Genomic DNA, 50,427 nt, shown 5'->3' with positions numbered 1-50,427 from the left:
GACAATATGGGGCTGCGCGCGCAAATATCTCCATAAGAGGGGGCAAAAATGATTCCAATACAGTGGAAAGAAACCCAAGCATTTTCAACCTCTGTCCCCACGCGGTTCGGTAGCATCGTGGTGGTATGACAGGGAGAAGAAGCGCCAATCTTGAGCCGTATCTATCTGCCTCGCAATGATTGTGCGCTCGTTAGCCAAGCGCACACTGATTTCCCGATACTTGAGCAATGGAATGACAGACGTCTATTACCTGATCTCATTTCCCGCGCAACAGAAGCTATATGCGCAGCGGCTGAAAGCAAACCTGCACAATTCCCGTTCAAGCTTCTCAGACCCGGCCTGCAGTATTTGAACAGCTTCAGACAGACAATACTTTCACTGGAAGCTTCAATCCCATTCGGCCACGTCAGCACCTATCTCGAACTCGCCAAGGCAAGTGGCAAGCCTTCCGCCTTCCGCGCGGTCGCCAGCGCACTGTCGCACAATCCATTCCCGCTCCTCATTCCATGTCACCGCGTCATTGCCTCGAATGGCTCTCTCGCCGGATATCAGGGAGGACTCGAGATGAAACGTTTTCTTCTCGAACGCGAGGGGGTCCCTTTTTCATCTTCCGGAATGGTGAACCTTCATCTCGCCCGGCTTTGGCATTTTTCTTGATTCGGTTTATATACGCTCAGTTTATTGACTATTGCAGCCGCTTTGCGCAGATTTTTAAATTGTCAGCAAGTCCCGCCACGGACGATCCCGACTAAAACCAGGGCAATGCGTTGAAGTGGCAGCCCGCCTGCAGTATCCTCAACAATATGAATAAAGCTCTGTCCCCCATCGTCATGCCCGCCCTCTTTGTAGGACATGGCCTTGCAATCAACGCTGCGCTCAACAACGACTTTACCGAATCGCTCCGATCGCTCCGAACCCGCCTGCCCTCCCCTGATGCTATCGCGGTCATTTCCGCCCACTGGAGCACCCCCGAAGTCCGAGTCACCAGTTCTCCCTTCCCGAAGCAGATATTCGACAGTATCGAATTCCAGGAAGAATTATATGCGATCAGCTATGCTCCCCCAGGCAAGCCTGATCTGGCCGATACAATCTGCAGCCTCTTGCTAACTGCAGGCATCAATGCAAAAAGCGACTCCACGCGCGGAATCGATTATGGAGCATGGGGAATTCTTGTTCACCTTTTCCCCGAAGCACAAATCCCTGTGGTGGAAATAAGCCTTTCATACCATATCGATACAAAAAAAATTGTCAATGTAGGGAAAGCCCTGGCACAACTCAGAAACGAAAGGATTTTGCTTATTGGAAGCGGTGCACTTGTTCAGAATCTGTACAAAATTAGCAAGAATATCAAAGCAAAACCCTACCCTTGGGCTCTGGAGGCAGACAGAAAAATCGCCGCCATCATTCAAGCCGGCGATGCTTCTGCCCTTAGCGAATTCGCTCTTCGGAACCTTGAACGCTCCCCTGCGATGCCCACGCCGGAACACATCCTGCCAGCTATCGCAATCCTTGCTATGAAAGAAAAGGATGACCGCATCAGCTTTTTCCATGAATCTTTTCAAAATGCGAGCATTTCGATGCGTTCATTCATTATCGAGCACGGCTGAGCATGCTCAAAGTCTCCCGGCCCCGCAATGTATGCATAGTGTCATGAACCCTGCATATGAATTTGAAGTGAAAGCCTCTTTCCTTGCGTCTATAAGGAGAGGAGGCTTTCATGCATCATTTTCATTTCTGCCCAAACCCGGCCTGTGCGTATCATCAGCACGCACCTAAAGAACGCTGGTTCGTCGCCGCAGGGTTCTATGTGACCAAAACCTTCGGCAAAGTCCAGCGCTTTCGCTGCAGCTTCTGCGGCAAGTACTTCTCTACCCAGACCTTCAGCCTTGATTACTTCGCCAAGCGCAAACTCGCCTATCCCCAGATCGAAACCCTGCTCAGCTCTTCCATGAGCATTCGCGCACTCTCACGATTCTTCTCTGCTTCGTGCGGCACCATCCAGAACCGTATCGACCGACTCGCCCGGCAAGCCATCGCACTCCAGAGCCTGCTCCGTCCCCATGCCAATCCCCATGAATCCGTCTGCATCGATGGCTTCGTCTCCTTCGATGTCTCTCAGTACTTCCCCAACAACATCACCCTCGCCGTCACCGCCGATTCTCAATTCTTCCTTGCCGCTACCCATGCCACCCTGCGCCGTTCCGGCAACACCACCGAGGCTCAAAAGCATAGAATGTCCCTGCTCTATCGTGCGTGTACCTTTGAGCCTCGGAGCATCGAACGCTCATTCCGGGAGCTGCTCGATCGCCTTGCCCAGGAACGCATGCCCCAGCTATGGCAGCCTCTCATCCTCATCACCGACGAAAAAAAGGAATATCGCAGAGCGCTGTATAGCCATCCGCTCTTTCGCTTGCAGAATGCAGACCATCGACTGGTGCATCTGACCGTGCACTCCACCGAACCACGCACCTGGTACAATCCCCTCTTCGGCGCCAACTACATGGATCGCGAGCTCAGAAAGGATCAGGCAGCCCATAGGCGTGAAACCGCCTGCTTTTCCCGCAATGTCGCCAATATGCTCAATCGCTTCTGCGTCTACATGGCCTGGCACAACTACGCAAAGCCCTTCCGGATCAAAGCGAACCGAAAGGCGCGTATGACCCATGCAGAAGCGGCGGGCATACCTCGCAAGCTTGTGGCCACGGGGCGCGCATGGATGTTCCGTGAACGGGCATTCTTAAGTAGGCTCTCCCTCGATCTACTGGATCAGAAGCTCTGGAAGCGCGCATTCTCGACCCCTCTCAAAACGTCTGCGGAGTATCTGCCTCGCTATGCGCTTGCGTGAGTTTTCTCCTGCCGACCTTCTGCAAGGTTCGTAACACTATGCAAGCATTGCACTGAAACGATTTCAAGGCTAAAATACAGCATATATAGAGAAGGAGGAACACATGCATCGCTTTGGCTTGCATTGCTTTACTTTGAAATATAGAAAAACATTCCTGGCCACATTTTTGTTCTTGCTTGGAATGAGCGCATTTGCGTTCACCTTCATGCCAATGTCGATTTCAATTTCCCCCAGCGGCGCCCAGAGTATCGCGAGCTTCCGCCTTACCAACGATGGAGGCCAGCAGATCGCTATCGTCATAAAAGCGATGACGCGCGATATCGACGAAAATGGCAATGAAATCAACGAACCGGCTGATAAAGATTTCACAATTTTCCCTACGCGCGTCGTGGTGCAGCCGAATTCCTTTCAAAATATCAAAGTGCAGTACAAAGGCACACCAAAGCTTGCAAAGGAAGCTGCCTATCGTATCATCGCAGAACAGGTTCCCATCGATTTTACCCAGCAGCAGACTTCAGGCGTAAAAGTGCTGTTCCGCTATATCGCAGCGCTGTATGTTACGCCGACGAATGTTGCGCATAAGCTCTCTGTATCCAAAGTCGAATACGCTGAGCAGGAGGGCAAGAAAGGCTTCCTCGTCACTATCACGAACAGCGGCACTCGCCATGCGCTTATCAATGATCCGGTGCTCAAGATTGCCGGCGGGACCGGGATTTCGATTACACTCAAGGACGATGCCGTCAAAGCAATTCAGGGTCAAAATCTGCTTGCGGGAAATGTGCGACGCTTCTTCGTTCCCTCCGACGACGCAAAGCCGAACACTACGTATACGGGAACGTTGTCCGCAACTATTGAATAACGCTCAACATGATGCGCCGCGGGCGTTTTTATAATAAAATGTAAATTCGGAGTAATTGAAAAGTGTTTTTTCGCAAATTAATGTCCGTAATTCTCCTTTTCTTCGTAATGGGTATTTCCATCTCTTTTGCCCAGACTCCGCCAAGCCAGCCTGCTATTTCAAATGCGCCAATAACACATGATACAATCGTCCCAGATCTCGAAATCACAATTGCGCTCTCCATAAACGGAAAACCGGCAGGCGAAGTGAATGCCGGCATATGGCAAAACCAAGCTGTTCTCTATAAAAAACTCGCTGCACAACTTCTGATTGAACATTTGCGGCCGGATATCTATTCTGTCATCTTTGATTCTGTTTTCAGAGACCTTACATGGCTCACCGCTGACGATTTTGCGCTGGTTGGCATTTCGTTCGAGTTTGATTCAGCCCAGCTGACAATCAGCATTACAATTCCACCAGAGTATGCTCCTGTAGTAGATATCGATTTTGTGCCCGAACAGGTGCCGAATTACAAGCCTATATTGAGAGCTGCGCCTTTTTCGGGTTTCATCCAGAATGAATCAGCGCTGCAAATTTCGAATGTAACAAGCAATACTTTGAACTATTCAACCCAACTTCTCGCCATGATCGACCTAATGGGCACGCATCTTGTGGGATCAGGGAATATTTCCGTCTCGAACGCAGCGCTCTCTTACAGTGTCGATAATGCATATGCGCTTTGGAGCGATTTTGCGAGAAAATTGCAGATTTCACTTGGCAAGATAAGTATTCCGGTAGTTGGAGCCCAAACGCAATCCACGCTCTATGGGATTTCCATCGGTACTTCCGATTTTGAAAAATATATTGTGCGCCAAGGCTTTATCGATGATATGACCGAATTTACGATACACAAGCTTGCCAGAGTAAGTGTTGAAGTCAATGGCAAACCGATCCGTACAATGCTGCTGGCGCCAGGCAATTACCGTATTCTCGATCTGCCGTTCACCTCGGGCCTCAATGAATTTGTGCTCCGTATAGAAGAAAGCGACGGCAATGTGCAGGTTTTAAGGCGCATCATTCCCAGGGAGAGCAATATTCTTCAGGTCGGAACTTCGAAATTTGCTCTATCTGCAGGCACTGGCATCCAGGATTGGAAAGAGCTTTTTGCAAGCGGTTATTGGTTGTTCGGTATATCTCCCGCTTTTTCGGGAGGCTTCAATATTCAAGCGGATATCAGATCGGCAATGGGAGGATTGACCTGGGTTTCAGCATTGCCGATAGGCACTATCAATGGGTCAGCATCTCTTGTGGGCCGATGGGATGGATGGGGCGAAATGTTTGCCCCTGCAGCAAGTGCAAATTATGTATTTTCCATGCCGGGAAACAGTTCAATTCCTTCTTTAGGGCTGTCCTTCAGCTACCGCGGCAAAGGCTTTATGCCGCCTGCCACATCTGCGCCCGATAGTGCGCCTCCTAGCAGTTTATTGTCCTTTTCTGCAAGCCTGTATTCCGCAATTTTTTCCCGGACAAATGCCAGCATTGGTTATTCGCTGAACCGAATTTTGAGCTCGCCCACTGCGATGACTCACGAAATATACGCTTCAATAAGCCAAAGCTTCATAAAAGGCGGAAATTTGAGCCTTTCAGGGCGGCTTTCTTTCCCCTCATCAGGCTCGCCAACATTCTCGGCGATATTGACCTTCAGCATAATGCCGCGTGAAAGCTATGCGCGCTCGCTCAATTTCATGCAAACCACTGATGGCACTACCAGCCTTGGTATTCTGGATAAATTTTCCGCTTTTGGACAAGTTTTCGACTTTAATATCAACACAAGCAGCTTTCTACCTGGCTCAGGGGAAAGCAGCGTCTTCAATATTGGGGTACGAAACACATCGGAATTTTATGATGTGAGTGCAGCAGGGTCTTTCGCACATGACAGCAGTCTTAACACCGACACCCTGACTGGCAATCTGCAATTCAGGACGACGCTGGCCTTTGTCGGTTCCCATGTGGCCTTCACTCGTCAGATTCCTGATTCTTTCATTCTCATTGCTACATCTCCCTCGCTTAAAAAAGAATCTGCTTTATATAGGCTTTCTTCAGGTGCACAGTATTTTGCAGCAAAAGGCCAAAATATTATTCTGCCGCTGACAAGCTATACAACGACAGTGCTTTCTGTTGATCTGGTCGAATCCCCAATCAACCTAAATCCGCGTTATCCATTCGTGCTTGTTTCGCCTGCATTCAGAAGCGGCATCCTTTTCCAGAGCGATGTGGTCAAGCGTTACATGTTGTATGGCCGCCTTGTCGATACCACAGGGAAGCCTGTCGAATATCTGCCCGGCGATATCTATGATCTCGGCGGCTCGATGGTGACTTCGACATTTTCGGATGAAATGGGGCATTTCGAGATTTATGATATTTTGCCTGGCACCTACACCATCGAATGGCCTGAAGGCTATGGAACAACCCAATTCGAGCTGTCTGAGAGCGGTGAGGACACTATCGATCTTGGCGATGTTGTAGTACACAGCAGAGGCAAATAGCATTAGAATATAAATGAGGTAAATTCATGAGCAGAAAACTTTTATTGCTCGCAGTGATATACGTTGGAATAGTGATGGCGGCAGGCAGCCAGACCCTCTCGCTCAATCCTATTACAGCGCCAGCCACTGTCACCTATGATCCGGACAGTTCCAGCGATACAACGGGTCCGCAGTTTTCCATTACTGTCAGATTGAGCAAAAAACCTAGATACACATTCTATTTTTTTGTAACAATTAATGGCTCGCCCACAGTCAATTCGCGAGATCTTGTGCTTACCGACAATTCCGCTCTTTCCATTCTCAGCAAATTCTATAAAGACAGCGCCTTTACGCAAGAAATTCTCGGAGGCAATGGCTCAGGAATGACGAGCACTCAAGTTCTGTATGGGCAATTCAATAAGAATACTTCTGTCCTTACGCAGACGTTTACCGTGTACCCATGGATTGGAAAGAATCAGCAAGTGCCATATGGAACATATGCCGGCACGTTTACCGCGCGGCTGTATCAAGGAACCGTAGGAGTAGCGGGCACATTGAGAGACAGCGAAAACTTTACCTACACTGCAATTGTCAATCAAAAAGTCGATGTCAGAATCGGCCCTGCCACTGGTAGTTATGATACCGGATCCGCGATTTACAACATCAATCTCGGCGAGGTCTCCAGCGGAGCAAGTGGTACATTCGCAATCTTTTTGAAGGCCAATACTGCCTACACATTGAAAATGAGTGCGGCATCGGGCGGCTATCTTACTTCCACGACGACAAGCGACAAAATTCAGTACATGCTGACAATCGATGGAGCCAGCAAGACCCTCGGCCCGGATATCATCATCGACCAGGAGACTGCAAAACAGCTGTATAGCAAAGTCCTTTTGGGCGCCATATCCGTTGCCGCCGGGCAGGATGTCGAAGCAGGCCAGTACTCGGACACCATCAGTTTCACGATAAGCGCTAATTAGGGCGCGCCGGCTCGGGCTCGGTGCATAGCCGGGGCAGCCAGGCGGTTTGAGTATATCCGCGGCTTTCCTGCGCCTTGCTCTTGACAGAAAGGCGCTTTGCTATGCATCATGTAAATCGGTTTACCTATGCAAATACCCAGAAGTTGTGGAATATTGCTGCACCCACTTTCGCTTGGCGGTCCATGGCCCTGCGGAACGATGGGAGAAGAAGCACGCGCCTTTGTCGATTTCTGCGCACATGCGGGAATTGGCTGGTGGCAGGTTTTGCCGCTCGGGCCAACGGCGTATGGTGACTCGCCCTACCAGAGCCCATCAGCCTTTGCGGGGAATCCGTATCTGATCGACCCGAAAGCACTTATGGATGAGGGCCTTCTCGCTCCAGAGGAAGTGGAAGGCTACCTGACAGGATTCAATGGTGCAGAAAGTAGTAGCCGGGCGAGTGGCGTTTCAACAGGCTCTTCTACGAACTACATCGATTATGCCCTGCTGTTTCGGGAGAATGCTCGCTTGATTGAGGCAGCCTGGCGGCGGTTCGGCAGTAGGGAAGGCGGCGCGCGTCTTGCAAAATTTCAGCAATTTGGCAACGCGCAGGCTTCCTGGCTTGATGATTATGCGCTTTTTGCTGCAATCAAAGAGCACGAAGGCCACCGACCATGGAATGAGTGGCCTGAAGCATTCCGCTGCAGAGAGCCTGATGCAATCGCGCGCTTCGTGAGCGAGCAAGCCGAGCGCATCGGGCGAATAAAGTTCACACAGTATATATTCTGGACCCAATGGCAGAAGCTCAGACAATATGCGCATGAGCGGTGCGTTCGAATAATTGGCGATATCCCGATTTTTGCGGCATACGATTCAGCCGATGTGTGGGCGCATCCTGAGCTCTTCCAGCTCGACGCGGAAGGCATGCCGACGCATGTGGCGGGAGTGCCGCCTGATTATTTCACGGCAACTGGCCAGCTCTGGGGTAATCCTTTGTATGACTGGACCGCGCATGCGAAGACAGGCTATGCCTGGTGGAAGGCGCGCGTGCAGCATACGCTGTCTCTTGTCGATGTGCTCAGAATCGATCATTTCCGGGGTTTTGAGGCATATTGGGCAGTGCCTGCAGGAGAACCCACTGCTGAACATGGGCGCTGGGAAAAGGGGCCAGGCCATGCACTATTCAATGCGTTAAAAGAAGCGCTTGGCGAGCTGCCAATTATCGCAGAAGACCTCGGTTTCATCACCACTGAAGTCATTGAACTGCGGGACAGCCTTGGTTTTCCGGGCATGAGGATACTGCAATTCGCGTTTGAATCGCAAACCGACAACAATGATTATCCGCACAATTATCCGCAACATTGCATAGCCTACACAGGCACCCATGATAACGATACAGCGATGGGATGGATCGAGCATGCTGCCCCTCAGGCAAGGAAACGCGCGCTCGCATACCTGCATGGGGGGCGCCGTACCTTCTCGTGGGACCTTATCCGCGCTGCATGGTCTAGCCCCGCCATGCTGGCAGTAGCCCCCATGCAGGATTTTCTCGGCCTTGGCTCCGAAGCTCGCATGAACTATCCCGGGACCACTGGCGGCTGGTGGCGCTGGCGCCTGCCTGAAGGCGCGCTTTCGCCTGCGCTCGCGCGAAAAATCAAACGGCTGTCAAAGATATATTTCAGAATTTAAATCGGGGTCTGACCCCGTTTTTTAACTTTTTTTGCTTTGCGGACTGACCCTTTCTCATAGAAAATTCTCATATCCCCAAAAAACAAATAAGCCGCCCTTGCGAAGGCGGCTAATTGCTTATAATAAAAGATATTAGAAATGAGCCGCCCCAGGATCGAACTGGGGACCCACGCCTTAAAAGGGCGTTGCTCTGCCAACTGAGCTAGCGGCCCACGCGCAATTGCCGGGCAAGTGCGCTTCCCCACAAGCCGGCTGCGGCTAAAGCTGTACAACCTGCACCCACCCGCCGCGGGTTGTTACACTAGCGAAATCAGCGCCAAATGTCAATATTCCTTCCATCAGAATCGAATTGCGCCTTGCAACGCTATACCGGTCCTACCGATGCGACCTCCCGCAGCGCTGATAGGCTCGCTGAACAGTGCTGCGTCGACTTCAAGAATAATGAGATCAAGCCCTGCCCCGAACGAAAACAAGCCCTGATTGAAGCCCGCACGCAACGAGATGAATTTAAGGAACTTCAGATCCACCCCTATATGGAGCCTTGAAAACATCGCGTCGATATCTCTGGTAACCAAGGGAAAGAGCGCAAGCGGATCATCAGCTTCGACATAAAACGAAGGGGAGAACAGAAAATCCTGGTAAAGTTTTAATGCGAGCCCTGCCGTGTACACAGGTTTAAACACATAGGTATCTATTCCTCCTGAAGGAACCATGAAGGAGTTTGCGATATCTTCGATAGTTGATTCATTCATTGCAAATTTGTCACCATAGTCCCGCATCATGAGCCCTATCGAAAATGGCCCGATAGAAAACGTCGCGCCCGCATCGATGGCAATACCAAATCCTCCCTGCACATTATAGACCTTTATAATAGAATATAGGTCTTGCCTGTTCAGAGCAGCTTCTGCCAGCGAATCAAACGGCCAGCCGCCGGGAAGTGTCTCAATTCTGTAAAATCCGCGGGCACTCGCACCAATCCTGATCCCAAATGGACCAAGATTGACAGGCCAAGCCATTCCCAACACAGCATTTGTCTGGCTTGTTATTGCGAGCTTGGAGCCAGCAAGCGCATCGCCTGTCACCAACGCATCCACGATAGATGTCAGACCAAGACCAAGACCATTCCCTGTCCAACCAAAACCAAGGCTCTCGCCCATGCCAAAGTCATTTTCATTGATGAGTCCATCGAGAGTAGCAACGGACTCATCGTGTGTCGCCTGCTGGCCCAAAACACGAATTATATTTTTAATATTGAGCGGTGTGGGCTGTACATAGGCCCAGGTTGCGCTGTCCGCAACCGTGAGCGAACCCCTGGCTGCGAGCCCCGCAGGATTGCCCCATAGCGAGCTGTATCCTTCCGCGAAAACCTTGAAAGAACCGCCCATACCCATGGACCGTGCATCCTTGGGCAAAAGTCCTGGCACAACCGTCTGGGCGGCAAGGCTGAAAGAGGACAGCATTGCCAAAGCCATTATCGCTACTGCCCGGTTCACTCGATATTCCACACAAGTCCTCCAAACCACATGACTTTATAATGATGAGCGGCCATCGTCCTCGAAACGCTCTCGGCCGGCACATCAACAGCCACATTACCACACAGCAATCAATAGCCAGCTTGCTAGCGGGATCTGTGTGGCATCGGTATTTACTGCACAATTATAATATCGGATGAAACAGCTGCACAAATGCAAAAAAAAGCATGGAGAAACATACAACAAGCCGCTGGCCCATCGCACCAGCGGCTTGTTGTTCTAAAATCACTATTCTTTCTACTTTGCTATTATACCATTGATCTGTAAGCAACCGTTTCAGCGGCCAAATCGAATCGCAGCCTGCACCGAAATGCCGCTTCTCCCTTTATCTCCGGCATACAGCCCAAGTTCTTCAGTAAAGATGGCAGCGTCGATCTCAACAAATGCAAGATCGATGCCTGCTCCCAAGCTATACCATCCCTTATTCAATCCACCGCGCACCGTGACGAATCTCAGCATTCTCAGCTGGGCCCCTGCATGCAATGAATTCAATACATCCGAAAGTATATCGGTACTGCTGACGAGCGATATCGGATTGTCTACTTCAGCATAGACAGAAGGCTCAAACATGCCGTTCTCGAACAGCCTTATTCCGAGCCCCGCGGTATACGATGGAGTGAGCGCAGCGGTGGTTGTTCCCGAGAGAGGTAGCGCGCTAAATTGTTTGTCGATAACATCCTGTGCTGTGAAGTCGCCAACCTTGAACTCCATACCAAAGTCACGGGCGGTGAATCCAAGCATGACAGGCCCAAGGCCGAGAATAATCCCCGCATCCGCAGCAAAGCCATAGCCGCCGAGCAATGTCAGGGAAGAAGCAGAGAATGTATCATTTAGGAAATCGGTGAGAATCGTATTGAATCCCCACCCTGTCGTTGGCTTCGATTGTACTCTGTAGAAAACCCGCCCATCGACACCAATCTTGAACCATACGGGTCCGAGATGTATGGGGTATGCAAGGCCAAGCACGCCGTTTGCCTGGGTTGTGCTGAGCAGTTTTGCACCAAGCAACGAGTTCCCATACGCCAACTCATCTGTGACAAGATTGACTCCAAGGGATATGCCTTTTGCTCCTACCCATCCGGCACCTATGGATGCGCCGGCGCCGAGACCATTGTTCTTTGCAAGCCAGTCGCCTGCCCAGCTCAGAATATCAGAATTGGAAGCGCTGCCGCTTATGATGCTCTGAACGCGGCCGAGATTTTCGGAGGTGGGCGCTAGATATGCCCAGGTGCTCATGTCAATCAGGGTCAGCGAGCTCATGCCCGCAAATCCAGCGGGATTGCCGAAAAAGCTCGAATACCCCTCGCTGAATACGCGGAAAGCCCCCCCCATGCCCATGGAGCGGGCGTCTTTCGGCATCGGGCTAGTAAACTGGAGAGTAGTCTGCGCGGTCGCTGCCAGCACAGCCATAATCAACAATATGAAAATCATTGCTTTTCGTTTCATAGATTTGCTCCTTTCCTGTCAGAGGATTCTCAGCTGCCGCTCTTCATCTTGTCGAGCAGGGCGCTCAGGCCGGCAGCATCAAACAGTGTCTGCAGGGTTGTATTATCCGCAAGCGAGGCGATGTCCGGTTGGGCTGCAAAATACTTTGTAACATCAGCATTGGAATCGTTCTTCAGATCTTCCACTGCATTTGCGATAGCTTCTCCTGTCGAATATTCTGAGGCGGGTTCTACAATCTCTACAAATTTCACGAGCGCTGCCGTTTGCGCGATAGTTGCAATATCGAGGCCGTCGGCGACTGTTCCATTATTTGCATCTATTTTTTGCGCCAAGGTATCAACGTCCGTTCCAAGCCCAGCGAGATTGTCTATGAAACTGGCCAGGTTGGCTGGATTGTTTGCCAGTTCCGCGGGGAGGAGCGCATTGATGATGTCCTGGGGATTCAGTTGCTCGTTGCTATTCGCCAAAGTCGCCAGCTGCCCGACCGCTGCGTTAAGGTTGTCCATGACAGCATCGGCACCGATATCGGCCAGCTTGATATCCAGGATGAGCGCCTGCGCGGCCTGTGCCTCTGCAGGCGTTCCGGTGTCGACTGTGCCCTGGAGTGTCGCAAGAACCTGATTCTTGGTGGTCTCATCGCTGATAACAGTCTGAATGAAGGTATCCGAGACTGCGCCGGATGTAATGCCTGCCTGCTGGATCAGGGTTGCCGCATCCTGATTCTGGATTGTCGCTGCGCTGGGTTGTCCCAAATTCGCGTCCTTGAACACATTGGTTATAAGCGCATCGCAGCCGGTAAAGAACAATACGATTATTGCCAGTAGTGCCGCATACGCAACATATTTGCTTCGCATAAACACCTCCTCTTCCAATCTCATTGAATGGGAGTATGAAAATTACTTTACAATGGCAAGTGTAATGCAGATTCTGCAAAAATCAAGTCATAACGCAAAAATAAATGATCAACTTGTCCAAGTATCAACAAAAAATGCGCTTACTTCGGCGTTATTGTCCGCGAGAACATTCTGAATCAGAATCCTGACTGTGTCTCCCGGACGCAAACCCAGCGCCTCTAAAGCTTTACGGTCTGTTTTAAATGCCTCAGCCGGAATGCCGGATTGGCGGCCAGATCCTTTCTGAACAGCTTCCGCCTTGAGATAGTTCTCGGTGGTGCCTATGATTCGCAAGTTACTAAGCGCAGCTATCACAGAGCTACTGTCCGCTTCTGGCTGCCCAACTTTAGGCAAACCGCGATGGGTGTCAGCGTTACGCCGAGTCAAGGCCTGGTCAAACTGTTCCGCGTCATCCTGTCCAAAACCCTCGTGCTCGACCACCATCTCCACTTCGCGCCCGATCCAGCGCTCAATGTAGGATTGCTTGCCGCTGTGCGCGAGGGCGATGAGCCGCGCAATTCTTTCGCCTGCAATGCGCTCGGGGATGCGCGGTTTCATGTCCGCGGCGCGGGTGCCGGGCCTCGGGCTGAACGGAAAGGCATGAATCCAGGCAAAATCGAGTTCGGAAAGGAGGCTGAAGGTCTGTTCGAATTCGGCGTCGGTTTCTCCTGGGAACCCCGCGATAATATCCGCGGCAAGGAAGGGATCGTGGCGACTAGCCCGAAGGTCGAGCACCGCGCGGCGGACCCGCTCGGCACTGTAGGGGCGAGCCATTCGGCGCAGCGTCTCGGTACATCCAGATTGCACCGAGAGGTGCATATGAGGGCGCACACGCGTATTCGCAAATACCGCAAGAAAAGCATCGTCGATGCGCTCAGGCTCATAGCTCGAAATACGGAAATTGATACGCTCTGTCCCCTGGATGAGAAAAGCGAGGAGGCCCGAAAAGTCGAGGCCTAGGGCGCTGTCGCGGTACTGGGCGAGGTTTACGCCGGTGAGCACAACTTCGGCCTTGCCTGCTTGTTCAAGCTTGCGTACGCGGGCAAGAGCTTCCTGGGCCGGCAACGAAACCGAAGGCCCTCGGGCGAGGCAGACACGGCAGTAGGCGCAGCGGTTGTTGCAGCCATCCTGGATTTTGAGGGCGGGGCGGGAGTGCATGGCAAAGCGTTCGGGGTTGAAGGCAAAGCGGTCTGTGGGTAGTGCTCCCAAGCTTGTGCCAGGCACAGAGGAAGCATTCACGGGCGCCGATTGCGCGCCTACTAGTGCTCCCAAGCTTGTGCCGGCCGCTAATGGCGTGCCCGCTGCTGCTACACCAGCCGCAGACTGAATCTCCTCCTGCCACTCCTGCACCGCGTGCAAAAGCTCTCCATGCCCCTGCCAATTCTCGGAAAGCCACTCGGCCAGTGCAAGAAGGCTCGCTTTGAGGTCGCCCGGAATCACAATCACGCGCTCTCCAAGCGCGGCCAGCGCGCCAGGTTCCATCTGCGCATAGCATCCAGTCGCCACAACAACCGCATGCGGCACTTTTGCGAGCGCTGCACGGATATCGTGGCGCGCCTTCTGCTCAGCTTTGGAGGTCACTGTGCAGGTATTCACCACATAGAGATCGGCCTCTTCATGGAAAGGCACAATCTTGGCACCAGTTGCTAGAAATCGGTCAGCGACTGATTCTGTCTCGAGCTGGTTGAGTTTGCATCCCAGTGTCTGGAACGCGACGCGAAGCAGTGTCATATATCGATATTCCTTAAAGGTCAGTCCTTTATTTTGGCGAGCATGCGCATTCTGCCGCTCTGCGCATCCTGAAGGCTGGGGTTAAGGCTGATGGCCTGTTCGTACGCCTTGAGCGCGGCAAGATAGCGCGAAGTTTTTTCCCGAACCCAGCCCAGGCGCTCCCACCATCGGGCATTGCTGGGGTTGTATTGCAGCGCGGTGCTGAACGCGATATCCGCGTGGTTGAACTTCCCCATTCGCACAAACAGCTCGCCGCAAAGATAATACGTGCTCGCTACCTTGTTCCCTTCGGGGAATTTTGCGAGGTATTCCTGAAAATTCGAAAGCGCTGCGGCATTTTCTCCAAGATAGTACAGCGCTTCGCCAAGCGCCTGGGCGAGGCGTGCATCATTGAACTTTGCATAGCCACCCTGGGCAATATCCCGAGCTTTGGTATATTCTTTGAGCGCGTTCATGCTCCACGCATAGGCGATATAGGCATCGAGATCCTGAGGGTTTTTTCTTAGAACTTCCGGAGCAAGCAGCGCGACTTCGTTATGCTTGCCTTCCTGGCTCATGCGGAGCAAATCAGAGCCTGTCATCCCGTAGGGAGCGGCAATAGATGAGGGCAAGGCTTGCGAAAACACATACCCGATATCGCCGCCCAGAAGCAGAAGCACACAAAAGACCAAAATATGCGCTTGTTTGAGCCGTTTATGCATCATGAGGTGAAAACCGTCTTTCCATTGAAAAAACAATCCGGCGAGAGGTAAATGTCCGGCGCCGATAGATCGCCTTCCACATGACCCCAATCGAGCACTGCTATGAGTGAATCCGCGCTGACATCGCCGCGCACTTTGCCCCGGACGACAACTGTGGCCGCGTGGATCGTCGCGTTCACTTCTGCTTGTTCGGTGATATAGAGCTCGGTTTTGCAGCGGATGCTGCCCGAGATTTTCCCCTTGATCATGAGCGATTGCGAAGATTCGATCTCGCCATCGAATTCGATTTCAGAACCGATGACAGTATCGACTTCTTCTTCGTCGACGACGCTCAGCTTTACTTCCTCTTCGCTCATTGCGGAAATATGATAAAGAAATAGCGCGGTTTCAGCAAGAAGCGATGAGGCTAGGCTGGGCTGCCGCTAGCGTTGGTGCTGGTGCTGGTACAAGCGCCGGTTCCGGTACTAGCGCTGTTGCTGGCGCTAGCGAGGAGATCATAGAGATCCCAGAGCTGTCGGGGAGGCAAAGCTTCGGCGCGGACATCGGGCCGAGCGCCGATTTTCGCCAGGCAGGCAGCGAGCAGAGACTCAAATTCGGTTTCGTTCATCGAAGGAATATGCGTGTGCGCCCACACATGCAAGGCATTGCGAAGTGTCTTGCGGCGGGAAGAAAACGCAGCGCGAACAAAATCGGAAAAATCCTTACGCTTTTCGGGAGCGACAGGATCCTTTTTCGGCACAAGAAGCACCACAGAACTCGTCACGCGCGGCTGAGGCCAGAACGCACTCGCTCCGATATCGAAGAGGATGCGCACATCACACACTGACGCGCAGAGCACGCTGAGAGAAGAATAATCTTTGGTGCCCGGACGAGCGGCCATGCGGCGCGCTGCTTCTTTCTGCAATGTGAACACCATGCGCGTTGGCACGCAATCCTGTTCTAAAAGGTCAGCGATAATCGCAAATGCAGCACTGTAAGGAAGATTGCCGAAAATGCGATCGGGGCGCTCAGACACGGATCGCCACGTCTTGAGCATGTCTCCTTTTACAATCGAGAAATGAGAATCGCTGCCAAACATCTCCTCCAGCACCCGCACAAAACCGTAGTCTATTTCGAATGTGGTGAGGTCCGCGCCTTTTTGCAGGATGATTTCTGTCATCGAGCCGATGCCGGGCCCGATTTCCCACACACTCATCCCGGGCTGCACATCGAGCGCCTCGATAATTCGCTCGCGCATGCCGCGGTCGACGAGGAAGTTTTGCCCGAATTTTTTGCTGACCGCCAGCCCCTGTGCTTCGAGGAAGGTGCGAATCGATACAGGCGAATCGAAATTTATTGTCATAACGAAAGCCCACCCCAGGGAGAAATACTCGGCAATATCAAGCGCATCCGCTGCATCTGAGCGCGCGATTTTTTCCATTGGAGCATGGGTACAGCATATATCAGCACCCAAATCGAGACAATTCCAGCGCAGAACAAGGCGCGATCCACCATTCCAGTCCCTGTCTGCAGAGCAGGAAGCCACGCCCCAAAAGAAAGAATTGCGAGCAGAACGTCCTGCAAAGTTCCAAGAAGCGGTGCCGACACGCTCGCGACTATCGGCAGAAAGACTCCTATAAGCCCCGCTCCCAGACCCAGCCACATGAAAACCAGCATGACCGGCGCGGCAATGGTTGCGGCGAGTATGCCAGCCGGAACAAACGTTCCAAATACAAGAATCGAAACTGGCGCCGTCCCGCATACCGCAGCACAGGATGCGGCGAACGCTTGCGAAATCCGGGCAGGCATATATGGCCTCAGCGCGTAGTCGAAGCGGCCAGCAAACAGCACGAGCCCTGCCATCGCGGCAAAAGAATATATGCTCGAAAGCGACGTAATCGAAGAAGGATCGAAAAGCGCAAGCATAAGCGAGGCGAGCGAAAGAAGAGCAAAACTAGATTGTGGCCTGTCCAGCATTCTTCCGACTTCAGCAGCAGTCAGCATGAATACCGCCCTGAGCAGCGAAGGCCCGGGCCCTGCAAGCCACACAAAAAGCCACGCGAACACGAACGACGCTCGTCGAGCCAGCTTTTCCCTATGGAGTACCCGTTTCGCCGCGAGCGCCGCAAGTGTACATATAATCGACAAATGCTGCCCGGAAAGCGCGAGCATGTGCGCACACCCCGCCGACTGAAAGAGGCCTTTGAATTCCGTATCCAGCTCGTCTTTCACTCCAAGCAACAACGCTTGCGTGAGCGGCCCAGCCCTGCCTGCAACTGCAAAGAGCGCCGACGCAAAGCGAGCGGCAATCGCAGCCCTAAGTCTGGCAAGAAGCGGGAGAGTCCCGCTCACTTTCAAATCGCGTTCATCCACCCATACAAAATCTCCGCCTTTCAGCCTTTCAGCACGAATTGTGGTCCCTGCGAGCATGCGCTCTCCTGCGCCGGTAATCAGGGCCAAGGAGAATGCTGGCCGCTTCAAGAACACTGCTCGCTTCCATTCGCATCGCACCTTGATTCCTGGCGCGCCAAACTCTGCTGCTTGCACGCTTACATCGAACCGCCGATTTTCCTTGGAAGTGACCTGCGTGTCTCCAACAAGGACTCCTTCAATCGCCTCGAGATGCAGCCCGCCCTCAAGCAATGCAGCCTGCGCCGTGCTTTTTTGCTGCATAGTACTTATTTGCTGCGCCATGCTTCCCTGCTGCGCCTGATAGCGAAGCACGCCTGCGCTCATCGCCAGACCGAAACAGAGTGCCCCCGCAATCATCAGAGTCCGCGGCATTCCCCTCGTTTTCCTCGGCCAACATTCCATGGCAATTGCAAAAGCCGCCCCCACCCACGCCAAGACCAAATCCAGGAGCCCACTGCCACCCACCAAAAATCCCAGCCACAATCCGATCGCAGCTATACAGGCAGGTTCCACCCGCATTCCGACAAACCGCCAGCATCTTTTTATGGACAATGCGAAGCGGCGCCACCAACCTCGCGCTGCACGCTCAGCCTTTCGCGAATGCACCTGCCTCATCCTCATAAAAAAGACGCGAAATACTGCTTCCCCGCTTCAAAATTGAATGACACAAACAGCAATTCGTAGTAATGTGCTATTGAAATGGCAGACCTTTCCCTGAAACGCTTTTCCGGATACATCATCATGCTGCTCGCCTATATCACCGCGTGGGCTGACATTCTGCTTGCCATTCCTGAACCACCCGCATTCTCGGCTCTATGGTTTATCAGCGTTTTGCTCAAGAATGTCATTCGCATCGCTTTTGTTTTGTATATCGCCAGCCAGCTGACCCTGTTTGCAAAAAGCAAATGGAAAGAAGCGCTGGTTCAAGCTCCTTCCCGGCATGACGCGCGCCAGGCCTTGGTGGTAATGTTCATCAGCCTGGGCTGCGCGGGAGTCGGTGTGCTGGTTTCCTGGCTGAGCGGCATAGCAAATCCACTCTTTATTGCGCATAACCGCCTTCCGCTATTGGTTTTATTTCCGTTGATCCTGTTGTCGAGCCTTTCGGTGGGGTATGCAGAGGAGCTGTTCTTCCGATTTTTCATGATCGATGGACTTATGGAGGCAGGTGCCCCGGTCAATGCAGCTGCTGTCGTGTCGATTCTGATATTCGCGCTCTCGCATCATGCTCAGGGAATCTTCGGCATCGGCTTTGCCGCAGTCCTCGCTGCTTTCTATACAAGCCTGCGATTCAAAGGATTCGGGCTTCATTCGCTCGCGCTCGGTCATGCGCTCTACGACGGAATAATTCTTTTGATTGTGCTTGCGTGAGTCATGCATCTCATTCTTTTTTCAAGGACGCGCTTTCCTCTGTCGATAATATGACTAGGAAAACTATAACGAGAAGGAGACTATTGCCATGAAACCGGAAGTAAGAGCCATCAACAGCCTTCTCGACAGCCTCAGCGCTCTCGCTGGACGCGCGTGGACCGAAAAGGACCTTTCGCTTGCAATAGACAAGTGGCTCCCTATGCTCCCCCGCTCCACCCGCGAAGCGCTTACAGGCCTTGCAGTGGAAAAACTAAAAACCGATCCAGCGCGCATGCCGCTCGCAATTGCCACATTTGCAGGCGTGCTGCTCAAAGAATATGACGGAACACCGCTCACACTCGCCGAATGGAGAGAATTGAGGGATGTGATTTCAGATTGCGCTGATGAGCTCGATATGGACAATGTCACCTATGCGATGTCGCTCATTATGGATTATGGCGCCTTGTGAAAAGATCAGTGAAGAAACCAGTTAAAAAACATGAATGGTTCGAGGATGAAGGTTTCTGGGATGCCTTCGCTCCCTTTATGTTCGATGAGACGCGCTGGGCGCTCGCGGATCCGGAGGTCGAGCATATTCTCGCGCTGACGGGCATACAGCCCCCGGCGAAAGTGCTCGATCTGTGCTGCGGAGTTGGGAGGCACAGCCTTGCGTTTGCGCGCCGCGGTTTCCAGGTGACAGGAGTGGATATCACCGCGAGCTATCTCGAGGCTGCGCGCGAGAGCGCCGAGGCTGAGAAGCTCGCGATAGAGTTCGCGCAGGCGGACGCGCGCCAGTTTGTGAGGCCTGGCGAATTTGCGCTCTGCGTCAATCTCGGTGCAAGTTTCGGGTATTTTTCGGATGCGCGCGAGGATTTTGGGCTTTTGAAGCGCTGCCGGGAGAATTTAGCGCCTGGCGGGGCGCTCGTCCTTGAAACAATAGGAAAAGAAACCGCGGCGCGCGATTTTGTCGAGGAAGAAAAAATCGCTCGCGATGGCTGGGAGGCAAGTGCCCGCTACTCGATCATCGGAGAATGGGAAAAGCTGGGCAACTTCTGGAAAGCCCAAAAGGGAGCGCTTGTGTTCGAGCGATCGTTCGCGATTCGGCTCTACTCGGGGACAGAACTTCGGGCGCTGCTTCGCAAAGCAGGGTTCACGCATATCGAAATCTATGGCGATCTCGATGGCAGGGCATATGACCAGCATGCGACAATGCTTGTCGCTGTGGCAAAACTGAGGTAACGCGCGGATGAAATGCTTTTCTGCAATGCTGCTCGCATTTGTAGTGTGTGTCGCGCCCTTCCCATTGGCAGCGCTCGATCCCGAATCCTCGCCCGGTTCATCTCCAGGTTCCTCCGTTCTGCAAGTGCCACAAGCGTCTGAAACGCCAGAAGCGCCTTCCCAGCTTCCGCCCCAAATGCTCCCCATTCTGACCGAGCCTGCCGACCCTTCGGGATTTTTCTTTGCAGCCGAACAGATGCGCATGCAAGCCGGAGACGCCGGGCTTGCGCCAGAACAGGCGCGCCTTGCCGAATTCATGTACACGCTTGCCTTCCGCTTCGCGAAAGGGCCGGCGGCGTTGGAAGCGGGTCGCTCGCTCTTTTTGCTTTTGTCGACTCAGGGAAGGCTTGCAGAAGCCGCTTCGACAGCACGCGAATGGCTTCAGTCCTTCGGGCCGGATTGGACCATGTACCGCAATCTCTATGATACGTTGATGGCCCAAGGCTCTTTTCCGGATGCCTTCGCTCTGGTTTCCGAGCTCTCCAAGGCAATGCCGAGCACAGCAAAAAGCCGAAGTACCGAGCTTTCCTGGATGGAATACAACGCTCGCTTTGGTATGCAGGACTATTCCTGGGCTGCAAATGGCCCGCCATTCATCAAAACACGAACACCCGATTCCTATATCGCAAAAATCTACAGGCTCTATGCCGCCGTGCCGAATGTCCCGCAAAATCAAGCAGCGCTCGCGCTGTTCCGCGCAGCAGCCACAGAAAAGAACTATGCCGATGCGATTGCCTATGCGCGCCCGATTCTGCCGACATTCTCGGGGTCAGACACTCCGCGGGCATGGATTTCGGAGCTGGGCAAGAGTTTTTATGGCGCAGGCCTTTATCGGGAAGGTATCGATTTTTTCCTGGCAGCGCTCGGTTTTGCATTGCCCGCGCCATCGCCGGCACCATCGCAAAGCTCGCTCGAAGCGCCGCTTTCCGCGCCCGTCCCTGAGCGCACGCCTTTCATGAATAGCGCGCCCATTATCGACCGCGCACACGTCTCTACCGAGCTTTCATGGGTTATGGCCTTCTATCTCGCCCGCATGTACCAGGGTCTGGGCGAAAACCAGACCGCTGCAAGCGTGTTCATCGACCTTGTTCCCTTTGCGTTTTCCAGCGAAGACTCGGATTCGGCGCTCTGGTACTGGCTCGATATCACCATGAATGCCATTGCAGCCACAGACTCCACGCTTGGCGACCTTGGACAGGATGATGCGAACGGGATTCAGGCAAAGCGATCCCTGGAGCTCTCCGCCCTCTCGCAAGCCGCTGCCTTATGGAAGAGCCCTTCCTATTTCGAAGATATCGTCGCGAATTACATGCGCCGTCTTTTGAGAGAAGGAGCGTGGAACGATGTCGTCAGGCTCTGCGTGCTCATGAGCCAGAAACTGACCGCGTCCATGAAAGGACCATTGCTGTATCTCTCCGGAAGGCTGATCGAAACGGGGCGCGCCTCCGCTGATTTGTCAACAGAAAGCGATTTCTGGAAATGGCTCGCGCCAACAAACCAAAACCAAAGTAGTCCGAATGCGGCGACAAACGCTGTTTCCCAAAATCCGCCGGATTCAGGTTCGAATTCTCAGATTCCCTCGGCGCCCTCGGCGCCCTTGGCGCTAAATACCTCTCCTCTCTTCTTCCAGTCGCTCCTGCGCGAAAACGGCATTGAGGAACATTACCGTACGCTCGCTGCATGGCGGCTGGGCAAAGAGCCGCCCATCCTTGCGGATACGCCAGTCCTCGACAAGAATTTCGATATTGTTTCAGCAATTACAAGCCAGCTACCACAGTCTGATACACCGCCAGTCAGCGACGAAAAGCTCAAGGAAGTGCTCGATTTCATTACACAGTCGCTCGACTATGGCCTGGAAGCGCTTGCGGCGAAGCAGGTTGCAGTGCTCTCGCCGTTCAGCACCGATTCGCTTTTATGGCTTGCGGCAAAATTCACCGAGCATGAACAATATTATCCCGCCCTCCGGATCGGCAGCGAAGCGCTTACCCGCAAACCAGCTGCCAAACCCGAACTCGCCTATGCCCTGCTCTACCCACGGGCATGGCCTGAGCATTTTTCGGAACTCACCGCGCCACGAAACATCGCCGAACCTCTCGCATATGCTATTGTGCGATCCGAAAGCATGTTCAATCAGCGAGCTGTTTCGCGTTCCGGGGCGATGGGGTTGAGCCAGCTTTTGCCCGGTACCGCAGCCGAAACTGCGCGCGGCTTGAAAATGAGCCAGTATGCGTTATTCGACCCGAAGGATAATCTGACTATCGGTCTTACCTATTATGGCTACATGCTGCAGCGATTCGACGGCAGGCCGGCCAGGGCCATCGCCGCGTACAATGCCGGGCCTTCGCGCATGGCCCAATGGGCACGGGATTGGGGAAATCTCGAGGATGATATTCTGATTGAACTGTATCCCGTGGCAGAGCCTCGACAATACACGAAAAACATTATCGCTGCGGCTTTGAATTACGGGAAAATGTACTACGGAATCAGCTCGAAGGATATGCTCGATTTCATGCTTGCAGGGAAGGCGCTTCCGCAGCCAGCCAGTGTGCAGCCCGCTCAAAATGCTGCCACAAGCGCGCCGGCATCGGCGCCCACCGCACAATCGCTATCGGAGCCCGCTCCAGCGCCCGCTGCACCCGCACCCGACACATCACAGCCCACTCTCGCGCCCGCCCCATAACCAGCCTATTTCTTTGAAGCCCTGTAGAGCCTGTCGTTGATGGCTCGTCCCAGGCCTGCCTCCGGAACGCGTTCGGCAAAGATCGCCTCGTAGCCTCTTGCATCGAACTCATGGAGAAGGGAAAACAGCCGCGCTGCCGCTTCGCGCATGTCTCCGCTTGGCGCGAGAGCGACCACTTGCTCGAATATATGATACGACTCGAGCTCTTTGGCGCGTATCGAATCAAATACAAGCGCGACAGAAGGGTGCGGTATTTCGGATTCCTTTGCACTTCGCGGAAGGCTGTCCGCATCGAATAGATAGAGCGGAGTGCTCGGCGCATAGTGGCTCAAAGTCTGCCCCGGGCTTGGAAGCCCCTTCTCCGGAACCCCTGCTGTATCCAGCGTATTCGTGGTTCCTGGCGAGCGGCCTGGCTGTGCCTGAATTGATACATTTCCGATAATTGCCTCGATGGATTCGAGCGCCATGCCACCCGGCCTCAAGATGATCGGCGAAGTCCCGGTCATGTCGATGACCGTGGACTCAACTCCGACATCGCAGGGACCGCCGTCCACAATAAAATCGACCTTATCGCGCAGCATCGCTATGACGTGCTTCGCGGTTGTCGGAGAGATATATCCAAAGGGATTAGCGCTGGGCGCAGCTACCGGAACGCCTGCCAACGCGATAATTCTTTGCGCAATTGCATGTTTCGGAAAACGTACAGCCACCGTCGGCAGGCCCGCGGTCACGATATCTGGAATTTCCGGTTTCTTTGGCAGAATCATGGTCAGCGGCCCCGGCCAGAGCGCATTTGCAAGAGCGCGCGCTGAAGGCGGTACCTCACGAGCCACCTCATTCAGATCTTCGATGCGGGCGATATGCACGATAAGCGGATCAAAGGTAGGCCGCGCCTTTGCTTCGAAGACACGGGCGACCGCCCTCTCGTCATAGGCATTCGCCCCAAGCCCATAGACCGTTTCGGTGGGAATGGCGACGAGCTTTCCTTCACGTAGCGCTCGGGCCGCTTTGGCGAGATCAGCCTCGCTGGTACTCAGAATCTCCATGGCTGGCAATACTATGCATTATTTGCATTTATGACAAGGAAGCAAGCCTGATGGCAGTGCGATCGCATGCGCGCCATATTTATCTTTCTTTCAGGTTTTTTAGCTTCTGTATTAAAAAAGCCTGATAGCGGTACGATCGCATGCGCGCCCGCACCATGCGGCAATATCGGCTGCCGCCTGTTCGAGATCGGCTCCTTCGGCCCCAGAGGGAGCATAGATGATGGCGATTGCATTGTGCGCACATTCAAAGAGCTTGGTGGCCATCGAATCGCGCACCGGATTGACGATGGGTATGCCGCCCGCACCAGCTTCCGGGGCGGCCGCTCTCCGAGAAATACCTGACTCGACCGCAGGCGCCTTGGCGCAGACGCAAAGCAGATCTTCAAGATCAATTATCTGCCCGCCAGAATTGAACACATACGACTCCCCGGCCGCGCCAAGCCGGCACACCAGCGCACCCCCCGCCTTGTCCGCATCGAAAATGCTCATAGGGTACAAGTATTTGAGACTTGCCAGGTTCACCGCGTCCACGAAAGGATTCACCCGCGGAAAATCGCCATCGAGCGCCGCCGCCAGCAGATACTCACTGGACGGCTTGGCGCGGCCTGCTGGCTTGTACGAACCGTTGCGGAGCATGTCGCGAACCGCACGTGTGCGGCTTTCTGTCAGGCGAGAATCGCGCGCCGGGCTTTGTGGCTGAGAGACCCGAGCCTCTGTGCCCGATGCGCGAGCTTGCTCTAAAATTATCTCAAAAAGTGCTTCTGGCGCCACTTCCGCCGCGCGCTCCCAATGAAGCCCTTCAAGCTCAATCAGGGCGAGGCGAAGTTTCTTAAGCCCTGTGTCTTGAGCAAAGATCAATTTGGTTTCCATGGCATGATATTGTAGCAGCAAACAGGTGTTTCGCCATATGTGCTCCCAAGCTTGTGCTTTTCATAAAAGCGAGCTTGCCCTGCCATCTGAGCCCTTCCGTTGACTTTTTCGCATACTATTGCTACATTCATTGCGCCTCTTGTGCGCGTGTCAGCTAGCGCATTTTTCCTTCTTTTGCGGACGCTGGCCGTACCCGCACGAAATCCGGGCCCTTAGCTCAGTTGGTCAGAGCTGCGGACTCATAATCCGTAGGTCGCTGGTTCAAGTCCAGCAGGGCCCATACCCTAAATAATTTTAGGGAGAGAAAATAGTTCAGCTACCAGAAAACAAGCGCTGAATCCTTATTCGAATTAGGGGATGGAATTATGAGAAATTCCGTCCAGGGAGGATTCAATGCGTCAGAAACAGTTCTCGTTATATCTTCGAAATGGCACTTATTACGTTCAAATCCTGAATCCAATCATAAAAGAATACTCCTCCCCTCGATCGGCTCGAACCTCTGGCCTTGATTAGGCTTGCGGTATAGCAATTGATTGGAACAGGAGTAGTCTTCCTAAAGCTCAACGCGGGCGTTACACCGATACAAGTTCACTCAATAATGAACGGCGAGAAGTATCTGAAATTCTATCCCTGGATGCAGCCATTTCGACGATTACGTCAGCTGGATTCAATCAAGAGGCCATCGAATCATCGATGCTTTGAAAGCGTGCGGTATCGTCGAATCTGTTGTCCTTGCGATTTCATCCTGTCATAAACTACTCATTCAATACCTCAAGGATTTCTGGACCTATGAAACATCTCCTTATGTCAGGGAAAAGCATCTCAATGGGCAATGTATTGGAAGGCGATATGTCCTGGAATCACTACATAGGGGTTCTTCAAGAACCCCCAAGTATGAATCAGTATGCCGCTGCGTCCATGGCCCCCTCCTCTGATCTTCCCAATATTCGAATAAAGACTTGATGCGGAAGACAGCCGATCCATTGGCCGGGCTGCGAAATGCGTCCCGTTTGAAGGCAGATCATCTTTGGGCAATCCGAGCTCAAAACGCGAACAGTTCTGGCTTCGATTGCGATGACGCAAGTACCCTCTGGGCCGACGGGGGGAAGGAGCAAGTCATTTTTTAGCGGATAGAGCCAGACCCCTGCAGGAGAGCGTACCTCAACTTCGGGAACACCGCCTCTGACCGAAGTGGTGAAGTAGATGGACACCCCGATCGCCATCACGCCAAGCACAAAAACCAGGAGATCGAACGGGCGCAACTGAACGCGCGCTAATCGGTTATGTTGCATCCAGATTGTCTACCGCTCGCCGTTCTTGCGGATGGCGCCTGTAACGCGCCTGTCCTTCATGTCCTTCGAGAAGAAATTACTGAACTTCGGTATATGCCTATGATCAGCTTCACTTGACTTAGGATTCTTCGTTCCGCTGGGGAGCATCATCGAGAACATCATGGGGATCATGAGGATGGGGCATAGCAGGAAAATATACCTGGACAGCGAGTTGACGCCGGGGATTCTGCTAAGCAGCGGCAATAAGGCGAGAAGGAGAATTGGAAGGCCGCAGCATATAGCCATCATGAACATATGCCTTTTCCCGCTGTGGCCCTTGTGTGCTCCTGTACCTTCTTTCCCGTCGTGGGCTTGATCGTTGTCGTCATGGCAGTTCATAGCCTGGCTCCTTTTCACCCCGCGTGTGTGCTGCGCTGAAAAAGTGCGCCATCAGTACTATCCAGAGTGTTATTTAAATCTCTCACATAGTTATGTGTATCCCTGTCGTATGAAACGTTTATGAACGTTATCTGTTATTGCTGTGATTTCTCATGCGCTGACGAGTTCTATCATCTCTTCTCAAGTGTTACGAAGATTGTGTATTTTGCTCAGCCAGCCAAATGCGAAGCAAACATGCATTACTCCGGCAAGAGAAGTCAGAGCTCCGAGAAAGGCATACACAAGGTTCGTGACACTGTACATCTGTTGCGAGCACACAAGCGCGGCGACGTATGCCGCCTATCTTTCCTATTGCGACCATCACGGCCCCACGCGCGACAGCTTGATTCCCATGTACGGCGAGGGGATGAAGTCCGAGCATTGAAAGGTTCGATCCGCCCTTTTGCGCGCCCCGATTGCCGGCTACTTCCCCTTCCCCCACTCCTCTCTGATGTGCTTGATGGACTCGAGCATGCCATCTTCAGGCTCGCCGGCCTGGCGGAGGTACTTCTCTGCGCTGTCGATATCCTCGAAGGAGCGCTGGATGGCGGCATCCCTGGCTTTGAAAGCGGGGTCTTTCTCCACGGTAAAGTAGCGGTAGAGAGCACGGTAGAGGTAGAAGATGCCAAGCTCGCGGGGCTTGCCTTTGGCGGCGAGGATGGAGCTGTCCAGGAAGCTGAGCCCGGCTGAAGGGCCCGCAGGGTCGAGGAGCCAGTTGGTGAGGATGCTCTCGAGCGCGTCGGTGCTCACGGAAGGTGGGAAGTGCGTGAGGAGATCTTCGGCGATTTTCTGCGCGCGTAGCTTGTCGCCTGTGTTGACCGCGAGCCGGTGACGCATGGCGGGACCGAACCAGTCATCGGGGTAGTCTTTCTCGAGGGCGGCGAGGTAGTGCTCGAGCTGGGCGCTTTTTTGGTTGTCGAAGGCGATCTGCGCGGCCTGCTTGTAGTAGTCGAGGGCTTCTTCCTTTGATCCTGTATTCGCGATGAGCATGTCGAGCTGGCCGAGGGCTTCGTCGATCTGAACAGCCCTGACGAGGGCGTCGACGAAGGTCTGCCTGAGGTAGCGGTCGTCGGGCTCCCATTCGACCTGGTCGCTCAGGATGGCCACGGCGTCCGTGTTCCGCCCTGCCTTCATTAGAAGCTCGGCATAGTGGATGACGCTCGTGGTGTCGACGACGATGTAATTTTCGTTCGCCAGGTCGAACCAGCGCAGGCCATCTGCGAGAATCTCGTCCGAAGTGAGGCTCCAGTCATCAGGGTAATAAGGGTAATAATTGTAGACATTGTAATAAAAATCACCAAGGGCGAGGGCGAGCACAGGCGGGATTTCCACGCCGCGATCGAGCAGGACTTGCACAGCGGCATGGGGGTCGAAGTCGAAATATTCCTCGTCGATGGTGCCGTCGGCGCGCGCCTTGTCGACATCGCCGTCAGGCGGCGTGTCATAAAAGGAAAAGCCCCTGTAATTGTCGGTGTACGAGTTGCCATCGAGCGCGGTGCGGATTTTTTCGGCAAGGATGTAGGGATCGCGGTCATTGGGGTCGGTTTTCTCAAGGAGCCGCCAGGCCGAGAGCCATTTTTCATCCCAGGTGAGCTCCTCGGCCTTTGCAATCGCGAGCTTGGTATTCCGGGGCGCATCGTCGAAGAAGGCAGGGAGGTAGTCGAGGCTGGCATCGCCTAGTGCTTCCTGGGTGCCGCCCTGGGCACTGCCATAGGTCGCGCTCTGCGCAGCGCTGCCCTGGGCAAGACCGCCGCCCTCACCCTCGCCCGCGAGCCTCAAAAACCCGAAAAACTGGCTGTAGATGGCGGGAATCTGCGCGCCATCGGTTTTAGCTTGAACGCCCTCGCCAGTCCTGCGCAGGACTTCGGTGATATCGAGCCCCGGCGTCGGCAGATGCTTGAGCAGTTCCTCCGTGAACATGCCATTGCGGCCCGTGCCGTCCTGCGCGACTCTTCCTGCGCTCGTCGAATAGACCACGATGCTCGCAGGCGGAAGCTGTCCGACAACCGCAAGCCCTCGCGCACTCGACCGCGCCCACGAGAACGGATTGTCCCTGCAGGCGTCGAGGACAATGATATTGAGCTTGTTGTGCGCCTCGGAGAGGCTATCGAGCACGAACTGCAGAGGAACCGCGCGCGTTCTCAGCATCGATTCCGAATTGAGCCGCGCATCCACCGGAATGAGATAGTTTTCGCCCCCTGACTGCACGCCATGGCCGGCGTAATAGAAAAATCCCACAGAATTCGGCGACTTGGCGAGTTTGTCGCGGAAGCGCAGCACCGAATCTTCCATGGAATAGAGGTCTGCGTCGGTGAGGACCTCGGCATCGAAGCCGAGGGATGAGAGCGTGGCGCCGATATCCTGGGCGTCGTTGACGGGATTCTTGAGTTTTGCGGTGCCTTCGTAGTTGCTGTTCCCAATGACGAGCGCGATGCGGTCGAGCGCTTCGTACTGCTGGGCGCAGAGGGGCAGAGCGATTACTGCAATCAGGGAAAAAAAGGCGGCAAGCCGAATGGCGATGAGCCGGCGCATGGCAATACCTCGCTGAATCAAGTATAGTCCTTCGCGCCGTGAGTGCAAGGGCGGTGCGCGCGTGGTGGCGCCTGTCCAGTATTTGGCGTAAAATTTGGAATTTTAAAAATCGGGGTCTGACCCCGTTTTTAAATTGGCAAGCGCCGAAAGCGGGCAAAACGTGACCGCAAGGCCTTTCATTTCTCTCTCGAAGGGCTGATCGACATTGGCTGACACCACCAAGTTCACAATTCCCGGGTGAAGGGCACGGAATGCCTGCATTCCCTCGGGCTCGAATGCGTCAGCGCTCCACTTCGCCTCAATCGCGATCGGTGGGGCGCCTCTCGGAGCGAGGACAAAATCGACTTCATGCCCCTCTTTGTCTCTCCAATGCATGATGCTGGGGGACCCTTGCAGGATCGCATCCAGTTCGTTGAGAACAAGATGCTCCCAGAAGAATCCCTTTTCTTTTGCAGGGATTTCGTGGAGCCCCTGGGCCCAGGCGACAAAACCCGTATCGAAGGCATAGACGCAGGGTGTCGCAACAATCTCCTTTGCCGCTCCCCCATGATATGGCCTGACAACGAGCACCAGATGCGTTGCCTCCAGAATCGCCAGATAGTTCATGATCGTAGGCCGGCTGACGCCGCAGGAGGCAGCGAACGAAGCGGCATTGAAGCGGCCTCCGCTCTGTGCCATGAGCAGTTCCGCAAACTTGAGAAACGAGGAGCGGCGCTCGAGGCGAAATAGCTCGAGAATGTCGCGCGCCCAGAATGCCTCCATCCACTCGGAATAATCCCTGTCATCGCGCATGTCGGAAAGGAAAAAACCGGGCAAACCCCCGTGGAGGAATCGTCGGGTGCGATCGCTGTACTGAGGAAAGTTCGAATCTGCTTCGCATAATGGTGTAAGCTGAAGCTCCGCCTTGCGCCCGGCCAGCGTATCCCTGAATTTTGCTGAGGCACCCAGCGTCGAGGAGCCTGTCGCAACGATGTGGACATCAGGAAAATGATCCGCCGCAATTTTCAGAAGCAGGGCGGGATCGTCGAGTCTGTGGATCTCATCCAGCGCCAGGAACTTGCCATTGGCAGCTCTCAAAAAGCTCTCCGGGTCTTGCATCTCGCGGCGCACTGAAGGCAGTTCGCAATCGTAATACTGAACGCCCTCAAGGCTTTTGCACAGCACTGTCTTGCCTGCACGGCGAACGCCCGACAGCCAGACAATGGGCTTGCGCTCCCATAGAGCCCGAATTCGCGCTTCCCACCATGGTCGTCGTATCATGATACTAATGTAATACTGTTGTCGACGAAACGCAAGACTATTTGCGTTTCGTTTGGACTATATGAAAGTCGGGTTGCGATTCGTATGCTGGGCAAATCGGGGTCTGACCCCGATTTGCAGATCATTTTTAAAAAAAGGGGTCAGACCCCAAAATTAAAAAAAAACAGTAAACCCCGACCAGCTATTGCAATTTGCAAGTTCAACTTTCAACTTGCAAAAGCCAAGCATTTTTATTATCATTCATACATGATCCCGCGAATCGCTGAACATCGAATCAGGTCGCTCTGTGCGCAATTCCCGGCCATCATCATCACTGGTCCGCGGCAATCCGGAAAAACCACACTGGCAAAGGCGCTCTTCCCCGATCGGCCATACTTGAATCTAGAACTCCCGGATACTCTGGAACGTATATCCCATGATCCCCGCGGTACACTGTACCCTCTCCGCCGCTCTGGAGCTGTCATCGATGAGGCTCAGCGCTTTCCTGAAATCAGCTCCTGGCTTCAAGGGATCATCGACGAAGAGCCGAAGGCAGGAACCTGGATTCTTACAGGAAGTGATCAGCCAGGTTTGCGTCAATCTGTTTCACAAACGCTGGTCGGCCGGGCAGCCTATGCTCGCCTTTTTCCTTTCGTCAGCGACGAACTTTCAGGAAATCCGATCTTCTCATCCTCCTCAACCGATGAAATCATTCAGAGGGGATGGTATCCTCCGCTTTTCGACCGGCCTTTTGTTCCATCAGACTGGTATGAGCAGTATGTCGCCCTCTATCTCGAAAGAGATTTGTCGCGGCTCATCAATATCAAGGATCTTTCACAGTTCAGGAAATTTTTTTCTCTCTGCGCAGGCAGGACCGGCCAACTGCTCAACCTGTCCGACCTCGCCCGCGATACCGGTACCAGCCACACGACTGCCCGCTCCTGGCTTTCTGTTCTAGAACAGAGCTTTATCGTGTTCGAGCTGCAGCCATTCTATCGGAATTTTCAGAAGCGGATCATAAAGAGCCCGAAACTGTATTTCTACGATTCTGGATTGGCTGCTTGGCTCATCGGGATACGTGAGCCTGGGCAAGTGACAAATCATCCGCTGCGAGGCAACCTCTTCGAGACAATGGTTATTGCAGATATCATCAAGAGATCTGAAGCAATTGGAACAGGCGAGCGATTTTCCTTCTGGAATGCGCCCAGCTCGGGAGAGGTGGATCTCGTCATCGAACGAGGTACCGAGATTTCGGCAATCGAGGTGAAGAGCACTGCAACCTTCAGGCCTGAATTGGCTTCCGGCCTGGAAAAGTGGAGCCGGCTTGCCTCTCTTCCTCCCGAAAGGCTTGCGATCGCCTATGATGGCAATGAACGCTTCCAATTCAAAGGTATCAATATCATTCCGTGGCGAGCGTTTGGGCAATGAGACAGAGACTTGCCGCGCTTTGATGAAGCCGAGGAAGAATCCTCAGATCTTCATCTTCTCGACACCTTCCTCGATAGGGTCGATCAGGTCGTAGGTCACGTCCGTGGCGCCGAAGGCTGCAGTGCCGCTCGTGTAGGTGCATTCCCTGTTGCCTTTCTCGTCCTCTTTGACGCCCTCGACCCCAAATTCGTGGTCCTCGACGAGTCCCCGTCCGCGCTCGATGTGTCGATCCATGCCCAAATTCTCCTGTTGCTCGACTCTTTCAGCAAGGAAAAGAACCTGACATATTTCTTCATTACGCATGATCTGGGAGTTGTGAAGCATTTCTGTGACCGGATACTGATCATGTATCTGGGCAATGTCTGCGAGCTGGCCCCCACCAAAAAGCTGTTCCACAAACCTTTGCATCCATACACCACTTCCCTGCTTGCGGCGGTGCTCCGTCCGGTTGTACACAAGAAGAGCACACAAGAGAGCATTCTTCAGGGGGAGGTACCGAGCGCGGTTGCGCCGCCTCCGGGCTGCCCTTTCCATACCCGATGCCCAAAACGAATGGAAATCTGCACGCAAGCCAAACCGGAACTGGCCGAAATCGAGCCGGAGCATTTTGTCGCGTGCCATCTGTATTCAAAGGCTGAAAGGGCGCCTTCGAGAGAGAATGCGCTGGCGCGGCAATAAAAGTTAAAAAATGGGGTCAGACCCCATTTTTTAAAAAAGGAGTTTTCTGATGAACTTCGATCCTACGTATCTTCCCTATGCGAGCGCGCGCTATCCAATCTATGCCCAGCATGGCATGGTGGCTGCTTCATCGCCGCAGGCATCTGCGGCGGGGTTGGAGATGCTGCGGCGCGGGGGAAACGCCATTGATGCCGCGGTCGCCGCGGCGACCACGCTGACGGTTGTCGAGCCGACGGCGAACGGGATCGGGAGCGACGCCTTCGCGCTTGTTTGGATTGAGAAGGAGCGCAGGCTTTACGGGCTCAACGCGAGCGGCTGGACGCCAAGGGATATTTCGATCGAAAAGGTGCTTGCGGCGCCCGGAAGCGCGACTGGTGGGAGCGAAATGACAGGCGGTGCGCGCGGCGCTGAAGCTCGCAGCACTGAAGCTTCCGGCGCGGCCCAAAGCGGCAAAATGCCCACCTACGGCTGGGTATCGACCATGGTGCCAGGAGCTCCCAAAGCCTGGGCGGCGCTTGTGGCGCGGTTCGGAGCTCTGTCCCTCTCCGAAGTCATGGCGCCCGCCATCGACTATGCCGAAAACGGCTACCCTGCTTCGCCCAACCTTGCGCGCATGTGGCAGCGCGCCTTCGAAAAATACCGGAAAACCTGCGTAGGGCCAGCTTTTGAGGAATGGTATCGCACGTTTGCTCCCGAAGGGCGCGCGCCGGCTGCCGGCGAAACCGTCAGGCTGCCCAACCATGCCCGTACGCTCAGGGCCATCGCGGAGAGCAGCGCCGACGCCTTCTACAGAGGGGAACTCGCTGACCGCATAGTCGCGGACAGCCGCGAATTCGGCGGCTTTTTCTGCAAGGAAGATTTTGCTGAGTATGAGGCGGGGTGGGTCGAGCCCATTTCGGTGAACTATCGAGGCTACGACATCTGCGAAATCCCGCCGAACGGCCAAGGCATCGTCGCTCTTATGGCGCTCAATATCCTGAAAGAGTTCGAATTTACCACGCGCGAATCGCCGGAAACCTTCCACCTCCAGTGGGAAGCGATGAAAATCGCCTTCGCCGACGGTCTCGCCCACGTCACCGACCCCGCCGCGATGCGAGTCGCCGCAGCAGACCTCATCCAGCCTGGTTATGGATCCTTGCGCGCCCGGGAAATCGAACCCGGCGGCCCGGCCCGCCTTTACACCGCAAAAACTCCGCCCAAATCCGGCACCGTCTACCTCTGCACCGCCGACAGTGAAGGCAACATGGTCTCCTATATCCAGAGCAACTACATGGGATTCGGCTCCGGCGTCGTCGTGCGGGGTACCGGCATCAGCCTGCAAAACCGCGGCGCTGACTTTTCGCTCGACCCTGCCCATCCCAACTGCCTCGCACCCAGAAAAAAGACCTACCACACGATCATCCCCGGCTTTATCCTGAAAGACGGCCGCGCCTTCGGCCCCTTCGGCGTCATGGGTGGCTACATGCAGCCGCAGGGGCATGTTCAGACTGTCACGAACCTTGTTGATTTTCATCTCAATCCCCAGCAGGCGCTGGACGCGCCGCGCTGGCAGTGGATACTAGGCAAAAAATTCATGGTGGAACGCGCCTTCCCCGCCGAAATCGCCGAGGCGCTCACCCGTCGTGGCCACGAAATCGAGGTGAGCCCGGACAGCACACCATTCGGGCGCGGCCAGATCATCCTGCGCCTGCCCAACGGCACGCTCGTCGGCGGTACCGAAGGCAGAACGGACAGCAACATTGCGTGTTATTGACGCTCGCGCCCGCCCCTTGCATGCCCTTGCGCCGGCCGCCTCCCTCTGATTGACTTCGGAAGAGAACGCGTCGAAGCGGCGAGAAATTTAAAAATGGGGTCTGACCCCGTTTTTTGAATTTTCATGATTGACGCGATTTGGCCGGCGCCATATTCTTGAGCCGTCATGAATGACACTATTGAAAATAATAAAAACCTTTCGTTCCGCTTCGGACTCAATTATTTCCTTTTGCTCGCAATTTACGGCATTTCTTCGCCATATCTGCAATTGATGGTGCGCCGACTTGGATATTCGCCTGCTGCGGTCGGCATTTTTCTAGGGTTTTTCGAGCTTGTGGGAATAACCGGGCCGATTTTTCTGGCTCAGAAGGCTGATCGCTTTGGGCGGCTCAAGCCATTTCTTTTTGCGTCAGGAATTATGGCGATCGCCGGCCTTGCGCTGCTGGCGCCTTTCCGCATTCCTCTCGTCACGCTGATCAGCCTCACCTTTCTTTCGCTCGGGCTGAAAACGCCTATTCCTCTCCTCGATACTTCCTTGCTGAGGGCGATCGAGAAATCTGCTGAATTGGGAAAAAAGCAGCCGAACTATGGCCTTTTAAGGGGTATCGGATCGATTGGATTCGTGGTCGTCGCAATCATTGTGCAGAGCATTCCCGGCTTTGATGCCAGCTCAGCAGGGACAATCGCTTTTGCCCAAGGAATTTTAATTCTGCTTTTTCTTGCCGGCCTGTTCGCGCTGCCGGAAGTTGGCCATACTCAGCCCAGAAATGAAAAAATCGCATTCTCATTCAAGTGGCTCGATTCGACATTCATGCTTGGACTCGCAGTGATTGCCCTTGGCAGGCTCGCGATGGCTTCTGTTGGTTCATTCTTTTCGATGTATCTGACAGAAGAGCTCCACTGGCACGCAGTCGGCGCAATGTGGGCACTCTCGGCCACGGTGGAAATTCCCTTTATTATGCTTTCCTGGAAATTCATCCAGCGCAAAAGTCCGATGCTGGCTGTGGCGATTGCGTCTGGAGCAATTGTGGTGCGCCTGCTCATTTATGCGATCTTTCCGACGCCTGCGGGGGCCATTACGGGGCAACTGCTTCACTCCCTCTGCTACGGCCTTTTTCAGCCTGCTGCCATTGCGTTTGTGAACCTCAAGACGCCGCCCGCGGAGCGTGCAACCGGCATGGCGATCTATATGGGTTTGGGCATAGGACTTCCTTCATTTCTGGGGAGCGCCCTTGGCGGCACAATAGTCGAGGCACTCGGTTACCGCTGGCTTTTTGCGAGCTATACGCTGTTCGCCATCGCAAGCCTCGTGCTGTTCTGGAGGCACAGGGAAGAGCTGACAGGGGTGCGGTGAGCTCGGCAAAAACTGCATAAGATTGGACAGCAGAATAGGTCATTTCTCTCAAATTGAAAATAGCGCTCTCTTTTGAACTATTCGACCCGAGAAAGCATTGCTTGCTGGCGCTTTCTTGCGCGCGACATCTTGCAGAATGCACGCATGCTCAGTATTGTTACTCCCATGGTACGTCACGAAAGCGAAATCGAATCTGTTGAAGTGAAGGGTGAGGGAATCTCCGGTGTCCGGAAGCAGATTCTGGTTGGCCCGAACGATGGGTGGCAAGGCTACATGCGCGTGTTTGCGCTCGAGGTGGGCGGGAATACGCCTGCACATCGTCATCCGTGGTGGCATGTGAACTATGTACTCGAAGGCGAGGGTACTGTGTTCATCGATGGCGTCGGGCATGTGGTGAAAGCAGGCTCGGTTGCACATATCGAGGGAGGAAAGCTGCATCAATTCGTCAACACGGGCGCTGTGCCGCTCAAGTTCATCTGTCTTGTGCCGCCGGAAGGGGATCATTATTGAGGCGCCTTGGCGGGTTTGTGGCGACTGATTGGACCTGAGGCGCCTTGGCGGGCCACACTGAAACGGGGTATCATATCCGCGGAGGCAATCATGAATACTGTTCGCTGGGGCGTTCTTTCGGTTTCAAATCATTATAGATTGAGGGTACATCATCAGCTGGCTGGTTCGGAGCTGTCAAAGGTCGTTGCGATTGCTTCGCGCGATACCGCAAAGGCTGAAACCGCCGCCTGCGAGCTCGGGATTCGCCGCTCATTCGGCTCCTACGAAGCTCTCCTTGCCGATCCCGAGATCGATGCGGTGTTCCTTCCGCTTCCGAACCATTTGCATGCGGAATGGGTGAAGAAAGCTGCGGACGCCGGCAAGCATGTCCTGTGCGAAAAGCCGTTCGCCATGAACGCGGCTCAGGCTGCGGACGCGATCCGCTACGCCGAATCGAAGGGCGTAAAGGTAATGGAAGCCTTCATGTACCGTTTCCATCCGCAGTGGGCGCATGCAAAAGAGGTTGTGCAATCTGGCGAAATCGGTAAGGTCCTGTTCGTCCATGTCCAGTTCACGTTCAACAATAAGGATCCACGCAACATCCGCAACATTCTCGAGGCGGGCGGCGGCGCGATCATGGATATCGGCTGCTATGCGTGCTCCTCGAGCAGGTTCATCATGGGGAAGGAGCCAGTGCGCGCCATTTCGCTTGTAAGCCGCGATCCTGAGTTCGGGACTGACGCACTGTCCTCCGGGATGCTCGATTTTGGCGATGCGCGGGCGCTCTTCACGGTGTCGACGCAAGCCTTCCCTGTTCAGCAGGTCGATATTGTGGGTACATCGGGCTCTATCTCAATTTTTATTCCGTTCAATATGTACGGCGATGTGCCGGCGGAAATGCGGATTGTGACCGGAATCGGGCCGCGCACAGTCAGGCTGGGGCCAGCAGGCCAGTACCGCCTCATGTTCGATGCATTCTCGAAGAGCATCATCGAAGGCAAGCCTGTTCCGACGCCGCCCGAGGACGCCATCGCGAACATGCGCGCACTCGACACACTGTTCAGATCAGAGAAATCAGGGAACTGGGAGAAGATAATTTAAAGAATGGGGGTCTGACCCCGTTTTTATTCAAAATCGGGCATCTGAGGGGGAATGCCGATGCTTTCATGCAGGAGGAAGTAGCGCAAGGCGCGGACCGCGGATTCAAACGCGATATCGGCCCACGGTATCGCCGTGACGTTCACGAACTGAAGGCTTTCGGTTTCCTCGGGGTCAAGCTCGAAATCATCGAAATCCACGATATTGCCCCGCGAAAAAAAGTACACATCGCAGGTCGCGTACGGAACGCCTTGATATTGGTACACATTCGGGAAGGTAGCCAGAAAATTGATATGAGCGGGCGACCAACCGATCTCCTCGTAGCATTCGCGGAGTGCTGCATCCTCCGCGCGCTCGCCTGGCTCGACAAAGCCTCCCGGGAGTGCAAATTTCCCTTTCATGGGATCTTTGTGCCGCCTGAGCATGAGAATGGCACCTCTGGATTCGATGATGATGCCCGCGGCCGTGGCGACATTATGGAAGTACTCGAAGCCGCAGGTCGGGCACTTCCACATTCTGCTGCGCACACTGTAGAGTTTCGGGCTGCCGCATGAAGGGCAAAAATGGAAGGCTGAGGCCGCAGCGCCGATGCCGCCGAGGCGTTCGAGCGCATGGTTCATTTTGTCTTCGAGCGAGCGGATATATGCATCGGAGCTGACTTGCGTACTGTCATCGGGCTGCAGCTCGTTCTGCTCCTTTGTCTTTTTCATCGAAGTGCCGTATTTTTATTATATACTATGTCCATGAAAACGCGCGAGGGTGTGCCGGCGGTATCCGCCGTGGGTGAATCAAAGGAAGTCATCACCAGACCCGTGAATCCGGCAGCGCCAGTCGGCCGCGACCCGAATGCCCCCGAGATCCCCCATCCCGAAACCGACACAGAGCGCCGAGCCCGCCTCAAAACTCTCGTAAAGCAGGCTCCCCAGAACCCGGGCGTGTACCTCATGCGCGACGAGGCAGGTGATATTATCTATGTCGGCAAGGCAAAAAACCTGCGCAATCGGCTTACCTCCTATTTCAGCGGCAAGAAGGACATAAAAACCCGCCACCTTGTATCGCGAATCCACCAGATCGAGTGGGTGCTCGCCGCGCACGAGTACGAAGCGCTGCTCATCGAGAACAATTTCATCAAAGAGCACAGCCCGCGCTACAACATCAACCTCAAAGACGGCAAAACCTACCCTTCGATCCGCATCACCAGCGAAGAATTCCCGCGCGTTTTCCGTACCCGGCGCATCATCAACGACGGAAGCGAATACTTCGGCCCCTTTCCGAGCGCCGAAACAATCGACACCTACCTCGACCTCATCAAACGAATGTTTCCGCTCCGCCGTTGCGTAAAAATGAAAAAGCGGGCAACCCCTTGCATGTACTACCATATCGGCCGTTGCCCTGGGCCCTGCGCAGGCAAGATCAGCAGGGAAGACTATCTCGAGCGCGTGGACGAGGTTCGCAAGCTTCTTTCAGGGGATACAGAGTCGCTCGTGAAGGACCTTGAGCGCGGGATGCGCCGCGCCGCCGGCGAGCTGCGTTTCGAGGAAGCTGCGCGCCTTCGCGAAGCGATCAAGGCAATTCAGTCGTTTATCGGGCATTCGAATGCTGTCGATTTCAACAACCTAGGCGCCCGCGACTATGTCGCATGGGAAGCCGAAGGCGAGCAGGTGAGCTATGTCGTGTTCCAGATGCGCGAAGGAAAGCTCAGAAACAGGGACAGTTTTATCGAGCATCTTGTGTCGGATGAACTCGAAACGCTCGACGCCTTTCTCGCGCGGTATTACGAAGAAGGGCGAACGCCTCCTGCAACGATTTTCGTACGCCGCGCCGACAGTACCGATGCAATCGCCCGCTATCTTTCGGAGCGCTTCGACTCGCACATCGATGTGCGGGTTCCCGACAGCGAGCGGCACTGGGCGGTGATGAATCTCGCGGTGCAGAACGCAAAAGAGGAACTCGCGAAGCGCCGACGCATGCATGGGGATTTCGCAGCTCTCGCAGAACTCAAGGAAGCGCTCGGCCTTGGCTCGATGCCTCTGCGCATTGAGGGATTCGATATCGCCCAGCTTGGGGGCAAGCACACGGTCGCCTCGCTAGTGAGCTTCCGCAATGGCATTCCCGACAAAAAGAACTATCGCTACTTCAAGATTCGCTCGGTCGAGGGGCAGATCGACGATTTTGCCGCCATGCGCGAGGCAGTCGCCAGGCGCTACACACGACTCATCAATGAAGAAGCTGAATTGCCCGACCTTGTGCTTGTCGATGGAGGTACAGGGCAAGTATCAGCTGCAAAAGAAATTCTCGACGACCTCGGGCTTGATATCGATTTGGCCGGCCTCGCGAAGCGCAACGAGGAAGTCTGGCTCCCTGGCAGAAGCAAGCCGGTTGTACTGGCCAAAGACTCTCCCGCTTTGCGCGTGCTGGTTGCGGTGCGGGATGAAACGCACCGGTTCGCGACTGGGCTTTCGCGAAAGCTCCGCATTTCGGATGCTACATTCCGGGTTCTGCAGGAAGTGCCAGGCATTGGCGATGTGCGCGCCAAATCCATTCTCCGGGAAGTGGGCTCGCTTGAAGCAGTCGCGCAGGCGGAGCCTGGGTATATCACGAGTATTGCCCATGTGAATGAAGAGACCGCTCGCAAAGTGATCGACGCCGCGAGAAAAACTGTCGATGTGGCTCGCCGGGCAGTGGATACTGAAGAGGAGCCCGAAACCGAGGATTAGTTGCGCGTGTGCCGCTGACATTGCCGCAGGCGTGCTGCCGCCATAATTGCGCCTCCAACATTGCCACAGGTGCGCATTTCGCATATTATTAGAGCAGTCTGCATATATATTGAAACTATATTCAAGGAGCGCCTGTATGAATATTCCAGCATTGCAATCGATAGCCCTCTCCGTGAGAAGTCTGACCATCGATGCCATCCAGAAAGCGAATTCCGGCCACCCCGGCATGCCGATGGGTGCCGCGGAGCTCGGCGCCTACCTGTATGGCGTCGAATTGCGCTACAACCCCGGCGACCCGAAGTGGCTGAACCGCGACCGCTTCGTGCTCTCGGCAGGGCACGGCTCGATGTTCCTGTACTCGCTGTTGCACATGGCGGGTTACGATCTGTCGCTCGACGACATCAAGGCCTTCCGGCAAGTGGGTTCAAAATGCCCAGGGCACCCCGAGTATGGCGTCACCCCCGGAGTGGAAACAACGACCGGCCCACTTGGACAGGGGATTTCCACCGCAGTCGGCATGGCAATTGCCGAGCGCATGATGGCTGCGCATTTCAACAAGCCTGGACAGGAAATTATCGATCACTATACCTATGTTGTTGCTGGCGATGGCTGCCTCATGGAAGGCGTTGCAAGCGAAGCCTGTTCCCTCGCGGGGCACCTGGGGCTTGGCAAGCTCATTGTCTATTACGATTCGAACCATATAAGTATCGATGGCTCAACAAATATTGCCTTTACCGAAGATGTGGGCAAGCGTTTTGAAGCATATGGCTGGCAGGTGCTGAAAGGCTCGATGTACAACTTCGAGGAGCTCGCCTCGCTCACCGCGCAGGCAAAAGCGGATACAAGCCGCCCCACCCTCATCATTCTCGACAGCGTGATCGGCAAGGGTGCCCCCTCCAAGCAGGGAACAAGCGGCGTGCACGGCTCTCCTCTCGGAGAGGAGGAAGCGCGCAAGGCCAAAGAAGCGCTCGGCATTCCACTCGATCAGCCGTTCTGGGTTGCTCCTGAAGCATATGCCTATTTCAAGGCCCATCGCATGGCGCTCGAAGGCGAATATCAAAACTGGCAAGCGCGTTTTGAAGCATGGCGAAACGCAAATCCGGACCTGGCCGCGGAGCTTGAGCGCTGGCTTGAAGGCAAGCCTGCTCATGAACTCGACCTGCCCGCCTTCAAGCTGGGCGAGAAAGTTGCCACCCGCAACGCGTCGGGCAAATGCCTTGCCGCAGTCGCTTCCGCGTGGCCGAACCTCGTCGGTGGCTCGGCAGACCTGACAAGCCCGAATGTCTCACAGCTTCCCCCGAATCCTGATGGCACGCCACTCGTGTTTGGAAAAGAGAATCCCGCGGGCCGCTACATCCACTTCGGCGTGCGCGAACACGCGATGGCCGCGATCGCGAATGGCATTGCGGTGCATGGCGGCCTGCGGCCCTTCGTGGCGACCTTCCTTGTGTTTGCTGACTATCTGCGGCCCAGTCTGCGCCTCTCCGCGCTTATGCGCCTGCCAGTCATCTATATTCTCACCCACGATTCCATTTATATCGGCGAAGACGGGCCGACCCACCAGCCGGTCGAAACCCTCGCTTCTCTGCGCGCAATCCCCAATCTGAAAGTGATTCGCCCGGCTGACGCGGAAGAGACCGCGGTTGCATGGCGCATCGCAATGGAAAGAACCGACGGCCCAACCGCGCTCGTGCTGACACGGCAAAATCTTCCTGTACTCGAAAAAGCGGATCCCGACTGGCCGTATACCATGGCGCTCGGCGCCTATGTCGTGCAGAACCCTGCGCGCCCGCCTGAAGTAACGCTCGTTGCTTCGGGATCAGAGGTTTCGCTGGCAACCGCCGCCACGGATATTGTGCGAAAGCAGCGCCCCGAGCTCGCAATTCGTGTAGTATCGGTTCCGGACAGACAAGCTTTCTATGCCGCGCCCGCCCCTGTGCGCGAGGCCGTGCTCGCGCCAGGCTCGCTCGTGTTTGTCGCGGAAGCGGGTGTGGCACAAGGTTGGGAGCACTTAGCACCGCCCGAGCGCATTCTGTCGATCGAGCGATTCGGAGAATCAGGGCCAGGCGACAAGGTCGCGGAGCATCTCGGATTTACCGCGCAGGCGTTTGCGGACATGATTCTGGCGCAGTTTTCTAACTTTTAGCGCCGTGCCTTGAGGGCGCGAACGCATGACGCGCCTTAGGCGCCTTGATTGGCTTGGGCAGCCTGGGCCATTTGAATAGTTTAGGGGAAAAGAAGCGTTGGCAAGCACGTGGGCCAGCTTCTTTCCCTTTTTTATTTTCTTACATTTTATATCACTGTACGCGACATGTTTCTCTTGGAGAAATTCTGCCCTTCGTGATACTATGCTTTACCCATTCTGCTGCTATTAGTTGTGCACAAGGACGCAAGGAGTGCATTTCTGAATGAGCGATGAAAATATTTCTGGCGGCAGCCCATTTTCTCATATAAGAAAACTGCGTCCTCATGAGCGCGCAATGTTCGCGGGCATTTTCTTTGTACTTGTCATCGTGTTAGGAGCTGTTGGCTACTTCAGTTGGCAGAGTATTCTTCGCGACAAAAAATTATACACCGAACTTGCAAGCCGCTTCAAAGCTGAGCAAATTGCATCATGGTACAATAACCATATGGTTGAAGCAGCTGAGATATCAGCTTCATCCGTCATTTTCGATGCTGTTGCCGATGCAATTGTCGATCCAGGCAGCCCAAAATTAAAACGAATAGAGAATTATCTGACGCCGATTCTTCGTTCATTCAATTATGCAGACAGCGCCGTAATGACCCCCGATCGGAAAATCCTCGTCTCGCTTACAGGCTTTGCTCAGCCCGACTGCGATATGATCCAGAAAGAGCTCGCAGCTCGAAACAACAGCGAGCCTTTTATGACATCCCTTCACCTTGTCCCGCCGTATAGCAAACCAGGCCTTCATATCGTAATACCGCTCATCGATAAAAAGACTCAAAAGCCAGCTGCCTATGTCGTCCATACCGTTTTCTCGGATGACTTTCTCTACCCGATGCTGGCCCAGTGGCCAGGTAACGAGCATACTGGCGAGACACTTCTGCTGAAAAGAACAGACGGCATGATTCAAGTGCTCAACCCCCTGAAGCTTGTCAGGATTTCCGCGTTTTCGCTGCAGATTTCCGCAAGCGATCCAGATACCGTCGAGGCTCGAGCTGGCCGCGGCGAAACCGGCTTTCTTTCGGGAAAGGACTACCGCGGCAAGCGAGTGCTGGCAGTAGCAAGCCGCATCCCGGAACTCGACTGGACTGTCCTCTCGAAAATTGACATCAGCGAGGCATTCTCGGGATGGTTTCTGACGCTCGTCATTCTCATCCTGTTCGGGATAATTGCCTTCGTGGCTCTCGTCGCGGGTGCGTATGTGCTGCTCTCGTCGAGGGCAATTTCGACCTATCGTGCACGCCTTGATCTTTTACAGCGAACCGAGCGTAATGAAGCGCTCCTCAATGCCATTCTCGAACGCATCGATTCGCTGGTTGTCATAACCGGCAAGAATCTTGCAGTTCAATTCTCGAATCAGGCCTATCAAGCACGCTTCGGCACAGAATGGCCGAAGGATTTGCCGGATCCGCAGCAGGCGACCCCGGAAGGTCCCAAACCGGAGCAAGCCCGGAAAATCGACATTGTCGATAAAAATGGGAATCATGCTCGCCTTCTGATTTTCCCGATCAAGATCGAATTGCGTGGGCAGGAGCCGCTCTTGGGGTACGTCATGCGGGATATCACCGAACTCGAGTCCGCGCTTGATGTAGTGCAGCAGCTGAATCAGGAGCTCTCTCAAAAAGTGCAAGAACAAACGCAGCGAATTATCGATGCAGATGAAGAATTGCGAGCGATCGCTGCTACGATTTCGCATAACCTTGCTGCGCCAGTCCGAAGCATAGAATCCTTCAGCGAGCTGCTTTACCAGGAAATATCGGAACGAAGTTCAGCTGAGGCCATGGACTATCTGATGCGCATCCGAAGAGCATCTGCGAGCATGGCGAGCCTGACCAGCGACCTTATCACATTCCTGTCGCTCGACACGGTTCCGCTGTCCCTCTCGGAATTCGATTTCAGCCTTGCAGCGCAGGAAATTACTTCAGACATTATCCGCCGCAACCCCGGCAGGCGCTATCAGATCACCATTATGCCAGGACTGAAGATGCAATGCGACCGCAAACTCATGAATATTGCCCTTCGCAATGTCATTGACAATGCGTTCAAATATTGCTCCGACAATACTGTTACCGCGATTGAGATAGGCAAAATCGGCCAATCGGGCATTTTTGTAAAGGATAACGGCATCGGCATGATGCCCGACGAAATCAAAAAGATATTCACGCCCTTTTCCGAGCGCAAAGACGATCGCTACAAGCCAGGTTTCAGCGTCGGGCTCGCTGTCACAAAAAAGATCATTGAGCGGCACGGCGGCAGAATCGAAATCGAGAGCGAGCTGGGCAACGGCACAACGGTCTATTTCAAATTTTGAGCCTATCGGGGCAAATTTCCAAGATATTGCGCGAGCCCGCCCAGCAGCATCTCCATGGCAATCGCAGTCAACACAAGCCCCATGAGCCGCTCGATCGCCGATAGAGCCCGTGGCCCGAGCCACTCCTTCAGCTTCCCCGACAAGAAGAATGCGACCATCGTCACCAGAATCGCCGCGAAAATCGCCCCAACCCATTCCAGGCTCCGCGAAGGATCGGATTTCATGAGCAGCATCACATAGGTGATCGCCGATGGGCCGGCTATGAGCGGAATCGCCACAGGCACAATGAATGGTTCTCCCTCTACTTCGTCCTCGACTAGCCTGCCGCCCGTTCCCGGGAAAATCATGTTCAGCGCTATCAAGAACAGGATCACCCCTCCTGAAATGCGCAAAATCTGATCCGACAGACCCAGCGCACCGAGAAACACATGCCCGAAGAATAAAAACCCGACCAGCACCAGAAACGCGATTGCGCACTCCCTGAGAATCACGAAGGGCCTGCGCGCACCCGGCACATGCTTGAGCGACGAAATGAACAGCGGAATATTGCCGAGCGGATCCGTAATCAGAATCAGCAGAATGGTGACAGAAAGAAAACTCTGTTTCATGCGCTTCCCTCCGCGTTTGCTGCGCGCCCGTTGCGCGACGCTTTCGATATGCTGACAACCGACGACATCACGACAGCTGCTAGTATAATGGTTCCGCCCAGAATTGCGCGTCCCGTAGGCTTTTCACCGATCGCGAGAAAGACCCAGACCGGATTGAGCGCAGGCTCGACAATTGCGATGAGCGAGCTCTGAATGGCGCTGATTCTTTTAATGGCATAGCTGAACAGAAGCGCCGCAAAGCCTATCTGTACAATGCCAAGCCCGAAAATGGCCGCAATCGCTTTCCCGGACATCACCGGCGCGGGCAGGAACACCGAAATTGCCAAGGCTATCACCGCCGTCATTCCATGCCCCAAAAGAAGCGACTCCAGCGGCGAGCCTTCCTTTTGCCGCCGCATGAAAAGAATGTGGATTGCAAACGTGATGCCTGCCAGCACCGCCGCAATATCGCCCACCAGATGCCCTAGGCTCAGCGAATCTGCAAAGAAAAGTCCCATGCCAACAACAATTGCAACCAACGCTCCAATCTGCTCGGGCAAAGGTCGCTCTCCGAGTATAATTCCCGATAGGAGCATGACATACACTGGCGCACCGTACTGCAGGAGAATCGCATTCGCGCTCGTCGTATGTTTGTTCGCATAGACGAAGAGCAGCATGGTAAAGGAGTATGCCACCGCCGCAAGCACCTGATTGCGGCTGAAGTTCAGTTTTGGCTTGCGCACAACCGCGAGGATAAAGAGCGCTGCAATCAGACTTCGCGCGCCCGCAATCGTCACAGGGTGCCAATCGATCAATTTGATGAACAAACCGCCAAGGCTCCAGAAAACCGCGGTCCCCACCATCGCCAAGATGCCCTTTATATCACGTCTCATATTTATATATCCTGATTATATTTAATCGAGCGCCGCCAACAGGCTCCCAATCAGCTTGACCTCAGCGCTCGAGTTTGCGGTACACAAGGCGGTGCGGCCTGTCCGCTTCGATGCCCAATTGAGCCCTCCGCCACTCCGCAAACTCCGACCAGTTTCCATCGAACCAAATTGCCTGAGAATCCCCTTCGAACGCGAGGATGTGCGTGCACACGCGGTCGAGGAACCATCGGTCGTGGCTGACCACCATCGCTGCTCCCGCAAAATCGTCCAGCGCTTCTTCCAGCGCGCGCAGGGTATTCACATCGAGGTCGTTTGTCGGCTCGTCGAGGAGAATGACATTCGCCCCTTCTTTGATCATGAGCGCAAGATTGAGCCGATTCCGCTCGCCGCCGGAGAGAATGCCGACCTTTTTCTGTTGGTCTGCGCCGGAAAAGTTGAACCATGCGCAATACGCGCGGCTCGGAACTTCGATGCGACCACCCAGCTTGATAATGTCCAGGCCCTCCGACAGGGTTTCCCAGACGGTCTTTTCGGGGTCCAAGCGGGCGCGCATCTGGTCGGCATAGGCGAGCCTTACAGTCTCGCCGAGGCGCAAGGTGCCGGCGTCGGGTTTCTCTTTCCCGACAATCATATTGAGGAGCGTGGTCTTGCCGGCGCCGTTCGGGCCGATGATCCCGACGATCGCGCCGGGCGACACGGTAAAATCGAGCCCTTCAAAAAGAACAGTATCGCCAAAGGCTTTGGCAAGGCCCTTCGCTTCGATGACGATGTCGCCAAGGCGAGGCCCTGGCGGAATGACAAGCCGCACATCGCGGATTTTTTCTTTTGTGTCCTGATTGAGAAGGCGTTCGTACCGTTCGATGCGCGCTTTGCTCTTTGCATGGCGGCCTTTCGGGCTCATCGCGATCCATTCCAGCTCGCGGTCCAGGGTGCGAGCGCGCATGCTTGAGCCTTTTTCTTCCTCTTCGAGGCGTTGCCGTTTCTGTTCGAGCCATGAGGAATAATTGCCTTTCCAGGGAATTCCTTCGCCGCGATCGAGTTCGAGGATCCAGCCTGCGACATTTTCGAGGAAATAGCGGTCGTGCGTCACCGCTATCACGGTGCCCGGGTATGAACGCAAAAATTGTTCAAGCCAGGCGACTGTTTCCGCATCGAGGTGGTTGGTCGGCTCATCGAGAAGAAGAATATCGGGCTTTTTAAGGAGGAGCCTGCAGAGCGCCACGCGGCGCCGCTCACCGCCGGAAAGTGTGTCGACAACCTGATCGGGCGGCGGACAGCGAAGTACATCCATGGAAAATTCGAGTTTGGCGTCGATATCCCATGCATCGAGCGCATCGATTTTTTCCTGAATTTCGGCTTGCTTGACGGCAAGCGCGTCAAAGTCGGCATCGGGGTCGCCGAAAGCTTCGTTGACACGTTCGAATTCGGCATGGAGATCCATAATTTCCTGTACACCTTCGGCGACGATGTCGCGCACGGTTTTGCCCGGCTCGAGATGGGGTTCCTGCGGCAGATAGCCGATGGTATAGCCAGGAGCGCAAGCCACTTCGCCCGAATATTCGGTGTCAAGGCCTGCCATGATGCGCAAGAGCGTCGATTTGCCAGAGCCGTTCAAGCCTATGACGCCAATCTTGGCGCCATAGAAATACGAGAGGCTTATATCCTTGAGTACCTGTTTGGTTCCGTATCGCCTTGAAAGGCGGTACATCGAGTAAATGATTTTCTTGTCATCTGTTGTTGGCATGCGCACACTATACCGAAAAATGCTGGTTTGGGTCAGGGGGCGCACTGAGCGGCCCAATTTCAGATACAGCGGCAGGCATTGATTTTTTAGTGTCTGAGTGCGCACGGAGCCTTTGGACTGTGCTATACTCATTCCATGGCGACCGCGCTCACGTTGCGCATTCTCGATGCAATTCGTGCCGTTCCATACGGCAAGGTCGCCTCGTATGGACAGATTGCGCTCGTCGCCGGCCATCCGCGCGGAGCTGGCGGTGCTCGCGATGTAGTTCGAATCCTCGCCTCGATGTCAGAAAAACAAAATCTTCCGTGGTGGCGAATCGTACGTAAAGATGGCTCTATCGCGCTTTCGCCGGGCAGTGGCGCCGAGCTTCAGAGAGCTTTATTAGCGCAAGAAAAAGTGGAATTCACAAAAGACAAGAAAGCAACTCCCGGCGCTTTCTGGAATGGGCAGCCCGCGAAGTAATGATGCAGCCGATAGGCCCAATGTCCTCTGCTTCGGCCCGCACCTAGGCCCAATTGACGAGGTGCGGCCCCTCGATTTCCTTGAAATAGCGAACGGTACCCACGCGCATCTCGCTTGTCGCATCATCATCGCACACAAGAATCGCCTTCGGATGCAGCTGCAGACAGCTTAAGGTCCACATGTGGTTCACGCCCATTTCGACTGCATTGTGCAGAGCTCGCGCTTTTTCGATGCCCGAAACCAGAATCATCACTTCGCGCGCGTCCATAATGGTACCGACACCGACGGTCAGCGCATAACTTGGCACGCGATCCGGATTACCGTCAAAAAATCGGGCGTTGGCCAGCTTTGTATCGCGGGTCAGCGTCTTGATGCGCGTGCGAGAAGACAGCGAGGAGCCAGGCTCATTGAACGCGATATGTCCATCTGCTCCCACCCCGCCGACAAAGAGGTCGATCCCCCCCGCGTGCTGGATGGCTTCTTCATAGCGCCTACATTCTTCATCAAGATCCGGAGCCATGCCATCGAGAATATGCACATTTTCTTTTCTTATATCGATGTGCGAAAAGAAGTTTTCCCACATGAAATGGTGATAGCTGCGCGGATCAGCCGCAGGCAAACCGACATATTCATCCATATTGAATGTGATGACATTCTGAAAGCTCACCTTGCCTTCGCTGCAGAGGCGAATCAATTCATGATACATCCCGAGAGGAGTCGAGCCGGTAGGCAGGCCCAGCACAAAGGGCGCATTCGCCGGGTGCTCGTTTATGCGCTGCATGACGTGATACGCCGCCCATCGCGCCACTAATTCATAACTGTTCTGAATAATGACCCTCATGCCGGATACCTCATTGATACACTTTCATGCGCCAGCAGCAGCACCGCCCGTTGTTCCGCCCGCTGCGCAGCTATATTTAATTTCGCCACCAATAATTGTCATTTGAACATCGAATTCGCTGTCCGCAAGCACAATGTCCGCCCGGTAGCCGGGGCTGATCATGCCGCGCGCGTGCAGGCCGAAAATCCTCGCAGGGTTGGCGCTCGCCATTTTTACCGCGCTCTCGAGCGGTACGCCAAAGGAGATAAGATTCCGGACGCCTTCGACCATCGTCAGCGAGGAGCCCGCAATCACACCGTCGCTGGCCCGATAAAAAAGGTTGTTCGCGAGGTAGACTTCTTCATCATTGGCAAACATCGGCGTGTCAGAAGCCTGTTTGGTAGGCTTGAGCGAATCGGTGACGAGCACAATATTGCCTTCCGGCTTGTCTCTGAAAAGAAGGCGAATGAGGTCGGGATGCACATGCAGGCCATCGGCGATTATCTCGCAGCTTAAGTCAGGCTGAATCAGCACTGCGCCGACTGCATTCGGATTTCGGTGGTGGAGGCGGCTCATCGCATTGAACATGTGTGTTGAATGCCGGATGCCAGCCTGCATGCCTTCGATCATATTTTCGTAGCTCGCGTCGGTGTGCCCTGCCTGCAGCACAATGCCAAGCCTGATGCAAAAAAGTGCAAGCTCTCGCATACCTTTCAGTTCGGGCGCAACCGTCATGCTGACGATATTGCCTTCAGAGGCATCCCACAGCCTTTGCATAAGGCCAAGGTCGACCGGGCGCACAAACTCGACTCGCTGCACACCTAACTGGGCAGGCGAGATAAAGGGACCTTCAAGATGCACACCGACAATCTCGGCTCCTGGCTCACGCCCCATCGCGGAAACAACCGCCCGGATGGCCATGATCATGTCTTCTTCAGGCATGGGATAGATGGTCGGCGTAAACGAGGTTACTCCCCATGCTGGAAGAATCCTGCTCATTTCGAGAATGGAATCGGCAGACAAATCTTCGGTGCCATATCCACCTATCCCGTGAATATGCGTATCGATGAAGCCGGGGGTGAGGTAAGCGCCTTGCGCATCGATCAGCTCGACTTCGGGTGGAAATGTTTTCTGCGCAAAGCGGCGTTCGGAGAATATGTCAGCGATCGCATTGTCTTCTACAAGCACTGCACTGCGGTCCATGCGCGCATAGCCCGCAATGACGGTGGCATTATGGATACAAAACGCTGAATGCACGGTCTTCCTCATCTTCTCGCGATCTGCTTACTCTGTTGCTCCTGAGGTCGCATCGGAACTTGATGCGCCAGCTGGTTCATCTTGTGCGCCTGGCGCTACTTCTGGAGTCTGCGCGGGCTGCTGAGACTGATCCGCGGGGGCAGCTTCGGGCGCTGTGCCAGCTTCAGGAGCCGGCTGCTCGAGTGCCTGTTTCCACTCATCATTGAGCTGGTTGATTGTCTGGAAAATAGGATTATCAGGCTCGTAAACCGTACTGAAACGGGTATTTGCTTCTTGGAGGTCAGCCAGCGCGAGCTTGAGATCATCGGCCGTTGCTGCGGTCTGGGCATACATGAGCGCTCGGTAGAATATCAGGGTGCCTGCAGCTTTGTCCTCGCTTGCATATTTTTCATATGCGCGAT

General features: G+C 54.4%; 42 protein-coding genes and 2 tRNA genes. 22 read left to right on the top strand and 22 right to left on the bottom strand.

Annotated features, from left to right (window positions below; translation table 11 throughout):
• Window positions 1–150: 150 nt before the first annotated feature.
• From GAP13_RS05725 to malQ, 7 genes are all read left to right on the top strand, one after another.
• Window positions 151–657, top strand: a complete 507-nt coding sequence (locus tag GAP13_RS05725; RefSeq protein WP_222126156.1) for a methylated-DNA--[protein]-cysteine S-methyltransferase — start codon at window positions 151–153, stop codon at window positions 655–657.
• 146 nt (window positions 658–803) lie between these two features.
• On the top strand, window positions 804–1,607 hold the full coding sequence (locus tag GAP13_RS05720) for a dioxygenase family protein (RefSeq protein WP_158907090.1): 804 nt from the start codon (window positions 804–806) through the stop codon (window positions 1,605–1,607).
• Between the two features lie 110 nt (window positions 1,608–1,717).
• Complete coding sequence (locus GAP13_RS05715; protein ID WP_158907088.1) at window positions 1,718–2,845, top strand: hypothetical protein; 1,128 nt, start codon at window positions 1,718–1,720, stop codon at window positions 2,843–2,845.
• Window positions 2,846–2,948: 103 nt separating this feature from the next.
• Entirely contained in the window at window positions 2,949–3,704 is a 756-nt protein-coding gene (locus GAP13_RS05710) for a fimbrial biogenesis chaperone (protein ID WP_158907086.1), read from the top strand.
• A gap of 80 nt (window positions 3,705–3,784) precedes the next feature.
• Complete coding sequence (locus tag GAP13_RS05705) at window positions 3,785–6,229, top strand: fimbria/pilus outer membrane usher protein (protein ID WP_158907084.1); 2,445 nt, start codon at window positions 3,785–3,787, stop codon at window positions 6,227–6,229.
• A gap of 26 nt (window positions 6,230–6,255) precedes the next feature.
• Window positions 6,256–7,188 (top strand): spore coat protein U domain-containing protein, encoded by a 933-nt coding sequence (locus tag GAP13_RS05700; protein WP_158907082.1) that lies wholly within the window; start codon window positions 6,256–6,258, stop codon window positions 7,186–7,188.
• A 126-nt stretch (window positions 7,189–7,314) separates the two neighbouring features.
• Window positions 7,315–8,856, top strand: a complete 1,542-nt coding sequence (gene malQ / locus GAP13_RS05695) for a 4-alpha-glucanotransferase (RefSeq protein WP_158907080.1) — start codon at window positions 7,315–7,317, stop codon at window positions 8,854–8,856.
• 139 nt (window positions 8,857–8,995) lie between these two features.
• Here malQ and GAP13_RS05690 read toward each other — a convergent pair.
• The 9 genes from GAP13_RS05690 to GAP13_RS05650 all read right to left on the bottom strand — a co-directional run bounded on the left by GAP13_RS05690 (window position 8,996) and on the right by GAP13_RS05650 (window position 17,922).
• Window positions 8,996–9,068, bottom strand: a tRNA-Lys gene (locus tag GAP13_RS05690).
• A 126-nt stretch (window positions 9,069–9,194) separates the two neighbouring features.
• Window positions 9,195–10,361, bottom strand: a complete 1,167-nt coding sequence (locus GAP13_RS05685; protein ID WP_158907078.1) for a hypothetical protein — start codon at window positions 10,359–10,361, stop codon at window positions 9,195–9,197.
• 303 nt (window positions 10,362–10,664) lie between these two features.
• On the bottom strand, window positions 10,665–11,834 hold the full coding sequence (locus GAP13_RS05680) for a hypothetical protein (protein ID WP_158907076.1): 1,170 nt from the start codon (window positions 11,832–11,834) through the stop codon (window positions 10,665–10,667).
• A 29-nt stretch (window positions 11,835–11,863) separates the two neighbouring features.
• Complete coding sequence (locus GAP13_RS05675; RefSeq protein WP_158907075.1) at window positions 11,864–12,688, bottom strand: hypothetical protein; 825 nt, start codon at window positions 12,686–12,688, stop codon at window positions 11,864–11,866.
• 108 nt (window positions 12,689–12,796) lie between these two features.
• Entirely contained in the window at window positions 12,797–14,458 is a 1,662-nt protein-coding gene (gene mtaB / locus GAP13_RS05670; RefSeq protein ID WP_158907074.1) for a tRNA (N(6)-L-threonylcarbamoyladenosine(37)-C(2))-methylthiotransferase MtaB, read from the bottom strand.
• A 20-nt stretch (window positions 14,459–14,478) separates the two neighbouring features.
• On the bottom strand, window positions 14,479–15,162 hold the full coding sequence (locus GAP13_RS05665) for a tetratricopeptide repeat protein (RefSeq protein ID WP_222126155.1): 684 nt from the start codon (window positions 15,160–15,162) through the stop codon (window positions 14,479–14,481).
• On the bottom strand, window positions 15,159–15,515 hold the full coding sequence (locus GAP13_RS05660) for a bactofilin family protein (RefSeq protein WP_158907072.1): 357 nt from the start codon (window positions 15,513–15,515) through the stop codon (window positions 15,159–15,161). Before GAP13_RS05660 ends, GAP13_RS05665 begins: the two co-directional genes overlap by 4 nt.
• Before the next feature lie 50 nt (window positions 15,516–15,565).
• Window positions 15,566–16,501 (bottom strand): 16S rRNA (adenine(1518)-N(6)/adenine(1519)-N(6))-dimethyltransferase RsmA, encoded by a 936-nt coding sequence (rsmA, locus tag GAP13_RS05655; RefSeq protein WP_158907070.1) that lies wholly within the window; start codon window positions 16,499–16,501, stop codon window positions 15,566–15,568.
• On the bottom strand, window positions 16,498–17,922 hold the full coding sequence (locus GAP13_RS05650) for a ComEC/Rec2 family competence protein (RefSeq protein WP_158907068.1): 1,425 nt from the start codon (window positions 17,920–17,922) through the stop codon (window positions 16,498–16,500). Before GAP13_RS05650 ends, rsmA begins: the two co-directional genes overlap by 4 nt.
• Window positions 17,923–18,249: 327 nt before the next feature.
• Here GAP13_RS05650 and GAP13_RS05645 point away from each other — a divergent pair, with 327 nt between their 5' ends.
• The 4 genes from GAP13_RS05645 (at window position 18,250) to GAP13_RS05630 (ending at window position 22,855) form a co-directional block, all read left to right on the top strand.
• Window positions 18,250–18,918, top strand: coding sequence for a CPBP family intramembrane glutamic endopeptidase (locus GAP13_RS05645; protein WP_158907066.1), 669 nt, complete (start codon window positions 18,250–18,252; stop codon window positions 18,916–18,918).
• A gap of 88 nt (window positions 18,919–19,006) precedes the next feature.
• Window positions 19,007–19,366, top strand: a complete 360-nt coding sequence (locus GAP13_RS05640) for a hypothetical protein (protein ID WP_158907064.1) — start codon at window positions 19,007–19,009, stop codon at window positions 19,364–19,366.
• Window positions 19,363–20,136 (top strand): class I SAM-dependent methyltransferase, encoded by a 774-nt coding sequence (locus GAP13_RS05635; RefSeq protein WP_241864295.1) that lies wholly within the window; start codon window positions 19,363–19,365, stop codon window positions 20,134–20,136. The genes GAP13_RS05640 and GAP13_RS05635 overlap by 4 nt, the downstream gene beginning before the upstream one ends.
• Before the next feature lie 25 nt (window positions 20,137–20,161).
• Entirely contained in the window at window positions 20,162–22,855 is a 2,694-nt protein-coding gene (locus GAP13_RS05630) for a flagellar assembly lytic transglycosylase (protein WP_158907062.1), read from the top strand.
• A 5-nt stretch (window positions 22,856–22,860) separates the two neighbouring features.
• Here GAP13_RS05630 and GAP13_RS05625 read toward each other — a convergent pair whose 3' ends face one another.
• On the bottom strand, window positions 22,861–23,901 hold the full coding sequence (locus tag GAP13_RS05625; RefSeq protein ID WP_158907060.1) for an L-threonylcarbamoyladenylate synthase: 1,041 nt from the start codon (window positions 23,899–23,901) through the stop codon (window positions 22,861–22,863).
• Window positions 23,902–24,012: 111 nt separating this feature from the next.
• Window positions 24,013–24,771 (bottom strand): phenylalanine--tRNA ligase beta subunit-related protein, encoded by a 759-nt coding sequence (locus GAP13_RS05620; RefSeq protein ID WP_158907058.1) that lies wholly within the window; start codon window positions 24,769–24,771, stop codon window positions 24,013–24,015.
• Between the two features lie 206 nt (window positions 24,772–24,977).
• Between GAP13_RS05620 and GAP13_RS05615 the strand changes: the two genes are divergently transcribed.
• Window positions 24,978–25,051 (top strand) — tRNA-Ile (locus GAP13_RS05615).
• A 619-nt stretch (window positions 25,052–25,670) separates the two neighbouring features.
• On the opposite strand, the gene GAP13_RS05610 is transcribed toward GAP13_RS05615, so the two are convergent.
• The 4 genes from GAP13_RS05610 to GAP13_RS05595 all read right to left on the bottom strand — a co-directional run bounded on the left by GAP13_RS05610 (window position 25,671) and on the right by GAP13_RS05595 (window position 30,272).
• A complete protein-coding gene (locus GAP13_RS05610) occupies window positions 25,671–26,063 on the bottom strand; it encodes a NusG domain II-containing protein (protein ID WP_158907056.1) in 393 nt (130 codons plus the stop codon).
• 9 nt (window positions 26,064–26,072) lie between these two features.
• Window positions 26,073–26,441 carry a hypothetical protein gene (locus GAP13_RS05605; RefSeq protein WP_158907055.1) on the bottom strand — a complete coding sequence of 123 codons (369 nt, stop codon included), beginning with the start codon at window positions 26,439–26,441 and terminating at the stop codon, window positions 26,073–26,075.
• A gap of 462 nt (window positions 26,442–26,903) precedes the next feature.
• The gene (locus GAP13_RS05600; RefSeq protein ID WP_158907053.1) at window positions 26,904–29,012 is read right to left on the bottom strand and encodes a caspase family protein; all 2,109 of its coding nucleotides are present in this window, start codon (window positions 29,010–29,012) and stop codon (window positions 26,904–26,906) included.
• Window positions 29,013–29,114: 102 nt separating this feature from the next.
• Window positions 29,115–30,272 carry an ATP-binding protein gene (locus tag GAP13_RS05595; protein ID WP_158907051.1) on the bottom strand — a complete coding sequence of 386 codons (1,158 nt, stop codon included), beginning with the start codon at window positions 30,270–30,272 and terminating at the stop codon, window positions 29,115–29,117.
• Between the two features lie 246 nt (window positions 30,273–30,518).
• Here GAP13_RS05595 and GAP13_RS05590 point away from each other — a divergent pair, with 246 nt between their 5' ends.
• From GAP13_RS05590 to GAP13_RS05565, 6 genes are all read left to right on the top strand, one after another.
• Entirely contained in the window at window positions 30,519–31,679 is a 1,161-nt protein-coding gene (locus tag GAP13_RS05590) for an ATP-binding protein (protein ID WP_158907049.1), read from the top strand.
• Window positions 31,680–31,688: 9 nt separating this feature from the next.
• Entirely contained in the window at window positions 31,689–32,357 is a 669-nt protein-coding gene (locus tag GAP13_RS05585; RefSeq protein WP_158907047.1) for an oligopeptide/dipeptide ABC transporter ATP-binding protein, read from the top strand.
• A gap of 49 nt (window positions 32,358–32,406) precedes the next feature.
• The gene (locus tag GAP13_RS05580) at window positions 32,407–34,110 is read left to right on the top strand and encodes a gamma-glutamyltransferase family protein (protein ID WP_158907045.1); all 1,704 of its coding nucleotides are present in this window, start codon (window positions 32,407–32,409) and stop codon (window positions 34,108–34,110) included.
• 165 nt (window positions 34,111–34,275) lie between these two features.
• The gene (locus tag GAP13_RS05575; protein WP_158907043.1) at window positions 34,276–35,463 is read left to right on the top strand and encodes an MFS transporter; all 1,188 of its coding nucleotides are present in this window, start codon (window positions 34,276–34,278) and stop codon (window positions 35,461–35,463) included.
• A gap of 165 nt (window positions 35,464–35,628) precedes the next feature.
• Window positions 35,629–35,973 carry a cupin domain-containing protein gene (locus tag GAP13_RS05570; protein WP_158907041.1) on the top strand — a complete coding sequence of 115 codons (345 nt, stop codon included), beginning with the start codon at window positions 35,629–35,631 and terminating at the stop codon, window positions 35,971–35,973.
• Between the two features lie 90 nt (window positions 35,974–36,063).
• Window positions 36,064–37,053: a Gfo/Idh/MocA family protein gene (locus GAP13_RS05565; protein WP_158907039.1), complete on the top strand. Its 990-nt coding sequence runs from the start codon at window positions 36,064–36,066 to the stop codon at window positions 37,051–37,053.
• 23 nt (window positions 37,054–37,076) lie between these two features.
• Here the strand turns inward: GAP13_RS05565 and GAP13_RS05560 are convergent, their stop codons facing one another.
• Window positions 37,077–37,760, bottom strand: a complete 684-nt coding sequence (locus tag GAP13_RS05560) for an NUDIX domain-containing protein (protein ID WP_158907037.1) — start codon at window positions 37,758–37,760, stop codon at window positions 37,077–37,079.
• Window positions 37,761–37,793: 33 nt separating this feature from the next.
• Between GAP13_RS05560 and uvrC the strand changes: the two genes are divergently transcribed.
• From uvrC to GAP13_RS05545, 3 genes are all read left to right on the top strand, one after another.
• The gene (gene uvrC / locus GAP13_RS05555) at window positions 37,794–39,767 is read left to right on the top strand and encodes an excinuclease ABC subunit UvrC (RefSeq protein ID WP_158907035.1); all 1,974 of its coding nucleotides are present in this window, start codon (window positions 37,794–37,796) and stop codon (window positions 39,765–39,767) included.
• Window positions 39,768–39,903: 136 nt separating this feature from the next.
• A complete protein-coding gene (gene tkt / locus GAP13_RS05550) occupies window positions 39,904–41,913 on the top strand; it encodes a transketolase (protein ID WP_158907033.1) in 2,010 nt (669 codons plus the stop codon).
• 262 nt (window positions 41,914–42,175) lie between these two features.
• Window positions 42,176–44,263, top strand: a complete 2,088-nt coding sequence (locus tag GAP13_RS05545; protein ID WP_158907031.1) for a sensor histidine kinase — start codon at window positions 42,176–42,178, stop codon at window positions 44,261–44,263.
• Window positions 44,264–44,265: 2 nt separating this feature from the next.
• Here GAP13_RS05545 and GAP13_RS05540 read toward each other — a convergent pair whose 3' ends face one another.
• The 3 genes from GAP13_RS05540 to ettA form a co-directional block, all read right to left on the bottom strand.
• Window positions 44,266–44,871: a MarC family protein gene (locus tag GAP13_RS05540; RefSeq protein ID WP_158907029.1), complete on the bottom strand. Its 606-nt coding sequence runs from the start codon at window positions 44,869–44,871 to the stop codon at window positions 44,266–44,268.
• Window positions 44,868–45,743 carry a DMT family transporter gene (locus GAP13_RS05535; protein ID WP_158907027.1) on the bottom strand — a complete coding sequence of 292 codons (876 nt, stop codon included), beginning with the start codon at window positions 45,741–45,743 and terminating at the stop codon, window positions 44,868–44,870. The genes GAP13_RS05540 and GAP13_RS05535 overlap by 4 nt, the downstream gene beginning before the upstream one ends.
• 61 nt (window positions 45,744–45,804) lie before the next feature.
• The gene (ettA, locus tag GAP13_RS05530; protein WP_158907025.1) at window positions 45,805–47,487 is read right to left on the bottom strand and encodes an energy-dependent translational throttle protein EttA; all 1,683 of its coding nucleotides are present in this window, start codon (window positions 47,485–47,487) and stop codon (window positions 45,805–45,807) included.
• 135 nt (window positions 47,488–47,622) lie between these two features.
• On the opposite strand from ettA, the gene GAP13_RS05525 reads away from it, so the two are divergent.
• Window positions 47,623–47,949 (top strand): MGMT family protein, encoded by a 327-nt coding sequence (locus tag GAP13_RS05525; protein ID WP_158907023.1) that lies wholly within the window; start codon window positions 47,623–47,625, stop codon window positions 47,947–47,949.
• 43 nt (window positions 47,950–47,992) lie between these two features.
• On the opposite strand, the gene nagB is transcribed toward GAP13_RS05525, so the two are convergent.
• The 3 genes from nagB to GAP13_RS05510 form a co-directional block, all read right to left on the bottom strand.
• Window positions 47,993–48,790 (bottom strand): glucosamine-6-phosphate deaminase, encoded by a 798-nt coding sequence (gene nagB, locus GAP13_RS05520; RefSeq protein WP_158907021.1) that lies wholly within the window; start codon window positions 48,788–48,790, stop codon window positions 47,993–47,995.
• Window positions 48,791–48,814: 24 nt separating this feature from the next.
• Window positions 48,815–50,026, bottom strand: a complete 1,212-nt coding sequence (nagA, locus tag GAP13_RS05515; protein WP_158907019.1) for an N-acetylglucosamine-6-phosphate deacetylase — start codon at window positions 50,024–50,026, stop codon at window positions 48,815–48,817.
• 27 nt (window positions 50,027–50,053) lie between these two features.
• Window positions 50,054–50,427 (bottom strand): hypothetical protein (locus tag GAP13_RS05510; protein ID WP_222126154.1); only part of this gene is annotated, 374 nt, incomplete at its 5' end.

The organism is Rectinema subterraneum, from assembly GCA_009768935.1.
GTDB lineage: Bacteria > Spirochaetota > Spirochaetia > Treponematales > Rectinemataceae > Rectinema > Rectinema subterraneum.
The sequence above is the reverse complement of the archived record's forward strand: the minus strand, read 5'-3'. Positions and strand labels throughout refer to the sequence as shown.

Bases quoted from the DNA above. Each gene is read 5' to 3' on its own strand.
- GAP13_RS05630 (WP_158907062.1), top strand. From the start codon at position 20,162: ATGCTGCTCGCATTTGTAGTGTGTGTCGCGCCCTTCCCATTGGCAGCG.
- GAP13_RS05545 (WP_158907031.1), top strand. From the start codon at position 42,176: ATGAGCGATGAAAATATTTCTGGCGGCAGCCCATTTTCTCATATAAGA.
- GAP13_RS05540 (WP_158907029.1), bottom strand. From the start codon at position 44,871: ATGAAACAGAGTTTTCTTTCTGTCACCATTCTGCTGATTCTGATTACG.
- GAP13_RS05720 (WP_158907090.1), top strand. From the start codon at position 804: ATGAATAAAGCTCTGTCCCCCATCGTCATGCCCGCCCTCTTTGTAGGA.
- GAP13_RS05645 (WP_158907066.1), top strand. From the start codon at position 18,250: ATGGCAGACCTTTCCCTGAAACGCTTTTCCGGATACATCATCATGCTG.
- GAP13_RS05575 (WP_158907043.1), top strand. From the start codon at position 34,276: ATGAATGACACTATTGAAAATAATAAAAACCTTTCGTTCCGCTTCGGA.
- GAP13_RS05640 (WP_158907064.1), top strand. From the start codon at position 19,007: ATGAAACCGGAAGTAAGAGCCATCAACAGCCTTCTCGACAGCCTCAGC.
- GAP13_RS05580 (WP_158907045.1), top strand. From the start codon at position 32,407: ATGAACTTCGATCCTACGTATCTTCCCTATGCGAGCGCGCGCTATCCA.
- malQ (WP_158907080.1), top strand. From the start codon at position 7,315: ATGCAAATACCCAGAAGTTGTGGAATATTGCTGCACCCACTTTCGCTT.
- GAP13_RS05525 (WP_158907023.1), top strand. From the start codon at position 47,623: ATGGCGACCGCGCTCACGTTGCGCATTCTCGATGCAATTCGTGCCGTT.
- GAP13_RS05560 (WP_158907037.1), bottom strand. From the start codon at position 37,760: ATGAAAAAGACAAAGGAGCAGAACGAGCTGCAGCCCGATGACAGTACG.
- tkt (WP_158907033.1), top strand. From the start codon at position 39,904: ATGAATATTCCAGCATTGCAATCGATAGCCCTCTCCGTGAGAAGTCTG.
- nagB (WP_158907021.1), bottom strand. From the start codon at position 48,790: ATGAGGGTCATTATTCAGAACAGTTATGAATTAGTGGCGCGATGGGCG.
- GAP13_RS05605 (WP_158907055.1), bottom strand. From the start codon at position 26,441: ATGAACTGCCATGACGACAACGATCAAGCCCACGACGGGAAAGAAGGT.
- GAP13_RS05600 (WP_158907053.1), bottom strand. From the start codon at position 29,012: ATGCGCCGGCTCATCGCCATTCGGCTTGCCGCCTTTTTTTCCCTGATT.
- GAP13_RS05680 (WP_158907076.1), bottom strand. From the start codon at position 11,834: ATGAAACGAAAAGCAATGATTTTCATATTGTTGATTATGGCTGTGCTG.
- GAP13_RS05665 (WP_222126155.1), bottom strand. From the start codon at position 15,162: ATGATGCATAAACGGCTCAAACAAGCGCATATTTTGGTCTTTTGTGTG.
- GAP13_RS05565 (WP_158907039.1), top strand. From the start codon at position 36,064: ATGAATACTGTTCGCTGGGGCGTTCTTTCGGTTTCAAATCATTATAGA.
- GAP13_RS05625 (WP_158907060.1), bottom strand. From the start codon at position 23,901: ATGGAGATTCTGAGTACCAGCGAGGCTGATCTCGCCAAAGCGGCCCGA.
- GAP13_RS05650 (WP_158907068.1), bottom strand. From the start codon at position 17,922: ATGCCGCGGACTCTGATGATTGCGGGGGCACTCTGTTTCGGTCTGGCG.
- uvrC (WP_158907035.1), top strand. From the start codon at position 37,794: ATGAAAACGCGCGAGGGTGTGCCGGCGGTATCCGCCGTGGGTGAATCA.
- ettA (WP_158907025.1), bottom strand. From the start codon at position 47,487: ATGCCAACAACAGATGACAAGAAAATCATTTACTCGATGTACCGCCTT.
- rsmA (WP_158907070.1), bottom strand. From the start codon at position 16,501: ATGACAATAAATTTCGATTCGCCTGTATCGATTCGCACCTTCCTCGAA.
- GAP13_RS05675 (WP_158907075.1), bottom strand. From the start codon at position 12,688: ATGCGAAGCAAATATGTTGCGTATGCGGCACTACTGGCAATAATCGTA.
- GAP13_RS05590 (WP_158907049.1), top strand. From the start codon at position 30,519: ATGATCCCGCGAATCGCTGAACATCGAATCAGGTCGCTCTGTGCGCAA.
- GAP13_RS05715 (WP_158907088.1), top strand. From the start codon at position 1,718: ATGCATCATTTTCATTTCTGCCCAAACCCGGCCTGTGCGTATCATCAG.
- GAP13_RS05705 (WP_158907084.1), top strand. From the start codon at position 3,785: ATGTCCGTAATTCTCCTTTTCTTCGTAATGGGTATTTCCATCTCTTTT.
- GAP13_RS05570 (WP_158907041.1), top strand. From the start codon at position 35,629: ATGGTACGTCACGAAAGCGAAATCGAATCTGTTGAAGTGAAGGGTGAG.
- GAP13_RS05660 (WP_158907072.1), bottom strand. From the start codon at position 15,515: ATGAGCGAAGAGGAAGTAAAGCTGAGCGTCGTCGACGAAGAAGAAGTC.
- GAP13_RS05595 (WP_158907051.1), bottom strand. From the start codon at position 30,272: ATGATACGACGACCATGGTGGGAAGCGCGAATTCGGGCTCTATGGGAG.
- GAP13_RS05535 (WP_158907027.1), bottom strand. From the start codon at position 45,743: ATGAGACGTGATATAAAGGGCATCTTGGCGATGGTGGGGACCGCGGTT.
- GAP13_RS05700 (WP_158907082.1), top strand. From the start codon at position 6,256: ATGAGCAGAAAACTTTTATTGCTCGCAGTGATATACGTTGGAATAGTG.
- GAP13_RS05610 (WP_158907056.1), bottom strand. From the start codon at position 26,063: ATGCAACATAACCGATTAGCGCGCGTTCAGTTGCGCCCGTTCGATCTC.
- GAP13_RS05710 (WP_158907086.1), top strand. From the start codon at position 2,949: ATGCATCGCTTTGGCTTGCATTGCTTTACTTTGAAATATAGAAAAACA.
- mtaB (WP_158907074.1), bottom strand. From the start codon at position 14,458: ATGACACTGCTTCGCGTCGCGTTCCAGACACTGGGATGCAAACTCAAC.
- GAP13_RS05620 (WP_158907058.1), bottom strand. From the start codon at position 24,771: ATGGAAACCAAATTGATCTTTGCTCAAGACACAGGGCTTAAGAAACTT.